The organism is Sphingosinicella microcystinivorans, from assembly GCF_027941835.1.
GTDB lineage: Bacteria > Pseudomonadota > Alphaproteobacteria > Sphingomonadales > Sphingomonadaceae > Sphingosinicella.
Map to the genome: position 1 here is coordinate 1,007,501 of NZ_CP116005.1, position 54,010 is coordinate 1,061,510.

Genomic DNA, 54,010 nt, shown 5'->3' on the forward strand with positions numbered 1-54,010 from the left:
TGCTCGCCGCCGGGCTGATGGGCCTCGTGTTCTTCAGCGCCGAATCGGGCCACGACCGGCGCGTCGCCGACGAGAACGCGGCGCACGAGCCGGAAGTCTGGCGCGATCCGCCGCCGGGCTAGAAGTCGATCTGGCTGCGCACGCCCACGATCGTCGCGCTGTAGTCGCGGTCCCCGCCCGTCCCCGCGATCGCGGCATCGTCGAAGACCAGCCGCCCGCCGTTCAGCGCGAACAGCACATAGTCGGTGGGCTTCCAGATCAGCGCGGCGAGATAGCCCTGCTGGCGCCCGCCGACGATCCCGGCGTCGCCGAGGTCGAGATAGTCGTAGCGCAGGCTGAGCGCGAAGGCGCCGATGCCGCCGTCCGGCACCGGCCTCCCGACCTTGATGCGATCGAAGGCGCCGTCCTTGTAGCCGCGCGATTCGCCGGTCAGCATCCAGCCGCCCTCGATATAGCCGCCGAAGAAGGTCGGGTTCGGGGCGCCCGCGACGGACACGTTCAGCCAGTGCGCCTCGGCCGCGGCGTGGAACGGCCCCGCGATCGCCGCCAGTTCGAGGCCGTAGCTCGTCTCCGCCGTCACCGGCAGCGCGGGCGTCGCGAGGAAGCGCACGTCGGTGGTGTGCACCTGCGGGCGCTGGCGATAGCGCGTGCCGCCGCCCGTGCTCCCGGCGTCGCGATAGTGCGCGGACGCGCCGGCGTGGAGCTGCGCGCCGCCCGTCTTCGGCGAGAACACGATTCGCCCGTCGACGCCGTAGCTGTCATTGGCGTCGTCCGACAGGTCGGCGATGTTGTCGGTGAACACGCCGCCCTGCAGCAGCACCGCCTTGCCGCGATACTGCGCCGAGATGCCGAGCCGCCGCTCGAACCCGAACGCGTCGGTGAACGCCGCGCGCTCGAGGAAGCTCGTGTTGACGTCGCTCGTCAGTTCCTCCAGCCCCTGGAAGCCGTTGTGCTGTCCGACGGTGAGCGTCGTCCGGCCGCGGGTGTAGTCAATATAGGCTTCCTGGAATTCGGGCGACGCGGGTACGAAATCGACATCGACGCGGTAGCCGAAGCCGCCGGGCATCGTGCCCTGCACGCCGAGATAGGCGCGCCTCGGCTCGTTCGAGAAGCCGAGGCCGTCGTCCGCGATGCCCGCCGGGCGCGAGACGCGCGCCGCGTCGAGCTGCAACCGCCCGCGCGGCTTGAAGCTCCAGCCCCCGGAGGACACCTCGGGCGCGCCCTTCCAGCTCACCTTGACCGGATCGGCGGCGGGCGCGGGAGGCGCGGGCGTTGCCGCCGCCTGCTGCTGCGCGGGCGCTGCGTCCTTCGCCGCCGCCTGCGCGCGCAGCGCCGCGACTTCCGCCTGCACCGCCTCGAGCTGCGCCTGAAGCGCCGCGAGCTTGGCAACCGCCTGTTCGAGCGTCACCGGTTCCGTCTGCGCCGCCGCCGCTGTCGGCAGGCCCGCAAACAGGCCCGTGAACGCCCCCGTGAACACCAATGCCGCATGGCGCGTGGTCATGACCGTCCCCTTCAACGCGACCGCTCGTGCGGTACGCGCGGGGGCGCTACCATGAAGTTCCCGCGTCGGAAACATGAACCTTGCCAGCGAACCGAAGATGCGGACCGAAGAGTCCGTCCGCCGCGTCGGCCTCAGGCGTCGACCGTCTCGACGGGCTGCACCTTGCGCGGGCGCCCGCGCGGACGGCGGGGCTTCTCGTCGTCAGCCGCAACGGGGGCCGCAACAGGAGCCTCGGCCGGAGCCTCGACGGCGGGAGCCGCCTGCCGCGCCTGCGCGGGGGGACGGCCGCGCCGCTTGGGGGCCGCCGGCGCCTCCTCGGCTGCGGGCGCATCGGCAGGCTCGGCACGGCGGGCGCTGCGCGCCAGCGTGCGGAGCGCGCCTTCATCCTCGCGCTCGTCGTCGGCCGGCCTCGGCTGCGGCGCGGCACGCGGCTGTTCGTACCGGTCCTGACGCTCGCGGTCCTGACGTTCCGGCCGTTCCTGACGTTCGCGTTCGGGGCGCTCACGTTCAGGGCGCTCACGTTCGGAACGGTCACGCTCCGGCCGGTCGCGTTCCGGGCGATCCTGCCGCTGGCGCGGTTCGAACCGCGGACGCTCGCGGCGATTGTCCTGAACGGGCGCGCGGGTTTCCACCTCGCCGTCGTCCTCGTCGCCCTCGTCCTCGCCCTCGTCGTCCTCGTCGCGGACATCGCGCTCGTCGGACTCGCGGCCGCGCCGTTCGGGGCGGTCGTTGTGCTGCTGGTACTGCGACTGACGCTCCTCCTGCCGCGCGCGCATCTCGGCGACGACGCGGTGGTAGTGGTCTGCGTACTGCATGTAATATTCGGCCTGGACGCGCTCGCCCTGCTGATGCGCCTCGCGCGCGAGGTTCGTGTATTTTTCGAGCAGTTGCAGCGCGTTGCCCCGCTGGCGCGGCTCCATGCTGCGATTACCCATCTCGCGACCACCACCTTGCGGACGCGGATTGCCGCGCCCACGACGCCGACCGGACTGTTGCCCATTCCTCATGAAATACTCTTTTCCCCGATACTGCCGGCCGATGCCGACTGTCGTTGTTCAGGACACGCGCTTGTCGCGTGTGGGTCCGGAAGCGACCGCCAAACGATTCTGCCTATCGTAAGTGCCCGGCGAAGGGATCATCGTCCTCGCCTGCGCCGTTTCGCTCTAGCGGGATTAATCCCGCATTCCAAGTCAAAAATCCGTGGGCGCCTGCGTCAGCACAACGGCCCTGTCGCGGCCGCCGAGGTCGCGTTCCACCACGCCTTCCAGCCCCGCGTCCCTGCCCATCGCCAGCACGGCATCCGCCTGTGTCCAGCCGATTTCGAGGATCGCGACTCCGTCCGGCATCAGCAGCCCGGCAAGCGCCGGGACAAGGCGCCGGTAGGCGTCGAGCCCGTCCGCGCCCGCGAACAGCGCCGCGTGCGGCTCATGCTCGCTGACGCCCGGGCCGGTCGTCTCCGTCTCCCCGATATAGGGCGGATTGGAGAGGATTAAAGAGAAACGCCCCGCGATTCCCGCGGCCCAATCGGTTTTCACGAACCGGCAGCGCGCCGCGAGGCCGAGCCGCCGGGCGTTCCGCGCGGCCACCGCGAGCGCCGTGTCGGACATGTCCGTCGCCACGGCCTCCGCGCCGGGCCATTCGCTGAGCGCCGCCAGCGCGAGCGCGCCCGAGCCGGTGCCGAGGTCGAGGATGCGCAGCGCTGCCGTCTTGGGAAAACGCCTCAGCGCCGCCGCGATCAGCGTTTCGGTGTCGGCGCGCGGGATGAGCACGCCCGGCCCGACCTCGAGGTCGAGCGACCAGAATTCCTGCCGCCCGAGAATATAGGCGACCGGCTCGCCCCCGGCGCGGCGCGCGATCAGCGATTCGGCGGCGGCCGTGTCCGCAATCCCGGGATTGCCGAGCAGCAGCGCCTCGCGGCTGGTCCCGATCGCGTGCGCGACGATCAGCTCCGCGTCGAGCCGGGCCGTCTCCCCGCCGATCCGCGCCGCCGCGTCCCTGACGAGATCAAGCGCCTTCATTCAGGTTCGCGAGCCGCGCCGCCTGGTCCTCGGCGATCAGCGCCGCGACGAGTTCGCCGAGGCCTACGCCCTCCATGATCTCGGGCAGGCGGTGCAGCGTCAGGTTGATGCGGTGGTCCGTCACGCGCCCCTGCGGGAAGTTGTACGTGCGGATGCGCTCTGAGCGGTCGCCCGAGCCGACCATCGACTTGCGCGCGCCCGCGCGCTCGTTCGCCAGCTTCTCGCGCTCCAGCTCGAACAGCCGCGCGCGCAGCACCTTCAGCGCCTTCGCCTTGTTCTTGTGCTGGCTCTTCTCGTCCTGCTGGCTGACGACGAGGCCGGTCGGCAGGTGCGTGATGCGCACGGCGCTGTCCGTGGTGTTCACCGACTGGCCGCCGGGGCCGGACGAGCGGAACACGTCGATCCTGAGGTCCTTCTCGTCGATCTGGATGTCGACGTCCTCGGCTTCCGGCAGCACCGCCACCGTCGCGGCGGAGGTATGGATGCGGCCGGAGGCTTCCGTGGCGGGCACGCGCTGCACGCGGTGCACGCCGCTTTCGAACTTCAGCTTCGCGAACACGCCCTGCCCGGTGACGTTCGCGATCACCTCCTTGATGCCGCCCGCGTCGGCCGAGGACATTTCCATCGTCTCGACGCGCCAGCCCTGCGTTTCGGCATAGCGCTGGTACATGCGGTAGAGATCGGCCGCGAACAGCGCCGCCTCCTCGCCGCCCGTGCCGGCGCGGATTTCGAGGATCGCCGAGCGCTCGTCCGCCATGTCCTTCGGCAGCAGCAGCACGGCGAGCGCCTTCTCGGCGTCGGGCAGCCGCTCCTTGAGCGCGAGCAGTTCCTCCTCGGCGAGCGCCACCATCTCGCGGTCGCTCTCGCCGCCGTTCACCATCGCGGAGAGGGTCTCCACCTCGTCGCGCATCGCGCGCACCGCGCCCGCCGCCTCGGCGACCGGCTTCAGCTCCGCATATTCCTTGGAAAGCGCGACGAACTTGTCGGCGGAGAGGTCGCCCGCCGACATCTGCCCGGTCAGCTCGGCATAGCGCGCCTCGATCTGCCGGATGCGCGCGGTCGGCACGCCGCTCATCGCAGCGCCCCAAGGAGTGTTTCGGCAAGCGCGTCCAGCGCCACGCGCCACTGCTCGCCGGTCGCGAGCCGCTTCACCGTCGCCTCGCCCGCCGCCAGCTCGTCGTCGCCGATGATGACGGCGTAGCGCGCGCCTGCCGCGTCCGCCTTCTGCATCCGCTTCTTCATGTTGCCGCGCCACGTCTGCTCGGCGGCGAGGCCCGCGCGCCGCAACGCCTGCAGCACCTCGAACGCCTTCGCCTCGGCCGCCGCGCCCATCGGCACGACCGCCGCGTCGATCGTCTCGGCCGCGGGCGCGTCCAGCAGCATCGCCAGCCGCTCGATCCCGGCCGCCCAGCCGACGCACGGCGTATGCGGCCCGCCGAGCGCTTCCATCAGCCCGTCGTAGCGCCCGCCGCCGAGCACCGTGCCCTGCGCGCCGAGGTGCTCGGTGATGAACTCGAACGTCGTGTGGCGGTAATAGTCGAGCCCGCGCACCAGCGCCTCGTTGCGCTGATAGGCGACACCCGCCGCGTCCAGCCCCTTGCGGACGGCATCGAACCACGCGCCCGCCTCCGCCGACATATAGGCGTCGATCCGCGGCGCGTCGGCGACGAGCGCCTTGTCGGCGGCGTCCTTGCTGTCGAGGATGCGAAGCGGGTTCTTCTCCAGCCGCTCGCGGCTCTCGGCCGAAAGCGCGTCGCGGTGCGCCGAGAAGTGCGCGATCAGCGCCGCCTGCCACGCCGCCCGCGTCTCCGGGTCGCCGAGCGTGTTGAGGTTGAGCACCGTCTTGCCCTGAAGGCCGAGCGCGTCGAGCACGTGCTGCGCGAGGGCGATGATCTCCACGTCCGCCGCCGGCTCGCCGGAGCCGAGGATTTCCGCGTCGAGCTGGTGGAACTGGCGGAAGCGGCCCTTCTGCGGCCGCTCGTAGCGGAACGCCGGGCCCCACGCCGCGAGCTTCATCGGCGCGTGCTGCTGCCAGCCGTTCGAGATGTAGGCGCGCGCGATTCCCGCCGTGAACTCGGGCCGCAGCGTCAGCGATTCGCCGCCGCGGTCCTCGAACGTGTACATTTCCTTCGAAACCACGTCGGTCGTCTCGCCGAGCGAGCGCGCGAACACGCCGGTGAACTCGAACACCGGCACGTGCACCGGGCGGAAGCCGTAGAGTTTCCGCACGCGCGTGAACGTCTCGATCACCTGATCGAACCGCGCGGCGTCCTCGCCCACCATGTCCTGCGTGCCGCGCACGGCCTGAATCTTGCTGCTCATACGCGCCGCGCTTTAGACGGGTTCGGGTGCCGTGGAAACCGTTCATGCGATTTCTGCTGCGGCGCAACATTCGGCGGTTCCCTTCGCCGCGAAGACCCGCTAAACGCCGCGCGTCATGGACATATCGAAGATTCCCGTCGGACCGAACCCGCCCCACGAGCTCAACGTCATCATCGAGGTGCCGATCGGCGGCGAGCCGGTGAAGTACGAGTTCGACAAGACCTCCGGCGCGATCTTCGTGGACCGCATCCTGCACACGCCGATGCGCTATCCGGCGAACTACGGCTTCATCCCCCACACGCTCGGCGAGGACGGCGACCCGCTCGACGCGCTCGTCGTCACGCGCTCGCCGATCATCTCGGGCGCCGTCATCCGCGTGCGTCCGGTCGGCGTGCTGCTGATGGAGGACGACAAGGGCGGCGACGAGAAGCTGCTCACCGTGCCCGTCGATTCGACCTTCCCCTACTACGGCAACGTCGCCGACCACAGCGACCTGCCGCCGATCGTGCTGAAGCAGATCGAGCACTTCTTCGAGCACTACAAGGACCTCGAGCCCGGCAAGTGGGCGAAGCTCAGCGGCTGGGGCAACGCCGACACGGCGAAGCGGATCATTCTGGACGGCATCGAGCGCGCCAAGGCCAGGGGCTGAGCCTTTACCGGCCGGCACAATTCCGTCATTCCTCCCGGCAAATGCTTTTCCGGGGAGGTCGTTTTGCGTGCGCTCTGTTCGTTCCTGATTCTTCTGGCGGCGCCCGCCACCGCTGAAAACAGCCGCCCGGCCGCACCCGCTTCTGTCCATGCCGATCGACCGGCGCAGGATGTCCGCTACCCCGGCGTCATGACGCTCGACGTCGACGCCACCAATGTCGCGCAGCGCATCCTCCGGGTCCGTCAGGTCATCCCCGTCGCCGCGCCGGGGCCGCTGACGCTGCGCTACCCGGAATGGCTCCCCGGCAAGCACGCGCCGCGCGGGCCGATCGCGTCGCTCGCCGGGCTCGCGATCCGCGCGGACGGCAAGCCGGTCGCGTGGAAGCGCGATCCGCGCGATGTTTACGCCTTCACCGTGGACGTCCCCCGGGACGCACGCGCTCTCGACGTCAACTTCGACTACTTGTCCCCCACCGAAACCAGTCAGGGCCGCGTCAGCGTGACGCCCGAGATGCTGAATCTCCAGTGGGAAACGGTCGCGCTCTATCCGGCGGGCCACTACACGCGCCAGATCCGCGTGCGCCCCTCCGTCACGCTCCCCGCCAGCTGGCAGGGCGTCGCCGCGCTCGACGGCGTGACGCGCAGCGGCGACACGCTCCGCTACGGCGAGACCGATTTCGAGACGCTCGTCGACAGCCCGATGTTCGCGGGCCGCAACTACAAGGCGTGGGACCTCGGCCACAGCGTCCGCCTCAACGTCTTCGCCGACCGCCCCGGCGACCTCGCCGCCACCGCCGACCAGATCGAGGCGCACCGCCGCATGGTCGACCAGACCGTGAAGCTGTTCGGGTCGCGCCACTACGACCGCTACGAGTTCCTGTTCGCGCTCTCCACCGAGCTCGGCGGCATCGGCCTCGAACATCACCGCAGCTCGGAGAACGCGCTCCCCCGCACCTATTTCACGGACTGGGCGAACACCGCGTCGATGCGCAGCCTGCTTCCCCACGAGTTCGTCCATAGCTGGAACGGCAAGTTCCGCCGCGGTGCCGATCTCTGGACGCCGGACTACCGCACGCCGATGCAGAACAGCCTGCTCTGGGTCTACGAGGGCCAGACCAGTTACTGGGATTTCGTGCTCGCCGCGCGCTCCGGCCTGATGCCGAAGGACGTCGTGCTCGGCGAGATCGCCGCCTATGCCGCGAACTACCAGCTCCAGCCCGGCCGCGCGTGGAAGCCGCTCCTCGACACGACCAACGATCCCGTCACCAACGCCCGCCACCCGCTGGCCTTCCGCTCGTGGCAGCGCTCGGAGGACTATTACAACGAGGGCGCGCTCATCTGGCTCGAAGCCGACATGCTGATCCGCGAGAAAACCGGCGGCCGCAAATCGCTCGACGATTTCGCGCGCGGCTTCTTCGGCGTGCGCGACGGCGACTGGGGCGTCGTCACCTACACGTTCGAGGACGTCGCCGCCGCGCTGAGCGCGGTCGTGCCCCACGACTGGGCGACGTTCCTCAAGACGCGCGTCGACGAGATCGCGAAGCCGCCGCTCGGCGGCATCGAGAAGAGCGGCTACCGGCTCGTCTTCAGGGAAACGCCGAACCCCTATCAGGTCTCGAACGACGCGCGCAGCCGCACCGCCGATCTCAGCCATTCGGTCGGCATCACCGTCAGCGCCTCCGGCGTCATCTCCAACGTCGTCTGGGACGGCCCGTTGTTCCGCGAGGGCGTGACGACCGCGACCCGGATCGTCGCCGTGAACGGCCGCGAGTTCAACGAGGCCGATTTCAGATCGACGATCACCGCCGCGAAGGACGGCAAGAGCCCGATCGAGCTGCTGCTGAAGGAAGGCCCGCGCTACCGCACCATCCGCCTCGCCTACACCGGCGGCCTGCGCTATCCGCACCTCGAACGCGTCGGCAGTAGCCCCGCGCCGCTCGACCGCGTGCTCGACCCCCTACGCTGAGGCGGCGAGCGCTCTCAAGGCGTCGCCGTCGACGCAGTTGACGATCCATTCGTTCATCGACCGCGCGCCGAGCGCACGGTAGAAGTCGATCGCGGGCGTGTTCCAGTCGAGCACCCACCATTCGAGGCGCGCGCAGTCCCGCTCGATGGCAAGCGCCGCGAGCCGCGACAGCAGCGCCTTGCCGACGCCTTTGCCGCGCGCTTCGGGCACGACGAACAGGTCTTCGAGGTAGATGCCCGGCCGCCCCTCGAAGGTCGAGAAATTGTGGAAGAACAGCGCGAAGCCCACGGGCGCGCCGTCGTCCTCGGCGATCAGCACCTCGGCGTAGGGGCGCGGCCCGAACAGTGTCTCGCCGAGCTTCGCCTCGTCGAAGCGGACTTCGTGGGCGAGCTTCTCATACTCGGCGAGGCCGCGGATGAACTGCGCGATCAGCGGCAGGTCGGCGGGCGTGGCGGGACGGATCGAGAGGGTCACGCTCAAACCTCGCCGATCCTGACGATCGTCCCGACCTCCAGCTCGTCGATCCGCAATTTGCGGATGCGCGCCTTGCCGATGCTGAGGCGGCCGATCGCGAGTGCGCCGACAGCGAAGGCCCCGAGCGCGAAGGCGCCGACCGCGAACGCAGCGACGGTGCCCGAGCCAAGGGTCGCGGCGCCCGTCGCCGACGCGCCGGTCGCGACGGCCTTGCGCGCGACCGGCGGTTCGATCTGGACGATGCCGGCTTCGGTCTTCATGCAGCCTTGCCGTGCAGCGTGTCCATACTCACCGCGCTGCCTGCCTCGATCTCGGCGGCCTTGGCTTCGACGAGCCCCACGATATGCGCGATCATGTCGGCGTTCTCGATCGTGTGGTCGGTGACACCCGACAGGAAGACCATATGCTTGCCGTTGCCGCCGCCAGTGATGCCGATGTCGGTCTCGCGCGCCTCGCCGGGACCGTTGACGACGCAGCCCAATACCGAGAGCGACATCGGGGTCTTGATGTGCTGGAGCGCATCTTCCAGCGCCTGCACGGTACGGATGACGTCGAAGCCCTGGCGCGCGCAGCTGGGGCAGGACACGACGCGGACACCGCGGGTACGCAGACCGAGCGCCTTCAGGATCTCGAAGCCGACGCGCACCTCCTCCTCGGGCTCTGCCGACAGCGACACGCGGATGGTGTCGCCGATACCGAACCAGAGCAGCGAGCCGATGCCGATCGCCGACTTCACCGTGCCGCCGATGAGCCCGCCCGCCTCGGTGATGCCGAGATGCAGCGGGCAGTCCACCGCCTCGGCGAGCTGCTGGTAGGCGGCGACGGCGAGGAACACGTCCGAGGCCTTCACCGCCACCTTGTAGTCGCGGAAATCATGCTCCTCGAGCAGGCGGATATGATCGAGCGCGCTTTCGACGAGCGCCTCCGGGCACGGCTCGCCGTACTTCTCGAGCAGGTCCTTCTCGAGGCTGCCCGCGTTGACGCCGATGCGGATCGCGCAGCCGTTCGCCTTCGCCGCGCGCACCACCTCGGCGACACGCTCCGACGAGCCGATGTTGCCGGGGTTGATGCGCAGGCACGCCGCGCCCGCGTCGGCCGCTTCGAGCGCGCGCTTGTAGTGGAAGTGGATGTCGGCGACGAGCGGCACCCGCGCCGCCTTCGCGATCTGCCGGAACGCCGCCGTCGATTCGACATCGGGGCACGACACGCGGATGATGTCCGCCCCCGCCTCCTCGCAGCGGCGGATCTGGTCGATCGTCGCCTTCGCGTCCGAGGTCGGCGTGTTGGTCATCGTCTGCACGGTGATCGGCGCATCGCCGCCCACGGCGACACTGCCCACCATGATCTGCCGCGATTTGCGCCGCGCGATGTCGCGCCAGGGACGAACGGACATTTCGAAAAATCTCACCTTTCGGGGGCGGATATACGCGAGCTTCATGACGAACCCAAGGCCTGTCGGTTCCGGGCCTGCCGGTATCGGGGGCTGGCGCGATGCGGCGGATCGTCTAGCCTCCGCGCATGGGGGCAGCGCAATCGCCAGGGCCGCCGGAAGGGCGCCACTACGGGATGGACTGGCTGCGCATAGGCGCGTTCGGCCTCCTGATCCTCTATCACGTCGGCATGTATTTCGTGCCGTGGGACTGGCACGTGAAGGCCGCCCACCCCGATCCGCACGCCGCGATCCTGATGCTGGCGACGAACAGCTGGCGGCTCGCGCTGCTCTTCGTCGTCTCGGGTTACGCGAGCGCCGCGCTGTTCGCCCGGCAGCCGAGCCCCGCCGGCTTCGCGCGCTCGCGCTCGGCGCGCCTGCTGGTGCCGCTCGCCTTCGCGATTCTCGTCGTCAACCCGCCGCAGCCGTGGATCGAGCTGACGGTCAAGCACGGCTACACGGGCAGCTTCGGGCATTTCTGGCTGCATGACTATTTCCGCTTCGGCGCGCTCGAAGGCATCATCCTGCCGACGTGGCAGCACCTGTGGTTCGTCGTCTATCTCTGGGCCTACAGCATGGCACTCGCGCTGCTCCTGCTGCTCCCGGCCGGGCCCCGCGCGCGGATCACGCGAGTTTGCGAAAGCGCGCTCTCAGGGCCTGCGATTCTCGCCGTGCCCATCCTGCTGCTGACGCTGAAGGCGCTCGTTCTGTTCCCGGGCGCGGACGAGACCCATGCCCTCGTCGACGACTGGGCGGCGCACGCCGTGTATTTCCCGTGCTTCCTGTTCGGCGTGCTGCTGCGCGGATCGCCTGCGCTCTGGGCGGCGATCCGCCGCTGGTGGCGTCACGCGGCGGTGCTCGCGGTGGCGGGCTACGCGGTGGTCGCCGCCATCGCATATCTCCATCCGGGGAGCACGCCGCCCGGCGATACGCTGACGGCGCTGTTCCGCGGCGCGCGCGCCGTGCAGGGCTGGGCGGCGATCGTCGCGCTGATCGGCGTCGCCGACCGCTGGCTGAACCGGGACGCGCCGGTGCGCGGCACGCTGACCGAGGCCGTGTTCCCGCTCTACATCGCGCACCAGACGATCATCATCGTCGTCGGCTGGTGGTTGCTGCCGTTCGGCCTTCCCAACCTCGCGGCCTTCGCGGTCCTCGTCGCCACGACCGCGGCGGGGAGCTGGCTCTTCTACGCCGCGGGCCGCGGCATCCCGCGGCTCCGACCGCTGATCGGCCTCGGCGCAAAGGAAAAGGGCCGCCCCGAAGGACGGCCCTCTCCAACTGCGCAATGAATGCGGGTCTTAGCTCGCGGCGGCGCCGACCAGCACGGTGACGGCGCGGCGGTTCTGCGCCCAGGCGCTCTCGTCCGAACCTTCGACGGCCGGGCGTTCCTTGCCGTAGCTGATCACGCTGATGCGATCGGCGCTGACGCCCTGCCCGGCGAGATAGTTCTTCACCGAGTTGGCGCGGCGCTCGCCGAGCGCGAGGTTGTATTCGCGCGTGCCGCGCTCGTCGGCGTGGCCTTCGATCGTCACCTTGACGTTCGAATACTGGGCGAGCCACGCGGCCTGGCGGCTGAGCGTCGACTGCGACGCGCTGTCGAGCTGATACGAATCGAATTCGAAGAACACGCGGTCGCTGCCCGCCTGCTGGATGAAGTCCTCGACGCTGCCGGGCACGACCGTGCTGGTGACGGGCGCGGACGGCGGAGCATACGGGGTCTCAACCGGAGCGGCCGGCGGCGGCGGCGGCGGCAGCTCTTCCTTCTTCTTCGAGCAAGCGGCGGTGGCAACCAGCGCCGCGACCATCGCGGCCTTCAAAGCAGTGTTCATCATCAATCGTCTCCCTGTCTCAAACGAAAGCAATCCGGATGCGCGCCAAGGACATTGCCACGCGAACACTCAAGAATCATTACGCTTTCCTATCCGAAGTCTGAGGGCAAGCCTTAATCTTAGCTGAACGTCCGGAAATTTAGGGCAGCAAGGGTGACCATGCCGGGTCCGATCCGTCGAGCGGCGTCGGAATCCGGCGCTCGTTGACACCGGTCAGGTCCACCGACCAGAGGTCGGCGCGGCCGCCCCGCTGGCTGCGGAAAAACATCACGACGCGGCCGTTCGGCGACCATGTCGGCCCCTCGTCGCCCCAGCTGTCGGTGAGCAGGCGTTCGCCCGAGCCGTCGGGGCGCATGACGCCGATGCGGAAGCCGCCGCCGCCCACGCGCGTGAAGGCGATGAGATCGCCACGCGGCGACCACACCGGCGTCGCGTAGCGGCCGCTGCCGAAGCTGATCCGGCGCTGGTCCGAACCGTCGGCGTTCATCACGTAGAGCTGCTGCGAGCCGCCGCGGTCCGATTCGAACACAATCTTGCTGCCGTCCGGCGAATAGCTCGGCGCCGTGTCGATGCCCGGGGCGCTCGTCAGCCGCTGCGGCGTGCCGCCGTTCACGCCGATCCGGTAGATGTCGGTGTTGCCGCCCTGCGCCATCGAGAAGATGAGGCTCTGCCCGTCCGGCGAGAAGCGCGGCGCGAAGCTCATGTTCGGCAGGTTGCCGACCAGCGTCTGCCGCCCGGTGCCGATGTTGTAGATGTACACGCGCGGCCTGTCCTGCGCGAACGACATGTAGGCGATCGTCTGCTGTCCCGGCGAGAAGCGCGGCGTCAGCACGAGGTTCTGGCCGTTCGTCAGGAAGCGGTGGTTGGCGCCGTCCTGGTCCATGATGGCGAGGCGCTTGATTCGCTTCGTCTGGCTGCCGGTTTCCGACACGTAGACGATGCGGCTGTCGAAGTATCCGCTTTCGCCGGTCAGCCGCGAATAGACGGCGTCCGCGCACTTGTGCGCGGCGCGGCGCCAGAACGCAGGCTGCGTCGAGAAGCCCTCGCGCGCAAGGATCTCCTCCGAGAATACATCGTAAAGATAGCAGCCGACCGTGATCGAGCCGTCGCCGTTCACCTGCACGAAGCCGGTGACGAGCGCCTGCGCCGCCACCGTGCGCCAGTTCGCGAAGCGCGGCGCCAGCACGTCCGGGTACGACACGGTCGTGGTGAAGGCGGACGGGTTGATCGGCCTGAAGAGGCCCGAGCTTGCAAGGTCGTTCGAGACGACCTCGGCCACCTGCCGCCCGAGCGCGGCGGTGTCGCCCGCCACGGTGCTCGCGAGTGCGGGCGTCGTGAACGCCGGCACGGCGATCGGCATCGGCTTCGAGATGCCCGCGTTGATGTCGACACGAAGCTGGGCGGCGGCGGGCGTCGCGGCGATCGCGATCAGCAGCGCCGACAGTGCGGAAATGAGGCTTTTCACAGGCATATCCTTAAAGCGTCTCGCTTGGGTCGAAGTTGAGTTCGAAATCCTTCCACCCGTCATAGAGTTCCGGGGGCAGTCCGGCCAGAGAGCAGGCCGGGTTCATCACGGCGCGGATAGCGGCGTCGCGCGCCACGCGGCCATAGGCGGCGTTGCCGGCGCCGACGCCGCTCTGCGACAGCACCTCGGGCCGCCCGATGATGGTGCCGTCGCGCTGCACACGCACGCGCAGCAGCGTCTTGATGCTGCGCGCGTCGGGGCCGCCCGCATTGGGGTCCCAGCAGCGGTAGATGCGCTCGCGGATCGCCTGCGCCAGCGTCGCCATCGTGCGCGCGTCGAGCTTCGCGCCTTCCGGGATCGCCTGCTCGATCGACTTCGCGAAGTCGGTCGGCTTCGTCTTCCTCGGCGCGTCCTTCAGCGATTTGTCGATCAGGTTCGAAAGGTCGCGTTTCGGCTTCGGCTTTTCCGCGGGCTTGGGGTCGGGCTTCTTCGGCTCTTCCTTGGGCTTCGGGGGCGGCGGCGCCTCCTTGGGGAGCGTTTCCTGCGGCGGCGGCGTCGGTTCCGGCTTCAGCTCGGGCTTCGGCTCCACGACCTCCGGCTGCGTCTCCTCCACTGTCTCGCGCGGCGCGGCCTCGATCGAGGGCTTGGGCTTCTCCTGCACCGTCGGCACGTCCGAGATGTCGACGAACTCGACCGGGATCGGCTCCACGATCGGCGGGATGTCCTTCGACATCAGGCTCCAGCTCAGCGACAACGCCGCGAACAGCGCGAGGTGCGCCGTGCCCGCGATCAGGATCGCGCGGCTCTCCGTCACCGGTCCTCGGCGCCGGCCTCGCTCACCAGCGCGACCTTCCTGAAGCCTGCGGCGTTCACCTCGCCCATCACGCGCATGACATTGCCGAAGTCGAGCCGGCGGTCGGCGCGCACGTAGACGCGCGGCCCCTCCGCCTCGCCCGCGCGCGCCTCGCTGATGGCGGCGAGCTTCGCGGCGAGTTCCTCGGCGGGCACGCGCTGTTCGTCGATGTAAATCTCACCCTCCGCATTCAGCGAAAGCTGGATCGGCGTGTTGTCCTGCTTCAGCGCCCCCGCCTTGCTGTCGGGAAGGTCGATCGGCACGCCGGAGACGAGCAACGGCGCCGTGATCATGAAGATGATGAGCAGCACGAGCATGACGTCGACGAGCGGCGTCACGTTGATCTCGCTCATCGGCGGCGCCTTGCCGCCCCTGCGTCCGCCGGGAGAGAGCCCCATCGCCATGCGTCAGGCCTTCGGCGCCATGGTTTCGAGCTCGCGCGACAGCTCGCCCTGGAACTCCTCGGCGAAGTTGTGCAGCCGCCCCTCGATGCGGCCGATGCCGTAGAGCAGCCGGTTGTAGCCGATCACCGCCGGGATCGCCGCGAACAGGCCCATCGCCGTCGCGAACAGCGCCTCGGCGATGCCCGGCGCCACCACCGCGAGCGTCGTGTTCTGCGTCGCCGCGATCGAGGTGAAGCTGCGCATGATGCCCCACACCGTGCCGAACAGGCCGACGAACGGCGAGACCGATCCGATGGTTGCGAGGATGTTGAGCCGGTCCGAAAGCGTGTCGATCTCGCGCGCGATGGCGACGCCCATCACGCCGGTAAGGCGCGTGCGGAGGCCGACGCGGTCGTACTTGCCGCCCGCCGTCGAGCGCCGCCACTCGCTCATCGCCGCGGCGAACACCTTGGTCGCCGGATGCTCGGACTTGCCCGGCGCCTCGCGTATGTCTTCGAAGCTGTTCGCCTTCCAGAAGCGGTTCTCGAACGCCTCGGTCTGCTTGCCGATCACCTTCAGCCGCCGCGCGCGCTCGATGATGATCGCCCACGACCAGATCGAGGCGAAGAGCAGCCCGATCATCACCGCCTTGACGACGATGTCGGCCTGCATGAACAGCGCCCACAGCGACATGTCCGCGGCCCCCGCCAGTGCGACGCTTGCGACCTCAGTTTCCATCCGGCTCCCCGTTCTCCGCCTTTACGGCCAGTTCCTCGAAAATCCTGCGCCATTCGGGCGGCTGGCGCTTCGGCCTGCCGTCTCGCCCGACGAGCGCAGCTGTAACAAGCGCATCCGTGACGAGTTCCCCTGAACGCACGATGACTTGCGCGATCCGGCACGACGCCGCGCCGATGCTTTTCACGCGGCTCTCCACGTGCAGCACGTCGTCGAGCCGCGCCGGGCGCACGTAGCGGATGCGAAGGTCCGTCACGGCATATGCCCCTTCGCCCGCCTCGAAGTACGCGCGCTGGTCGATGCCCGCGACGCGCAGCATGTCCGACCGCGCGCGCTCCATGAAGCGCAGGTAGTTGGCGTGATAGACGACGCCGGACAGGTCGGTGTCCTCGAAATAGACGCGCACGGGGAAGCGGTGAACACCGTCCACAAAGGCGCCTGAGGGAGGGCCGCTTGTCGTTTCACCCGTCATTTCCGTCCGGTGTCTAACCGGGCACGACTCGCCGGGGAAGCCCGAAAATTCGCCGATTCACGGGGCGCCTCAGTCCTCGAACGGAAGCACGTCGCCCGCGCCCGCGGGCGGTGTCAGCCCGAGGTGCGTCCACGCCCGCCCGTTCAGCATCCGCCCGCGCGCCGTGCGCGCGACGAGGCCGAGCTGGATGAGGTAGGGCTCGACGACCTCCTCCAGCGTGTCGCGCGGCTCCGAAAGCCCCGCCGCCAGCGTCTCGATGCCCACCGGGCCGCCCCGGTAGATGTCGGCGATCATGCCGAGATAGCGTCTGTCCATCGCATCGAGCCCGAGCGCGTCGACCTCCAGCCTGAGCAGCGCGGTATCCGCTGCCTGACGATCCACGATGTCCGCACCCGCCACATGCGCGAAGTCGCGCACGCGCCGCAGCAGCCGCCCGGCGATGCGCGGCGTGCCGCGTGCCCGCCCGGCGATCTCGCGCGCGCCTTCGGGCGAAAGCGCCATGCCGAGCAGCCCGGCCGCGCGCGTCACCACCTGTTCAAGTTCGGAAACCGTATAGAAGTTGAGCCGCACCGGAATGCCGAAACGGTCGCGAAGCGGCGTCGTGATGAGCCCCGAGCGCGTCGTCGCGCCGACGAGCGTGAACGGCGGCAGGTCGATCCGCACCGAGCGCGCCGACGGCCCCTCGCCGATCATGATGTCGAGCGCGCGGTCCTCCATCGCCGGGTAGAGGATCTCCTCCACCGCCGGATTCATCCGGTGAATCTCGTCGATGAACAGCACGTCATTGGGTTCGAGGTTGGTGAGCAGCGCCGCGAGATCGCCCGCCTTGGCGATCACCGGCCCCGACGTTGACCGGAACCCCACCCCCAGCTCGCGCGCGATGATCTGCGCCAGCGTCGTCTTGCCGAGGCCCGGCGGCCCGAAGAACAACACATGGTCCATCGCCTCGCCGCGCTGCTTCGCGGCGGAAATGAACACGCGCAGATTCTCCCGCGCCGCTGCCTGCCCGACGAACTCCTCCAGCCGCTTCGGCCTGAGCGCGGCATCGACATCTTCCGCCCGGCGTTCACCGGTCACGAAGCGCTGATCATCGGGTTGCGTGGCCATCGGCGGACCCTACCGCGCCGCCTTCTTGAGCGCCAGCCGCACCACGGCCCCGACATCGGCGCCCTCGCCCGCCTCCGCGATAGCGGCAGTGACGACGCGGTTCGCCTCCGCGGGCTTGTAGCCGAGATTGGCGAGCGCCGAGAGCGCGTCCGCCGCGATGCCGCCCGCAGGCGGGGACGGCGCGAAGCCGCCGACCGGGATCGTCGCCCCGGCGATGCCGCCCGCCTTGTCCTTCAGTTCGTTGACGATGCGCTCGGCGAGCTTGGGTCCGACGCCGCTCGCGCGGCCGACCATCGTCCTGTCGCGGTTGGCGATCGCCGCGTGCAGCTCGTCCGTGGAGAGCACCGACAGGATCGCGAGCGCCACCTTCGCGCCGACACCCTGCACGGTCTGGAGGAGCCGGAACCAGTCGCGCTCGCGCTCGGCGAGGAAACCGAACAACTGGATCGCGTCCTCACGCACGTACGTCTCGATATGCAGCGTCACCGGCGTGCCGGCACCGCCGAGGTTAGCGAGCGTCTTCGCCGAGGCCGAGACGAGATAGCCGACGCCGTTCACGTCGATGACGGCATGATCCGCGCTCACCGAATCGAGCAGGCCCTTCAGCTTGGCGATCATCGTGCGTACCCCCCGAGCGCCTTTGCGCTCGCCAGATGATGCGCATGGCAGACGGCGACGGCAAGCGCGTCGGCTGCGTCGGCGCTCCTGATCTTCACGCCCGGCATCAGCCGTTCGACCATCGCGCGCACCTGGTCCTTTTCCGCCCCGCCCGTGCCGACCAGCGCCTTCTTGACGAGCCGCGTCGCGTATTCGGCAACCTCCAGCCCCGAGCCCGCGAGCGCCGCCAATACCGCGCCGCGCGCCTGCCCCAGCTTCAGCGTCGATTGCGGGTTCTTGTTCACGAACACCTCTTCGGCCGCCGCCGTCTCCGCGCCGCTTTCCGCCACCACGCCCGCGACCCCCGTGTAGAGCGCCGAGAGCCGTGCGGCGAGCGGCGCGTCCGCGGGAATGCGGAGCGTGCCGTGCGCGATGTGCGAGATGCGGTTGCCCTCGGCCCGGATCACGCCCCAGCCGGTGGCGTTCAGCCCCGGATCGACGCCGAGGATGATCAGGCCAGTTTCTCCATCACCTCGTCGGAGACCTCGTAGTTGCCCGACACGGTCTGCACGTCGTCGTCGTCGTCGAGCGCGTCGATCAGCTTGAGGAGCGATCCGGCATCGCCTTCGGCAACGGACACCATCGTCTGCGGACGCCATGCGAGCTTCGCGGCCTCGGGCTCGCCGAGCACGGCTTCGAGCGCCTTCGCGACCTCGTGCAGCGCGTCCTGCGCGGTCCAGACCTCGTGGCCGTCCGCGTCGGACTGCACGTCCTCCGCGCCCGCTTCCAGCGCCGCCTCGAACACCGCATCGGCGCTGCCCGCCTTCGCGGCGTATTCGATGAGGCCCATGCGGTCGAAGCCGTGGCTCACCGAGCCGGACGCGCCGAGGTTGCCGCCGTTTTTCGAGAAGATGGTGCGGACGTTCGTCGCGGTGCGGTTGCGGTTGTCGGTCAGCGCCTCGACGATCAGCGACACGCCGCCGGGGCCGAAGCCCTCGTAGCGGATCTCCTCGTAGTTCTCGACGTCGCCGCCGCTCGCCTTGTCGATGGCGCGCTGGATGTTGTCCTTGGGCATGGACTGCGCCTTCGCCGCGAGCACGGCCGCGCGCAGGCGCGGGTTCATGTCCGGGTCGGGCGTGCCCATCTTGGCCGCGACGGTGATCTCGCGGGAGAGCTTCGAAAACATCGCCGAACGCTTTTTGTCCTGCGCGCCCTTGCGGTGCATGATGTTCTTGAATTTGGAATGGCCTGCCATGTGCCTCGTTCGTGCCGGTTTCGAGAGTGTGGCCGGTCTTTACGCGAGCGCGCCCGCTGCTGGCAATGTTCAGGACACGGTGACGGCCGTTCCCGAGGCCGAGACCATCAGCATCGAGCCGCCCTGCCCCAGCACCTCGTAGTCGAGGTCGATGCCGACGACGGCGTTGGCACCCAGCTTTCGCGCCTCTTCCGCAAGCTCGGCGAGCGCCTGCTGGCGCGCATCGCGCAGCACGCTCTCGTAGGAGCCCGCACGCCCGCCGACGATGTCGCGGATACCCGCGAACAGGTCGCGGAAGATGTTGGCGCCGAGGATCGCCTCGCCGGTGACGACGCCGTGGTACTTCGTCGCCGGGCGGCCTTCGATTGTGGGGGTGGTCGTGAGGATCATCACATCTCTCCCAGCGCGCGGCGCAGCATGACGACGGCGAGATGCGCGCGGTATTCGGCGCCGGCGTGGATATCGGAATTGAGACCGTCCGGGGAAAGCGCCGGGATCGCGCGCCCCGCATTGATCGCAGCCTCGGCCTCGCGCCAGCGGAACACGCCCGGTCCGGCCCCGGTGACGGCGATGCGCGCGCCCTCCGGGAAGCGCGCCGCGAACACGCCGACGAGCGCGTAGCGCGAGGCCGGGTGCGCGAACTTCGCGTAGGCCGCCTCCATCGGCTCGCGGAAACCGATGCGGGTGATGATCTCGCCCTCGTCGAGCGCGGTCGCGAACATGCCGAGGAAGAAATCGTCCGCAGCGTGGGACCCGCGATCGGTCTCGATCACCGCGTCCAGCGCGAGCACCGCCGCCGGATAATCCGCCGCCGGGTCGTTGTTGGCGACGCTGCCGCCGAGCGTGCCCCGGTTCCGCACCTGCGGGTCGCCGATGCCGCCCGCGAGCCGGGCGAGCGCCGCGATCGGCGCGTCCGCCGCGACCTCGGCGTGGCGCGTCATCGCGCCGATCCAGACGCGGCCGTCCGCGCGCGTCATGCCGGAGAGGCCGGGAACGCGGGCAAGGTCGACGAGCGCATCGGGCGCGCGCAGCCGCGATTTCATCGCCGGGATGAGCGTGTGCCCGCCCGCGAGACAGGCGACATCGCCGCCGGCGCCGAGTAACGCTGCCGCTTCGGCAAGGCTCGCGGGGCGATGATAGCCGGTCACAGCGCCGCCGCCCCGGCGCGGATCGCCTTCACGATGTTGGTGTAGCCCGTGCAGCGGCAGAGATTGCCTTCGAGGTCGTGGCGGATGGTTTCCTCGTCCACGTCCGGCCCGTGCCGCTCCGCGATGGCGATGCCGGCGATCACCATGCCCGGCGTGCAGAAGCCGCATTGCAGCCCGTGCGCCTCGCGGAACGCCGCCTGCATCGGGTGCAGCGCGCCGTCCTTCGCCAGCCCCTCGATCGTCGTCACGGCGCTGCCGTCCGCCTGCCCGGCGATCACCGTACAGCTCTTCACCGCCTTGCCGTCCATCAGCACGTTGCACGCGCCGCACTGGCTGGTGTCGCAGCCGATGTGCGTGCCGGTGAGGCGCAGGCGGTCGCGGAGAATCTCGACGAGCAGCATCGTCGGCTCCACGTCGAGATCGCAGCGGGAGCCGTTGACGGTCAGGCTGATCTGCATGGGCAAGGATACTATCGGCGCGCGCTTCCCGCGCCAAGCCGCCCGAAAAGAGAAAAGCGGCGACACCGGGGCCGTGGCATCGCCGCTCAACTCAGGGTTTTCGCCTGGAGGCAAGTCGGGGTCGTTGACCGCCGCCAGGTTGGGTCGCCGCCTTTGCCGGGGCCGTGGCGCCGGCGGCTGTCCGGAGAACAGCAAACGGTGTGCCAGATTCTCAACGCATTGATTTTATTGAGATGAGTAATTTTCCGGCGTCGGAATTCCGTCCCGGAACGGGACAGGCGGCGCATCATGCGTCCCATCGCGGGACGCGCGGGCCACGCGCAGCGTCAATCCTGCAGGCCCAGCGCCGCCTTGTAGGTATCGAGCAGCGCTTCCATCTCCTGCCGCGCGCTCTTGTCCATCTTGCGCAGGCGCACGATGGTCTTCATCGTCTTGGGGTCGAAGCCTTGGCTCTTCGCCTCCGCGTAGACGTCCTTGATGTCGTCGGCGATGCCCTTCTTCTCCTCCTCGAGCCGCTCGATGCGCTCGATGAAAAGACGGAGTTGTTCGACGGATACGTTGTCGGTCATGCCTGCCTCGAATCATGGAAGAAGAAATCGGAGGCGGTTGGTAAGTCGCCCCGTCCGCTTCCGCAAGGCGGCTCAGTGCGCGTTCTTCGCGACGCTCTCGTCCATGCGGCGCATCTGCGCGTCGGTCGCGGGCGTCTGGTGCTTCGCCTTCCACTCCTCCGGGTCCATGCCGTAGACGAGCGCGCGCGCCTCTTCCTTGCCGAGCGTGACGCCGCGCGCCGCGCCCGCCGCGCGCAGCCAGTCGCCGAGGCAGTTGCGGCAGAAGCCGCCGACGCCCATCAGGTCGATGTTCTGCACGTCGGTGCGATGCCGCAGGTGCTCGACGAGCCGCCGGAACGCCGCCGCCTCCATTTCGGTCCGCACGTTGTCGTCGATCGTCATGACCATGCTCCTGTCTCTTTGCGCGGGCGGGCGGAACGCATTAGGGATACGCGCTGCGCACGCACCGCCGAAGGGTTTCCATGAAGACTGAACCGCGACGCCGCAAGGTCCGCATCCTCGCAACGCTCGGGCCGGCATCGAGCAGCTACGATCAGATCCGTGCGCTGTACCTCGCGGGGGCGGACGCCTTCCGGCTCAACATGAGCCACGGCGGGCACGAGGGCCACACCGCGGTCGTCGGCCATATCCGCGCGCTCGAACGCGAAACGGGTCGGCCGATGACGATCCTCGCCGATCTGCAAGGTCCCAAGATCCGCATCGGCCGCTTCGACGCTCCCGTGGAGCTCAAGAACGGTCAACGCTTCACGCTCGACCGCGACGATACGCCGGGCGGCGCCATCCGCGCCTATCTGCCGCACCCCGAGATCTTCGGCGTCACCCGGCCCGGCCAGCGGCTGCTCATCGACGACGGCAAGGTGGCGCTGCGCGTCCTCGACGTGACGCCGGATGCGATCGAGACCGAGGTGGCGGTCGGCGGTCGGCTGTCGTCCAACAAGGGCCTCAACGTCCCCGACGCCGTCGTGCCGCTCGCCGCACTCACGGAGAAGGACCGGCGCGACCTCGATTTCGCGCTCGACGCGGGCGTCGACTGGGTGGCGCTCAGCTTCGTGCAGCGGCCCGAGGACGTCGCGGAAGCGCGGCGGCTGATCGGCGGGCGCGCGCAGCTCCTCGCCAAGATCGAGAAGCCGCAGGCGCTCGACCGCCTGACCGAGATCCTGGAGATCGCCGACGCCGTGATGGTCGCGCGCGGCGACCTCGGCGTCGAGATGCCGCCCGAGGCCGTGCCGATGGCGCAGAAGCGCATCGTGCAGGCGGCGCGCAAGGCGGGCCGCCCGGTCGTGGTCGCGACGCAGATGCTCGAATCCATGATCGCCTCGCCGACGCCGACGCGCGCCGAGGTGAGCGACGTCGCCAACGCCGTGTACGACGGCGCCGATGCCGTCATGCTCTCCGCCGAATCGGCGGCGGGCGCATGGCCGGTGGAGGCCGTGCGCATGATGGACGCGATCGCGGGCGCGGTCGAAACCGATCCCGAGCACGCCCGGCGCGTGCATTTCACCGAAACGCTGCTCGAGCCGACGACCGCCGACGCGCTCTCCGCCGCCGCCGGCCAGATCGCCGGCACCATCTCGGCGCGCGCAGTGTGCTGCTTCACCACGTCCGGCTCCACCGCGCGCCGCGCCAGCCGCGAACGCATCAACGTGCCGCTCCTCGTGCTGACGCCGAAGCTCGCGACCGCGCGCCAGCTCGGCCTGCTCTGGGGCGTCCACGCCGTGCACACGCGCGACGTCGGCGACTTCGAGGAGATGGTGAGCAAGGCGAAGCGCATGGCGCTGCGCGCCGGGGTCGCGGGCGGCGGCGACCGCATCATCATCATGGCCGGCGTTCCGTTCGGCACGCCGGGCTCGACGAACGTGCTGCACATCGCGCGGCTCACCGGCGATGAACTGAAAGGCCGCAAATAGGCTGTTCAAGTCGAGCGGCGGCACGCTCAAGTCTTGCGAAGAGAATCGTTTCGCATCCGCCGACTTCGTTTTGACGTTCGCATGACGGCCATCCCGTAATCGTCCGGCATCAGGACGGTTTCAGGGACGATTCGATCATGCGTAAACTGTACGGCGACCTGCTTCTTCTCGGCTCGGGATCAGCGGGACTTGCGCTGTTCGCGGCGCCGCTGCTGTTCGCCGCGCCCGCCGTCGCCGCGCCGCCGTGCCAGCCTCAGAGCGAGAGCCCGAGCGCCGTCAGCGCCGCTCTTGCCCGCGCCGCGTCGGTGAACAGGTGACCGCGATAGCCTGCCGCTTCCGCGGCGGCGATATTGTCGTCGCGGTCGTCGATGAACAGCGCGCGCGCCGGGTCCACCGGGAAGCGGCGTTTCGCCAGCGCGAAGATGGCCGGGTCCGGCTTCACCATCCGCTCCTCGCCCGACACGATGATGTCGCGAAACCGCGCGAACGCCGGCTCGGTTGAGGCGAATCGCGGCCAGAACTCGTGCGAGAAGTTGGTGATGCCGTAGAGCGGCACGCCCCTGTCGGCGAGCATGTGCACCAGCTCGATCATGCCTTCGACCGGCCCCGGCAGCGTTTCCAGCCAGCGCGGCACATAGGCCTCGATGAGGTCGCGCTCCTCCGGGAAGGCCGCGACGAGCTCGGCGGTGGTTTCGGCGGCGGGACGCCCGGCGTCGTGCTGGAAATGCCATTCCGGCGTCACGACGCTGGCGCAGAACCATTCGAGCCGGTCCCGGTCCGGGATCAGCTTCTCGTAGAGATAGCGCGGGTGCCAGTGATAGAGAACGCCGCCGACATCGAAGATGACGGCGTCGATCATTGTCTCGGAACTCTGCGAAAGCTCAGCCGCGGAAGATCAGCCCTGACGCGCCTTGAAGCGGCGATTCGTCTTGTTGATCACATAGGTGCGGCCGCGGCGGCGGATGACGCGGCAATCGCGATGACGTCCCTTCAGGGACTTGAGGCTGTTACGGATCTTCATGGTCTTCCGCCTGCGAAACTGATTCTGCTGCTGTTCAAGAGCGCGCGTCCCTAAGCGGCAAACCGCATGAAGTCAAGGCTTCCGGCTTGCTTTCCGCTCGCCGTCGAGCCCCAGGCGTTCGGCGACCGCGTCGATGTCCGCCCCCTTCGGCACGACCAGCCAGGCGCCGGGGTTCGCGGCGTTCATGGCGACCACGCCGTTCTTCGGGCAGATGTCGAGGCAGCCGACCTCCACGATGCCGACGCCGGCCTTGCGGCCCTTGCCGCCGAGCCCCCTTGCCCGAAGCGCTTTCGCAAGGGACTTGCGGCCGTTTTTCCCGAAGCCTCCGCCGAGCTTCCGGGAGCACTTCCTGCAAATCAGGATGGTGGCTTCCCACCGGGCCGGGACCGTTTTCATCGACTCCTCATGTGTGGTCCCGCGGCCGGGCGGACAAGAGGCCGCCCGCGGCACCGACACACCGGCTTGCCCGCCGCGCCGCGTGCATTACATGGGCGCAATGCTGTCCCGCTTCCGATCCCGTCCCAAACGCATCGACCGCCTGCCGGAAGGTCTGCGCCTCTATGCGATCGGCGACATCCACGGCCGCCGCGACCTGATGGACGCGCTGCTCGGCCGGATCGACGCCGACCTCGCGGGCTGGAGCGGCGATTCGGAGATCGTCTTCCTCGGCGACTACATCGACCGGGGGAGCGCGTCGGCCGCCGTGCTCGACCGGCTCGTGGAGGGGCCACCCCAGGGCCGGCGCTGGACGCTGCTCAAGGGCAACCACGAATCGATCCTCTCCCACCTCGTCAGCGGCCGCCCGCGCGAGGACGACTCGCTCTATCCCGCATGGCTGATGCACGGCGGCCGCGAGACGCTGGCGAGTTACGGGCTCCCCGCGGCGCTCGCCTTCGGCGATGACGAGGCCGCCGCGCTCGGCGCGCTCCGCGAGGCGATGCCGCGCGCGCATGTCGAGCTTCTCGAATCGCTGGCGCTGATGCGCCGCGAAGGCGACTATCTGTTCGTCCATGCGGGTATCCGCCCCGGCGTGCCGATGGAGGAGCAGCGCCAGCGCGACCTCATCTGGATTCGCGAGGCCTTCCTCGAACACAAGGGCGATCACGGCTTCCACGTCGTCCACGGCCACTCGATCACGCGCGACGTGGACGCGCAGGCGAACCGCACCGGCATCGACACCGGCGCCTACGCCACCGGCCGCCTCACTGCGATGGTGCTGGAAGGCGACACGCGCCGGTTTCTTTCGACCTGACGGGTCAGCCGCGCGCGGCGAGCTTTTCTTCCCACGCAAGCGCGTGGGAGACGATCGTGTCGAGATTGCCGTGGCGCGGCTGCCAGCGGAAGGTTTCGAGGATCTTCGCGTTCTCGGCCACCAGCGCATCGGGATCGCCCGCGCGGCGCGGTTCCATGCGCCGCTCGATCCTGCGACCCGAGACACGCTCGACCGCGTCCAGCACTTCCAGCACGGAGAAACCGCGGTTGTAGCCGCAGTTGAGCGTCACCGACTCCTCCGGGCGTTCCATCAGCCAGTCCAGCGCCAGCACGTGCGCGGCGGCAAGGTCGCTGACGTGGATATAGTCGCGCACGCCGGTGCCGTCCGGCGTCGCATAGTCGGTGCCGAACACCGAGACATGGGATCGCTTGCCCGTCGCCGTCTCGACCGCCACCTTGATGAGATGCGTCGCCCCCGCCGTCGACTGGCCGGTACGCCCCGCCGGGTCCGCGCCCGCGACGTTGAAGTAGCGCAGCGCCGCATAGTTGATCGGGTGCGCGGCCGCGACGTCCGCAAGCATGAACTCCGTCATCAGCTTGGAGGTGCCGTAGGGGTTGATCGGAAGCCGCGGCGTCTCCTCGTCCACGGGCGTATGCTCCGGGATGCCGTACACGGCCGCGGTCGACGAGAAGATGAAGTGCTTCACGCTGTTTCGCACCGCCGATTCGATCAGCGTGCGGCTCGCTGCCGTGTTGTTGCGATAGTATTTCAGCGGGTCGCTGACCGATTCCGGCACCACCACCGATCCCGCGAAGTGCATGATGGCGTCTATGCCCTGCTCGGCGGCGATGCGGCCCACCAGCGCCTCGTCGGCGACGTTCCCCTCGTAGAAGGGCACGTCCTCCGGCACCGCCCAGCGGAAGCCGGTCACGAGATTGTCGATCACCGAGACCCGGTGCCCCGCGTCCTTCAGGGCGAGCACTGCATGGCTGCCGATATAGCCCGCGCCGCCTGTCACCAGAACCGATGCCATATCGCCACTCCCGTCTCTTACGCTTGCCCGATATGCGGACACGGCGGCCCCCGCAAGCCGTTCAGGCACATGAAAGCTGTGAAGCCACAGAATGATGCGATAGACTCGCTCAATCGTTTCAGGGGAACCGCAATGCAGAAACAGGCCCTTGCGCTCACCGCGCTCGCACTTCTCGCCGCCTGCACCACCAACCGTTTCGAGGCCGACGTCACGCGCTTCCACATGACGCCGCCGGGGCTGCGCGGCAGCATCTATCTCGAACCCATCGACAAGGCCGCGGCCGGAACGCTCGAGTTCCAGAACCATGCGTCGGTCGTCGGCACCGAGCTTGCCGAGCACGGCTTCACGCCTGCTGAGGCGCGCGAAGGCGCGGAGTACATCGGCGTCCTCGCCTACGGCCAGACCGTGCGCGAAGGCGTCGGCGGCGGCTCTCCGGTCACGATCGGCATCGGCGGCGGCACGTTCGGCAAGAACGTCGGTGTCGGCCTCGGCACCAGCTTCGGCGTCGGCGAGAAGAAGAGCAGGGCAACCGCGATCAACATGCTTGCGCTCAAGATCGAGCGCGCCTCTGACAAGAGCGTCGTGTGGGAAGGCCGCGCGGTCGCGGAGGCGGGCAGCAGCTCGCGCTACGGGCCGCTGTCGGCGGCCATGCCCGCGCTTGCCGATGCACTTTTGCGTGACTTTCCGGGCACGTCGGGCCAAACGGTGACATACAAATCCCAGTAAGCCCCGCGCAGCAGGAGTTTCATGGCCGTCACCGTTTCCGCCGCCTTCGACGGCGGCAATATCGCCGTCACGCGCGCCGAGCGCGCGGACGACATCGTGCTCACCATTCCGCGCGACCACATGTCGGAATTCGCGCAGTGGTTCTATTTCCGCCTCTCGGGTGTGCGCGGCGAGCCTTGCGTCATCCGCCTCACGGGCCTCGAGGCCTCCGCCTATCCCGGCGGCTGGCCCGATTACCGCGCGGTCGTCTCCTCCGACCGCAGCGACTGGCGGCGCGCCGATACAACCTACGACAAGGCCGCGGACGGCGGCACGCTCACGATTCGGCTGACGCCCGAGCAGGACAGCGTCTGGATCGCCTATTTCGCGCCCTACAGCATGGAGCGGCACAACGATCTCGTCGCCCGCATCGGCCGCGCGCCGGGCGTGACCGGCGAGGTGATCGGAAAGACGCTCGACGGGCAGGACATGGACCTGCTGACGATCGGCGAAGGCCCGGTGAGCCTGTGGTTCATCGCCCGCCAGCACCCCGGCGAGACGATGGCCGAATGGTGGATGGAAGGCGCGCTCGAACGCCTGATCGACCCGGCCGACCCCGTGGCCCGCGCGCTCCGCGCGAAGGCCACGCTGCGCTTCGTTCCCAACATGAACCCGGACGGCTCGCGGCGCGGGCACCTCAGGACGAACGCCGTCGGCGTGAACCTCAACCGCGAATGGGCGTCGCCGTCGCTCGAACGCAGCCCCGAGGTCCATTCGGTGCTCGCCCGCATGGACCGCGACAAGCCGGACTTCGTGCTCGACGTCCACGGCGACGAGGCGATCCCCAACAACTTTCTCGCGGGTTTCGAGGGCATCCCCTCGATCACTGAGGCGATGACCGACCGGCTCGCGGTCTACATCGCCGTCCTCGACCGAATCTCGCCGGATTTCCAGACCGTCGACGGCTACGAGATCCCGCCGCCCGGCAAGGCGAACCTCACGATCGCCACCAACGCGCTCGCCGAGCGCTTCGGCTGTCTGTCGATGACGCTGGAAATGCCGTTCAAGGACGCGAACGTCGCGCCGGACCCCGTCTACGGCTGGTCGCCCGCGCGTTCGAAGGCGCTGGGGCGCGATTGCCTCGCCGCCGCGCTCGAAGTGCTTCCCCAACTCCGCTGACCGTCAGGATCAAACAATGCCCCGTCTCGTACTGCTGCGCCACGGCCAGTCGGCCTGGAACCTTGAAAACCGCTTCACCGGCTGGTGGGACGTCGACGTCACCGAACAGGGCGCCGCCGAAGCCCGCGCCGCGGGCCGCCTGCTCGCGGGCACCGGCTTCGATTTCGACATCTGCTTCACCAGCGTCCAGACCCGCGCGATCAAGACGCTGAACCTCGTGCTGGAGGAGATGGGCCGCCTCTGGCTGCCCGTCATCAAGGACTGGCGCCTCAACGAGCGCCATTACGGCGGGCTCACCGGGCTCAACAAGCAGCAGATGGTCGACAAGGTGGGCGCGGAGCAGGTGCACATCTGGCGCCGCAGCTTCGACATCCCGCCCCCCGAGCTTGAAGCAGGCAGCGAATTCGACGTCTCGAAGGACCGCCGCTACGCGGGCGTCGCCGTGCCGCGCACCGAGAGCCTGAAGGACACGATCGCCCGCGTGCTGCCCTATTGGGACGCCGCAATCGCGCCGCGCCTGAAAGCCGGCGAGCGCGTCGTGATCTCCGCGCACGGCAACAGCCTGCGCGCGCTCGTGAAGCACCTGTCGGGCATTTCGGACGACGAGATCCCGACGCTCGAAATCCCGACCGGCCAGCCGCTTGTCTACGAGCTGGACGCCGACCTCAGGGAGATCGAGCGCTATTACCTGAAAGACCGCGCCTGATTCAGCGCTTGCCGAGCATCGTCCGCGCCGCCGTCACCATCGCCTCGACGCCGGTGCGGATCGTCGGCTCGGGGTCAGGCGCGAACTTCGAGGAATGGAGCGAGGGCAGCTTCGTCGGGTCGCCGCCCGCCGCGTCATGGGTCGATTGCCTGACCGCGCCGACGCGGAACAGCGTGCTCTCGATGCTCCTGTCCTCGCGATAGTAGCGGCTGAAGTCCTCGCCGCCCATTTCCGGGCGATAGGGCTTCACCTTGTCCGCGCCGAAGCGTTCGACGAAGGCGTCCTTGATCGACGCCGTTTGTGTCGGCGTATTGTAGGTGGCGGGCGTGAACTGGTCCGCCACCGTCACCACCGGCATCAGGTCCTCGGGCATCCCCGCCGCGATCGCCTCGCCGCGCGCGATCCGTGCGATGCCGTCCAGCAGGAACTGCCGCATCTCGTCCGAATAGCTGCGCACGGTGAGCTGGAGATGCGCCGCGTTGGAGATGATGTTGTGCTTCGTGCCCGCGTTGAACGCGCCCACCGTCACCACCGCGGGCGTCTGCGGATCGGTCTCGCGGCTGACGAGCGTCTGCAGCGCGCCGACGATGCGGCTGGCGAGCACGATCGGGTCCTTCGTGGTGTGCGGATAGGCGCCGTGGCCGCCCTTGCCCTTCACCTCGATATCGACCGAATCGACGTTCGCCATGACGAAGCCGTCCGAAATGCCGAGCGTGCCGGCCGGCAGCGTCGCGCTGTCGTGCAGGCCGATCACGTGCGCGGGCTTCGGGAAGCGTTCGTAGAGGCCGTCCGCCAGCATGTCGCGCGCGCCGCTGCCCATCTCCTCGGCGGGCTGCATGATGACGACGAGCGTGCCCGACCATTCGGCCTTCGTCGCCGCCAGCCGCCGCGCGGTGCCGATCATGCTCGTCATGTGGATGTCGTGCCCGCAGGCGTGCATCACGCCGGAGGCGCCGACACCCGGAACCTGAATGGTCTTCCTGCTGGCATAGGGCAGGCCGGTTTCCTCGGTGACGGGCAACGCGTCCATATCCGCGCGCAGCATCACCACCGGTCCGTCGCCGTTCTTCAGGACCGCGACGACGCCGGTCTTGCCGACGCCGGTCGTCACGGTGAATCCCGCTTTCTTCAGCTCAGCCGCCATGCGCGCGGAGGTTTCCACCTCCTGGAACGAAACCTCGGGATTGGCATGGAGATGCTTGTAGAGCGCCACCAGATAGGGCGTATCCGCCGCGACCGCATCGGTGAGCGCATCGGCGGCGGCAGGCCCGGCAAGGCCCATGAAAACGGCGGCGGCAACGAAACGGCGCATCGGCTTCTCCCCATTCGAAGCGACGACCCTAAAGGCTCGTTTCGCAAAAGTCCTTTCGAAAGGACCGCGTCTCATATGGAAAGGGCCGCGCCGGCATAGTATCCGACGCGGCCCACTCCTTCGGGCAGGGTGACCCGCGCACGTTGGGGGCAGAAATCGCGCGAGTCGGATGAGACAACACCGGAGGCGACAAGCGGTTCCCTCCGCGCTAAGATTTCCCTTGCGAAAAGAGCATCAGAGCCCGCGAGATGACCACCTTGACCGCCGACCGACTGAGCCCCGTTTCGATCGGAGGTCGTCCCGCCGATTTTTCGCAGCAACTGATGCACGACTTCCGGACATACGGCTTCGGCGTCGTGACGGATCACGGCATCCCGGCCGGAGCCGTCCGCGAGGCCGAGGCGGCAGCGCGGCGGCTGTTCGCGCTGCCCGATGCGGCGAAGCGGCAATGGCACATCAAGGGCACCGGCGGCGCGCGCGGCTACACGCCGTTCGGCGTCGAGGCCGCGAAGGATGCGGCGGAGGTGGATCAGAAGGAGTTCTGGCACGTCGGGCGGGAGCTTCCCGCCGGGCACCGCTACGCTGCCGACATGCCGCCCAACATCTGGCCCGACGTCCCGGGCTTCCGCGAGGCGGCGCTCGGCATCTTCGCGGCGTTCGAAGCGGCGGGCGCGCGCCTCCTCGAAGCCATCGCCATCGGCCTCGACCTGCCGGCGGGCTTCTTCGCCGGGCCGACGCGCGACGGCAACAGCGTGCTGCGCTTCCTGCACTATCCGCCCCAGCCCGCTGCCCCGAACGGCATCCGCGCCGCCGCGCACGAGGACATCAACGTCATCACGCTGCTGCTGGGCGCGGAAGAGGCCGGGCTCGAACTGCTGACGCGCGAAGGCGCATGGCTTCCGGTGAAACCGCCCGAAGGCGCGCTCGTCGTCAATATCGGCGACATGCTGCAGCGGCTCACAAACCACGTGCTGCCATCGACGACGCACCGCGTCGCCAACCCGGTCGGCGAGGCGGCAAGGCGCGCGCGCTATTCGATGCCGTTCTTCCTGCACTTCGCGCCCGACTATCTGATCGAGACGCTGCCGGGATGCATCACGCCGGAAAATCCCGACCGTTACCCCGAGGGCCTGACCGCCAACGCCTACCTGCTGCAACGCCTTCGGGAGATCAGGCTTCTCTGAATCCGCAGGATTTTTCTTGCGGATGCGGAACAATACGCGCTCGTAATCAGTTGCGCCACGTAACATAATCGAGCCGGAAGAGCCGTTCATGCTGCAGTCGCGCAACTATGCACCATCTTCGCACCTCGCGCCCTATATCGCGCGCCACTATGTGTTTCGGGCGCCGCTGCCCCCCGATTTCACCATGATCGACCGACTGCTCGCCGAAACCGCGTTCATCCGTATCCTCATCACCGGCGACTGGGCGGCGGAAACCGCGCCGGGGCAGTGGGAGCGGCCGGGCGACGTGCTGTTCTTCGGCGCGAATGCGCGGCCGTTCAAGGTGCGGGTGCGCGGCCCCTTCTTCATCGTCGGTATCGCGCTGCGCCCGTCGGGCTGGCGCGCGCTTTCCGACCGCCCGGCCTCGGACTTCGCGGACCGCATGGTGCGGCTCGCCGACGTGTGGAACGAAGGCGCCGAGGCGCGGCTTGCGACCGTCGCAAAGCTCACGGACGACGATGCGATCGTCTCGATCTGCGAGGAGGCGATCACCGCGCAGCTGAAGGCGTCGGCGCGCGTGAACGCCGCCATGCAGCATCTCGAAACCGTCGCGCGCCTCGACAGCGCGACGCGCGTCGAAGACCTCGCCGAGCAGCTCGGCATCTCGTCGCGCCAGCTCGAACGCCTGTCGACGGCGCATTTCGGGCACACGCCGAAAACCGTGATGCGCCGCAGCCGATTCCTCGACATGGCCGCCGCGATGCGCGGCCTCGGCGATCCGGACGACGAGTATCTCGCCGCGCTGCGCTATTTCGACCAGTCGCACCGCACGCGCGAGTTCAAGCACTTCATCGGCATGACGCCCGCCGAATTCGAACGCACCCCGACGCCGCTACTCGATGCGGGAATCCAGCTCCGGCAGGACCGCAAGCACCACACGTACTGAGCGGCGCGCGCGTCTTCCCTCCTATTCGCCGAAGACGCGGCGGAAGATCGTGTCGACGTGCTTGAAGTGGTAGCCGAGGTCGAACAGGCCTTCGAGGTCCGCGTTCGACAGGCGCGCGGTGACGTCCGGGTCCGCCTTCAGCAGGTCGAGAAGCTGGAGCTGCCCGTCCGAATCCCACACCTTCATGGCGTTCCTCTGCACGAGCCGGTACGAATCCTCGCGGCTGACGCCAGCCTGCGTCAGCGCCAGCAGCACGCGCTGGGAATGGATGAGCCCGCCCATCTTGTCGAGGTTCTTCCGCATCCGCTCGGGATAGACGACGAGCTTGTCGACGACGCCGGTGAGGCGGACGAGCGCGAAGTCGAGCGTCACCGTCGCGTCCGGCCCGATCATGCGCTCGACGGACGAATGCGAGATGTCGCGTTCGTGCCAGAGCGCGACGTTCTCCATCGCCGGGATCGAATAGCCGCGCACGAGGCGCGCGAGGCCGGTGAGATTCTCGGTGAGCACCGGGTTGCGCTTGTGCGGCATCGCCGACGAGCCTTTCTGCCCCGGCGAGAAATACTCCTCCGCCTCCAGCACCTCGGTGCGCTGGAGGTGGCGGATCTCGACCGCCAGCCGCTCGACCGAGGAGGCGATGACACCGAGCGTCGCGAAATACATGGCATGGCGGTCACGCGGAATGACCTGCGTGGACACCGGCTCGGGCGTCAGCCCCATCGCCTTCGCGACATGCTCCTCGACGCGCGGGTCGATGTTCGCGAACGTGCCGACCGCGCCCGAAATCGCGCAGGTGGCGATCTCCTCTCGCGCCGCGACCATGCGCGCACGGCAGCGTTCGAACTCCGCATAGGCCTGCGCGAGCTTGAGGCCGAACGTGGTCGGTTCGGCGTGGATGCCGTGGCTGCGGCCCATCGTCGGCGTCATCTTGTGCTCAAGCGCACGGCGCTTGATCGCGGCGAGCAGCGCATCGAGGTCGGCGATGAGGATATCCGCCGCGCGCACGAGCTGGACGTTGAGGCACGTGTCGAGCACGTCCGAGCTGGTCATCCCCTGATGGACGAAGCGCGCCTCCTCGCCGACGTGCTCGGCAAGGCTGGTGAGGAAGGCGATCACGTCGTGCTTCACCTCGCGCTCGATCTCGTCGATGCGGGCGACATCGAAGCCGCCGCGCTCCCACACCGCCTTCGCCGCGTCCTTCGGCACCACGCCAAGGTCGGCGAGCGCGTCCGTGGCGTGCGCCTCGATCTCGAACCAGATCCGGAAACGGGTTTCGGGTTCCCAGATCGTCGTCATCTCGGGGCGGCTGTAGCGTGGAATCATGCGTGGGCTCCTGTCAGGGCCGCGCGGTTAGCAGACCGCCCCGTTCGTTTCCAGCACTAGAGCAGCCCGAGCGCCTTAAAGCTGGCGTGGCCCTCGCGGCCGATGACGATGTGGTCGTGAAGCTGGACGCCGAGCACGCGCGCCGCATCGCGGATGTGGTTCGTGAGCTGGATGTCGTCCCGGCTCGGCTTGGGATCGCCCGAAGGATGGTTGTGCACGAGGATCAGCGCAGTGGCGCCGAGGTCGAGCGCACGGTGAATCACCTCGCGCACGTACACCGAGGTCTGGTTCACGGTGCCGTCCGACATCGCCTCGTCCGCGATCAGCACGTTGCGCGAATCGAGGAACAGCACGCGGAAGCGCTCGCGCCCCAGATGCGCCATGTCGGCATGGAGATAGTCGAGCAGCGCCTGCCAGCCGGCGAGCACCGGCTTCCCGTAGATGTTCGCGCGCTGGAGCCTGAGCGCGGCGGCGCGCACGAAGCCGAGCGTCGCGATCACCGTGTCGCCGACGCCCGGCACGCGCTTCAGGTCGCGCGGCTCGGCCGCGATCACCGCGGCGAACGACTGGAAGCGCGCGATCAGCACCTTCGCGAGCGGCTTGGTGTCGCGCCGCGGAATCGCGAGGCCGAGCACGTATTCGAGCAGCTCGTAGTCGTGGAACGCATCGCCGCCGCCCTGAAGCATACGCGTGCGCATCCGGGCGCGGTGACCGGCATCAGCGCCCGAATCGGAATCCGTATCGGCCATGAAACGAAGCTAGCCGCAAGCCGGGGGCGAAGACCAGTCCCTTGCGGGCGCCATGCCCTTCTGGCTTAACGGACGCATGAGCCTGATCCCCTGCCAGCGCGACCGCTTCGACATTCCGCGCGAGGTCGCCTATCTCAACTGCGCCTACATGTCGCCGCTGGCGCACGAGGTCGTGGCGGCGATGGACAAGGGCACGGCGCTGAAGGCTGCGCCGTGGACCTATCGGCCCGCGGACTTCTTCGCACACACCGAGGCGGCGCGCACCCGGTTCGCAGCGCTGGCGGGCGGCAGTCCGGACGATTTCGCGGTCGTGCCCTCGGTCAGCTACGGGCTCGCCGTCGCGGCGCGGAACCTGCCGCTTGGGCGCGGGCAGGAGATCGTGGTTCTCGCCGACCAGTTCCCCTCCAACCTCTACGTGTGGCGCGAGCACGCCATCGCGTGCGGCGCGCGCATCGTCACCGTGAAGCGCGGTGACGGCGACGCGTGGACGCCCTCGGTGCTCGCCGCGATCGGCCCGGACACGGGGCTCGTCGCCGTGCCGAACTGCCACTGGGCGGACGGCGGGCTCGTTGATCTGGAAGCGGTGGGCGCGGCGTGCCGCAGGGTCGGCGCGGCGCTCGTGCTCGACCTCACCCAGTCGCTCGGCGCGCTGCCGTTCGATGTCGCCCGCGTGCAGCCCGATTTCATGGCCGCCGCCTGCTACAAGTGGGCGATGGGCCCCTACGGCATCGGTATGCTCTACGCGGCGCCGAAGCATCACGGCGGCACGCCCATCGAGCACAACTGGATGAACCGCGGCGGCAGCGAGGATTTCTCGCGGCTCGTCGACTACCGGAACGACTTCCAGCCCGGCGCACGCCGCTTCGACATGGGCGAGAAGGCGAATCCCCCCTTGCTGATGGGCGCCGCCGCCGCCATCGACATGCTGCTCGGCTGGGGTATCGCGCGCATCGCCGAAACGCTCGGCACGCGGACCCTCGGGCTCGGCGAGGCGGCGCAGGGTATCGGCCTTCTCGCGCCCGATCCGGCGACGCGCGCGCCGCACTTCCTCTCGCTCGGCTTTCCGGGCGACGTACCCGCCGGGCTGCCGGAGCGGCTGGCCGGGGAAAACGTCTTCGTCTCGCTGCGCAGCCGCTCGCTGCGCGTGACGCCGCACCTCTACAACGACGATGCCGACTGCGACCGGCTGATCGCAGTGCTGAAGACGGCGCTCGGCTGATGGAGATTCGCCTCGACGACCTGCGGGGGCCGGAGATCACCGCGCTTTTGCAGGCGCACCTCGACGACATGCACCGCCACTCGCCGCCGGAAAGCGTGCACGCGCTCGACCTCGATGCGCTGCGCGCGCCCGACATCACCTTCTGGACCGTGTGGGACGAGGGCGTGCTCATGGGCTGCGGCGCGCTGCGCGAACTCGACGCGCGCCACGGCGAGATCAAGTCGATGCGGACGGACGAGCGCTACCGCAGGCGCGGCGTCGCGACGATCCTGCTCGACCACATCATCGACGAGGCGCGGCGGCGCGGCTATGCACGCCTCAGCCTGGAGACGGGGACGCCCGCCGCGTTCGACGCCGCGCGGCTGCTCTATGCGAGCCGCGGCTTCACGCTGTGCCCGCCGTTCGGGGACTACCGTGAGGACCCCTACAGCGTCTGCATGACGCTGGCGCTGGATCAGACCGCGTAGGGCGGGTGATCGAGGCCGGCGGGCGACTTCGTGAAGATCTCGCAGCCGGTTTCGGTGATGCCGATCGAGTGCTCGAACTGCGCGGAGAGCGAGCGGTCGCGCGTCACCGCCGTCCAGCCGTCGTCGAGCACCTTCACGTCGGCGCGGCCGAGGTTGATCATCGGCTCGATGGTGAAGAACATGCCGGGCTTCAGCAGCACGCCGCGCCCCGGCTTGCCGACATGGACGACGCTCGGCTCGTCGTGGAACATGCGGCCGAGGCCGTGGCCGCAGAAGTCGCGCACGATGCCGCAGCGCTGCTCCTCGGCGTAGGACTGGATGGCGTGGCCGATGTCGCCGAGGCGGTTGCCCGGCTTCGCCGCCGCGATCCCGCGCATCAGGCATTCATAGGTGATGTCGACGAGGCGGCGCGCCTTCAGCGGCACGTCGCCGACGAGGAACATGCGGCTGGTGTCGCCGTGCCAGCCGTCGACGATGACGGTGATGTCGATATTGGCGATGTCGCCCTTCACCAGCCGCTTCGGGCCGGGGATGCCGTGGCAGACGACGTGGTTGATGCTGATGCAGCTCGAATGGCTGTAGCCCTTGTAGAACACGGTGGCGGGAACGCCGCCGCGCTCGCGCACGAACTCGTAGACCATCGTGTCGAGGTCGATGGTGCGGGCGCCGGGCACGACGTGCGGCACCAGCATGTCGAGCGCCTCCGCCGCGAGGCGGCCGGCACGGCGCATGCCCTCGAAGGCTTCGGGCCCGTGCAGCTTGATGCCGGACGCGTCGAGAATGACGTCTGAAACTTCCATGTCCATGAAACCTATCCTAACGCGCCGTCCGGCTGGCGCCAGCCGGACGATCCTGCATGGCGACGACGCACTTGCCGTAGGGCGACGTGCCGACCCAATCCTTGTCCGGGTGCCAGGCGAAGACGAAATTGCCGCCCTTGATGAGGTCGATGACGCCGCGCGCGACCGCGCTGCGCAGCGCCGGGCATCCCCAGCTGCGCCCGAGGCGGCCCTGCTTCGCGCCCGCGTCCGGGTTCACATAGGGCGCGCCGTGCATGACGATCGCGCGCGCCCGCGCCGCATCGTTGATGCCGGGAACGAGCCCGTCCATGCGGAGCGAATAGCCGTTCGAGCCCATGTAGGTCTCGGCGGTGACGAAGAGACCGAGGCTCGACTGGTGCGAGTTCATCGCGTTCGAGAAGCTCGTCGTGCGATTGTCGCCCGAATTGCGGCCGTGCGCGACATACTCCTGCACGAGCGCGGCACCCGTCTTCAGGTCGACGACCCACAGGCGCGGCTCCAGCGAGGTGCGACCGTAATCAATGATCGTGACGCTGCGGGCATCCTTGCCGATGCCCGACGCCTGCGCGCAGGAGACGACATCGAGCGCCGCGCGGCGCACGTCCGCATCGAGCGTGACAGCCTTCGGCGCGGGGGCCGCGAGCAGGGCAAAAGTGAGAATCCCGATCATGTCGTCGCTCCGAATACCCTAAACCGGCCCGATCCGGCAACGGCGCCGCGGCGCCGCGCCATCACGCTTTACCCTGTTTGCCGCTGCGGCTACGGATAACCGCATGGCTGAAACCCGCATCTGGACCGCCGCGCTCATCGTCATCGGCGACGAGATTCTCTCCGGCCGGACCCAGGACGCCAACCTCGCCTATCTCGCGAAATGGCTTAACATTCAGGGAATCCAGCTCGCCGAGGCGCGCGTCGTGCCCGACCAGATGGGTGCCATCGTCGCCGCCGTCAATGCCTGCCGCGCCGTGTGCGACTATGTGTTCACCACCGGCGGCATCGGGCCGACGCACGACGACATCAGCGTCGACGCGGTCGCGGAGGCGTTCGGCGTTCCCGTCGTTCTGCACCCGACCGCCGAGGCGATGCTGCGGCAATACTACGGCGACCGCATCACCGAGGCGCGGCTGCGCATGGCGCGCGTTCCCGATGGCGCCGACCTCATCGAGAACCCGGTTTCGGGCGCGCCGGGCATTCGCATCGGCAACGTCTACATGCTGGCGGGCGTGCCCAAGATCACGCAGGGTATGCTCGCCGGCCTCGACGGCAAGCTGGAAGGCGGGCTTCCCGTGCTCGACCGCACCGTGGGCGCGTGGGTGCCCGAAAGCAGCGTGTCCGAAATCCTGATCGCCGTGGAGCAGGAGAAGCCCGGCATCCAGATCGGCAGCTACCCCTTCTGGCGCGACGGTCGCATCGGCGCCAACTTCGTGATCCGCAGCCGCGAACGCACCGCGCTCGACGACGCCGCAGAGCGGCTGATGGACGCGCTTTCCGCCGCCGGGCACCAGCCCCTCGACGGCGCCATCTAGACCCCGCCCCCGCCCGGCGCTACGCAAGCCGGAGACCGCAGCGGCCCACGTGGCGGAATTGGTAGACGCAAGGGACTTAAAATCCCTCGCCTGTTTCAGGCGTGCCGGTTCGATCCCGGCCGTGGGCACCAGCTCGGCAGAGCAGCTCGAAGAACAGCCAAATCCATTTGACATCCCGCATGTCAATATGATGCTTGCCGCGCGGCGCATCGGTGCCGCTCTATTGGGGGACTTATGAAAATCGCCATACCAGCGACCTGCTTTGCCTTGCTTTTTTCTGCCACATCCCTGCAAGCACAAGACGCCAAGCCGGAAGACGTACAAGTTCAGGAAACGGTCCAAGCTTCGTCTCCGGAACCGGAAGTACAGGCGCCCGAACAACCTCCGGTTTCACGGGAACTGCCGGCCAGCACACAAGTACAAATAACGTCGGACAGCGAAATCTCATCGAAAGCCATCGAGGTCGGAAACAAATTCAACTTCACGGTCGTGAACGACGTGGTTGAAGGCGGTGCGGTCGCGATCCCGCGGGGATCGAAGGTCGAGGCCACGGTGACGTGGAAGACCGGCAAGGCCGTCGGCGGGAAATCCGGGAAGTTCGAACTCAACTTCGACAAGATCAACGTGCGCGGCGTGGACTATCCGATGCGCGGCACCCATCGGCAGGAAGGCAAGGGCAACACCGTCGCCGCGGTCTTCGCGACCTGGCTGGTGAGCGGCCGCTCCGCCGTGATGCTGCCCGGCCAGATGGTGACGGCATTTACGGACCGGCCGATCCCGTATTGATGCACTGACGAAAAGAGCATTCCGGAACCGTCCGAATGCTCTTTTCTTTCCGCAGATGTCAGCGCGCCCTCCGCCCCTCGCGTCCGAGGGTCAGCGCGTGGGCCAGCGCCGCGAGGCCGAGCGCCAGCATCGCGGTGAGGACCACGCCGTAGAAGCCCGCGCCCTGCTTGGGCGGTCCGTAGAGCAGGTGGTCGAGCGTAGGGACGAGGAGCGAGAGAACGAGGCCGCAGAAGGCGCCCCATGCGGCGGCGAGGGCCGCGGGGCCGCGCTTCGTCGCCAGCGCGGCGACCGCGAGCGCACCGCCGACCAGCAGCTCGTCGAAGGCGAGCGGAACGAGGCGCGGGTTGCCCCACCAGCGGGCAAGCTCGCTCGCGGCAAGCAGGCCGCCGGCGGCGAAGGTGATGATGCGGAAGCGTTTCATGCTTACCGGCTAACAGCAATCCGGGCGCAGGGCGAGCAGGCCGATCGCCCTCGTTAAGGATATTTACAGCCGTGTGACGGCATGATTCCCTGTGCCTGGGTTCCACAGGGAAGGAACTTGCGATGCACGATGACGTACCGCGTAGCGTTGACGGTGAATTCGCCCGGCGGATGCAGGACTGGCGCCTGCTGACCGCCGACATCCTCTACCACATGCCGGACCACCCGCACGTGCTGCAGAGCTTCACGTGGCAGACGCTGGACGTGCCGCCGCGCTTTCCGCGGCTGATCGGGTTCCTCGATTTCTGGTCGCACAGCATCGACGGGATGCTGCACTCGGTGCGGATCATGCACGACGCGCTGATCCGCCCGGCCGAATACCGCTTCGTCGACCGCGAGCTGCGGCTGAACTGACCGCCTACTTGAGCGCGGCGACGTCGAGCGGCGTCAGCGCGGCCGCGGCAGCCGCGCTCGCCTTGCGCTCGGCGTCCGGCTCGGCGATGAGGCCGCGCGACTTGAGGTAGCCTTCGGGGCCGAACGCCGCCTCGCTGGTGTATTCTTGAAGGAACACGGCGAGCGCCGGCTTGGCGCGGGCGTGCTCGCCCTTCACGTAGATGTAGAGTGGACGCGAGGCCGGGTAGGCGCCGCTGGCGATCGCCTCGTATTCCGGCGCGACGCCGCCCATCTTCACGCCCTCGATCTTGTCGAGGTTCTCTTCCAGATAGGAATAGCCGAAGATGCCGACCGCGGTGGGATTGGCGACGAGCTTCTGGACGATGAGGTTGTCGTTCTCGCCCGCCTCCACATAGGCGCCGTCCTCGCGGAGCCGAGTGCAGCGCGTCTTGTACTCGTTTTCGTTCGTGTCCTTCAGCGCCTTCAAATTCGGGAAGGTCGCGCAACCTACCTCCATCACGAGCTCGTTGAAGGCGTCGCGCGTGCCGGAGGTCGGCGGCGGGCCGAGCACCTCGATCTTGCGGTTCGGCAGCTTCGGGTCGATCTGGTTCCACGTGGTGACGCTGTTCTTCGACCCGTCCGGCTTCGTCGCGGCGAGCGCGAGGAAGATCTGCGCGGGCGTCACGTCGAGATGCGCGTCGGACTTCGCCTGCGCGATGGCGATGCCGTCGAGCCCGACCTGAACCTCGACGATCTGCTTGACGCCGTTCGCATTGCAAAGCTCGACCTCGCTCTTCTTGATGCGGCGCGAGGCGTTGGCGATGTCCGGATGCTGCGTGCCGACGCCGCCGCAGAACAATTTGATGCCGCCGCCGGTGCCGGTCGATTCGACGATCGGCGCCGCCGCCGCCGGGTACTTGCGGCGGAAGTTCTCGGCGACCGCCGTGGTGAACGGGTAGACCGTGGACGAGCCGACGATGCGCAGCGCCGGGCCGGAGACGTTCACGCCGCCGGTCGCGGCCGCCTCGCCGCCCTGCGGCGGCGTGGGCGCGGGGGACGAATCGCAGGCGGCGAGCGCCATGAGGCCGATACCGGCAAGAGCAAGGCTGGTGATGCGCATGGGTCCGTGTCTCCGCTGAATGGACGGCCTGATCATGACGCCGCCCCTAGGCGTGTTCGATGACGCTTTGGTGACAGGGAGATGTCGGCCGGGTGACAGAACCGATGTGCGCCCCTCCCGTCAGTGCGCCGCGTTCCAGTTGAGGCCGGTGCCGACATCGACGACGAGCGGCACCGTCATCGTCACGACCGGCGCGCAGGCATCCTCCATCACGCGCTTGATGACGGCACCGGCGACCGCGGCCTTGTCCGCCGGAACCTCGAACACGAGCTCGTCGTGCACCTGCAGCAGCATCCGCGCGTCCGAAAGCCCCTCGGCCTCCAGCGCGTCCTCGATGCGGATCATCGCGCGGCGGATGATGTCCGCCGCCGTGCCCTGCAACGGCGCGTTGATCGCGGCGCGCTCGCCGAAGGCGCGCTCGGCCTGGTTCGACGACCGGATGAGCGGCGTGTGGATGCGGCGGCCGAACAATGTTTCGACATAGCCGATGTCGCGCGCGCCCATCTTCGTGCGCTCCATGTAGTCGCGGATTCCGGGGAAGCGTTCGAAGTATTTCTTGATGTAGTCGGCGGCCATGCCGCGGTCGATGCCGAGGTTGCGCGCGAGGCCGAAGGCCGAGATGCCGTAGATGATGCCGAAATTGATCGCCTTCGCCTGACGGCGGACGAGCGGCGTCATCGCCGCCATCGGCACGCCGAACATCTCGGAGGCGGTCATGGCATGGATGTCGAGCCCGTCCGCGAACGCCTGCCGGAGCTGCGGGATCTCGGCGATCTCGGCGAGCAGCCGCAGCTCGATCTGGCTGTAGTCCGCCGAGAGCAGCACGTTCCCGTCCTCCGGCACGAAGGCGTCGCGGACCTTGCGGCCCTCGTCGGTGCGGACCGGGATGTTCTGGAGGTTGGGATCGGTGGAGGACAGGCGACCCGTGGTGGTGGAGGCGAGCGCGTAGCTGGTGTGCACGCGGCCCGTTTCCGGGTTGATCTGGTCCTGCAGCGTGTCGGTGTAGGTGGACTTGAGCTTGGCGAGCTGCCGCCAGTCCAGCACCTTCTGCGCGATAGCGATACCTTCGCCGGCGAGACGGTCGAGCACGTCGACATCCGTCGAATACGCGCCGGTCTTGGACGACTTCTTGCCGCCCTGAAGTCCCATCTGCTCGAACAGGATCTCGCCGAGCTGGCGCGGCGAGGCGACGTTGAACGGCCCGCCCGCGAGCGCGTGGATTTCCGCCTCCAGCCGTTCGAGGCCCTGCGCGTAGTCCGCCGAGAGGCGCGCGAGCGCCGCACGGTCCACCTTGATGCCGCGCCGCTCCATGCGGACGAGCACGGGCGCGAGCGGACGTTCCAGCGTCTCGTAGACGCCGGTCACGTGCTCGCGCCACAGCCGCGGCTTCAGGTGCTGCCAGAGGCGCAGCGTGCAGTCGGCGTCCTCGGCGGCGTATCGCGTCGCGGCATCGAGCGGCACCTTGTCGAACGTGACCTGCGCCTTGCCGGTGCCCGCGACCTCCTTGAAGGCGATGGGCTTGTGACCGAGCAGCCGCTCCGAAAGCCCGTCCATGCCATGGCCCGCCGGGCCGCCGTTCTCGAGCGCCTTGCCCGAATCGAGCGCGTAGGAGATCAGCATCGTGTCGTCGAACGGCGTGATCGCGATGTCCTGCCGCGCCAGCACGAGCATGTCGTACTTGAGGTTCTGGCCGACCTTCAGCGTCGCCGGGTCCTCGAGCAGCGGTTTCAGGCGGGCGAGCGCCGCCGCGCGGTCCACCTGCACCGGCGTCTCGCCGAGCAGGCCTTCGCCCGCAACGTGGCCGAGCGGGATGTAGCAGGCGCGGTTCGGCGCGGTCGCGAGGCTGACGCCGACGAGATTGGCGCGCATCGCATCGAGATTGTCCGTCTCGGTATCGACCGCGACGGTGCCCGCCGCGTAGCTTTCCGCGATCCAGCGGTCGAGGTCTTCGAGCGTGGTGACGGTCTCGTACCTGTCGTGCTCGACGGGCAGCAGCGGCGGCGAGAAGGCGTCGGGCGGCGGCAGCGCCGCGCCGGGCGCGCCGCCTGCCGCTTCCGCCGCCGCGTGCTTGCCGAGCTTCGAGAGCAGCGAGCGGAAGCCGTGCTTCTTGAAGAACGCCGCGAGCGGCTCGTGCGGCGGGTCCTTGAGCGCGAAGGTCTCGATCGGCTCGGGGAGCGGCCAGTCGGTCTTCAGCGTCACCAGCACGCGCGACATGCGGATGTCGTCGGTGCTTGACTCGATCGTCTCGCGCAGCTTGTCGCGCTTGATCTCGCCCGCGCGGGCGATCAGCGTCTCGACGTCGCCGAACTGCTGGATGAGCTGCGTCGCCGTCTTGGGGCCGACACCGCGCACGCCGGGGATGTTGTCCACCGCGTCGCCCATCAGCGACAGCACCTCGCCGACCTTGGTGGGTGGCACGCCGAACTTCTCCTCGACGTGCGCGACGTCGATCCTGAGGTCGCGCATCGTATCGAGCATGTCGATGCCGCCGCCGACAAGCTGCATCAGGTCCTTGTCGGACGAGACGATGGTGACGCGCATACCGTCGTCGCGGGCCTTCACGGCGTAGGCGGCGATGATGTCGTCCGCCTCGATCCCCACCTCCTCGATGCACGGCACCGAGAAGGCGCGCACGGCGTCGCGGATCAGCGGGAACTGCGGCACGAGGTCCTCGGGCGGCTCCGGCCGGTTCGCCTTGTATTCGGGGTAAAGCTCCATGCGGAAGCTGTGCTTCGAGGCATCGAGCACCACGGCGAGATGCGTCGGCCCCTCGCCCCGGTTCAGCTCCTCGATCAGCTTCCAGAGCATCGCCGTGAACCCGAACACGGCATTGACCGGCGTGCCCTCGGGGTCGGTGAGCGGCGGCAGGCGGTGATAGGCACGGAAGATGAAGCTCGACCCGTCGACGAGGTAGAGATGCTGGGGGGAGTCGGTCATGGACGTGCGTGTAGCAAGCCGCGCCCCGATTGGCGACTACGGGATGAGCACCGTGTCCTCGGCGGTGGGCGAGGGTTGAGGGTAATCGAGCGTGTAATGAAGCCCGCGGCTTTCGTGGCGGCGGAGCGCCGAGCGGACGATGAGGTCGGCGGCGGTCAGAAGATTGCGAAGCTCGATGAGGTCGGGCGTCACGCGGAAGTGGCCGTAATAGTCCTCGACCTCCGCGGTCAGCATCTTGATGCGGTGGGCGGCGCGCTCCAGACGCTTGGTGGTGCGGACGATGCCGACATAGTTCCACATGAACCGGCGGATTTCCGTCCAGTTCTGCTTGATGACGACCTCTTCGTCCGAATCGGTGACGCGGCTTTCGTCCCACGCGCGGATGGCGGGCGGATCGGCGAGCCCGTCCCAGTTCGCGGTGATGTGCTTCGCGGCGGCCTCCCCGAACACGAAGCATTCGAGGAGCGAGTTGGAGGCGAGGCGGTTCGCGCCGTGGAGGCCGGAGTGGCTGACCTCGCCCGCCGCGTAGAGGCCGGGAAGGTCGGTGCGCCCATCGCGGTCGATGACGACGCCGCCGCAGGTGTAATGCTGTGCAGGGACGACCGGGATCGGCGCCTTCGTCATGTCGATGCCGAGGCCGAGCAGCTTCTCGTGGATGTTCGGGAAGTGATGCTTCACGAACTCGGGCCCCTGATGGCTGATGTCGAGGTGCACGTAATCGAGGCCGAGACGCTTGATCTCGTGGTCGATGGCGCGGGCGACGATGTCGCGCGGCGCAAGCTCGGCGCGGCTGTCGAAGCGCGGCATGAAGCGCTCGCCGCCGCCGGGAACGCCGGGCGGCAATTTGAGATGCCCGCCTTCGCCGCGCACCGCCTCGGTGATGAGGAAGTTCTTGACCTCGAGGTTGTAGAGGCAGGTCGGGTGGAACTGCATGAATTCCATGTTGGCGACGCGGCAGCCCGCACGCCACGCCATGGCGATGCCGTCCCCGGTCGCACCGCGCGGCGCGGTGGAAAACAAATAGGTGCGGCCCGCGCCGCCGGTGGCGAGCACGGTGGCGCGCGCCGTCAGCGTCTCGACGCGGCCCGTGGCGCGGTCGAGCGCGTAGACGCCCCAGACATGGCCGTCGCCCGAATAGCGCTCGCCGTGGCGGCTGGTGACGAGGTCGATGCCTACCCGGTCCGGCAGCAGCGTGATGTTGGGGCTGGCGGCAGCAGCCTTTTCGAGCGCCTGCTGCACCGCCCAGCCGGTCGCGTCGTCGACGTGGACGATGCGGCGGTGGCTGTGCCCGCCCTCGCGCGTCAGGTGCCAGCGCTCGGTGCCGCCTTCGTTGAAGGGCACGCCGATCTCGGCGAGCCGCTCGATCGCGGCGGGGGCGTTCTCGACGACGAACTCGACGATGTCGCGGTGATTGAGCCCCGCGCCCGCCACCATCGTGTCCTCGATGTGGCTTTCGAACGTGTCGCCCGGCTCCAGCACCGCGGCGATGCCGCCCTGCGCCCACGCCGTGGACCCGGCGGAAAGGTCCGCCTTCGACAGCACGCCGACGCGGAAATGCTGCGCGAGGTTGAGCGCGCAGGTCAGCCCCGCCGCGCCCGAACCGATGACGAGGACGTCGAACTGCATGTCAGGCGGCCTGTTGCTGCGTGAGGTGGAGGAACACGTCCTCGAGGTCCGCCTCGCGGGTCGAAACGTCGACGATGCCGAGGCCGGTGGCGCTGATCGCCTGCAGCAGCTCGCCCGCGGTGAGCACGCCGCGATTGTAGGTGAGGGCGAGCTGGCGGGGGCCGAGCAGCTCCGCCTTCTCGGCGGGGAGCCCAGCGGGCGGCGTTTCGAGGTCGCGGTCCACCGTGACGATCAGGCACTTCTCCTGCGCGCTGGCGAGCAACGCGTGCGTCTCGTCGTTCGCCACCACCTCGCCGTGGTTGATGATGGCGATGCGGTCGCAAAGCTCCTCGGCCTCTTCGAGATAGTGCGTGGTGAGCACCACCGTCGTTCCCGCCGCGTGCAGCTCGCGCACGTAGGACCAGAGCTGCTGGCGAAGCTCGATGTCGACGCCCGCGGTGGGCTCGTCGAGGATCAGGATCGGCGGGTTGTGGACGAGCGCCTTGCCGATCAGCAGACGCCGCTTCATGCCGCCCGACAGCGTGCGGGCGTAGGCGTGCGCCTTGTCTTCGAGGCGCAGCGCGCGGAGAATCTCCATCGAGCGCCGCTCGGCCTTCGGCACGGCATAGAGCCCGGCCTGAATCTCCAGCGCCTCGTAGGGCGTGAAGAAGGCGTCGAACAGGATCTCCTGCGGCACGATGCCGATGGCGCGCTTGGCGTTCCTCGTATCGCGGTCGATATCGAAGCCCCAGATGCGCGCGGTGCCGCCGGTCTTGTTGACGAGCCCCGCGAGGATGTTGATCAGCGTCGACTTGCCCGCGCCGTTCGGGCCGAGCAGGCCGAAGATCCGGCCGCGCGGCACATCGAAGCTGACGCCTTTCAGGGCGCGCTTGCCGTCCGAATAGGTTTTTTCGAGGTCACGGATTTCGATGGCGGGCTGCATGGACGCCTCGCATAGCGCGGACGCCCATGCCCGCCAAGCGGACTTACGCGGCCTCCACCATCGCGGCGATGGCGTCGGGCGGCAGGTTGGTCGCTTCCTTGGCGATCTCGGCGACGATGCGGTCCGCGACCTCCTTGTGGTAGTGCTTGCGCATCTCGCCGAGCGTGGCGGGCGGCGCGATGACGATGAGGCGCCCGGTCTTGCCCGCCAGCGCGCGCTTTTTCAGGATCTCGGCGACCTCGACGGCGAAACGATCCTCCGCGAGCTGCTTGAAGTCCGTCTCCTCGTAGCCGTGCCGCCGCGTGCCGACGCTCTGGAAGCTGCGGCCGGGCCGGTCGCTCGAAAGCTCGCGGTCGGGAAGCAGCTCCTGCGCCTCCTCGCGGATCACCTGGAGATCGGGGAACTTCGTGTCGCCTTCATTGACGAGCAGCAGCAGCTTGCGCCCGTCCGCAACGCAAATCTCGGTCTTGTGCTGGAGGATCATGGCGTCTCTCTTTTCTGCCTGTGTGTGAAGCTTCAACGAAGCATGGCGAAACCGGTTGCGGGCCAAAGGCCGCCGTTCCATAGAGCCTTCGCCATGCATGATATCCGCTTTATCAGGGAAAACCCCGCCGAATTTGATCGAGGTCTAAGTCTGAGGGGCCTCGCGCCGCTGTCGGCGGAAATCCTCGGCCAGGACGCGGCGCTGCGCGAGACGGTGACGACGCTGCAAGCCGCGCAGACGCGCCGCAACGAGGCCTCGAAAGCGATCGGCGCGGCGAAGGCGCAGAAGGACGAAGGGGCCGCCGCCGTGCTGATGGCCGAGGTTTCCGAACTCAAGACGCGCATCCCCGACCTCGAAGCGAAGGAACGCGCGCTTTCCGAAGCGCTGAATGCGCAGCTTTCCGGCATCCCCAACCTGCCCGCCGCCGACGTGCCGGAGGGGCCGGACGAGACCGCGAACGTCGTGCTGAAGACGTGGGGCGAGCCGCACGCCTTCGATTTCACGCCCAAGGAACACGACGCCGTCGCCGCGCCGCTCGGCCTCGATTTCGAGCACGCCGCGAAGCTTTCCGGCGCGCGCTTCGCGGTGATGAGCGGCGGCGTCGCCCGCCTGCACCGTGCGCTCGCGCAGTTCATGCTCGACCGGCAGGTGGCGAACGGCTTCACCGAGACCGCCGTGCCGCTGCTGGTGCACGACGAGGCGGTGTACGGCGTCGGCCAGCTTCCGAAGTTCGGCGAGGACATGTTCCGCACCGAGGACGGCCGCTGGCTGATCCCGACCGCCGAGGTCAGCCTCACCAACCTCGTCGCGGACGAGATCGTCGACACGGCGAGCCTGCCGCTGCGCTTCACCGCGCTCACGCCCTGCTTCCGCGCCGAGGCGGGCGCGGCGGGGCGCGACACCAAGGGCATGATCCGCCAGCACCAGTTCGAGAAGGTCGAGATGGTGGCGATCACGACGCCCGAACAGTCCGAAGCCGAGCACGCGCGCATGACCGAATGCGCCGAAGGCGTGCTTCAGGCGCTCGGCCTGCCCTACCGCGTGATGCTGCTGTGCACCGGCGACATGGGTTTCGCGTCGCGGAAGACGCACGATCTCGAGGTCTGGCTGCCGGGGCAGGGCTGCTACCGCGAGATTTCCAGCGTCTCCAACTGCGGCGACTTCCAGGCGCGGCGCATGAACGCGCGCCACCGCGCCGCAGGCGAGAAGGGCACCGAATTCGTCCACACGCTGAACGGCTCGGGCCTTGCGGTCGGCCGCACGCTCGTCGCGGTGCTGGAGAACTACCAGCAGGCGGACGGATCGGTGACGATCCCTGAGGCGCTGCGGCCATACATGGGCGGGGTGGAGGCGCTGCGCCCGTGAGGATCCTGCTCACCAACGACGACGGCTACCACGCCCCCGGCATGGCGGTGCTGGAGGGAATCGCGCGCGAGATCACCGACGATCTCTGGGTGGTCGCGCCCGCCGAGGAACAGTCGGGCGCGGGCCACTCGCTGACGCTGACGCAGCCGATCCGCCTCCAGAAGCACGGCGAGCGGCGCTTCGCGGTGCGCGGCACGCCGACCGACAGCGCGATGATGGCGCTGGGGCACCTGATGAAGGACAACCCGCCCGACCTCGTGCTCTCGGGCGTCAACCGCGGCGCGAACCTCGCCGAGGACGTCACCTATTCGGGCACGGTCTCGGCGGCGATGGAGGCGACGCTCTACGGCGTGCCCGCCATCGCGCTCAGCCAGTGCCTTGGCGACATGCGCGCGGCGCAGGCCTTCGAGACGGCGACGAAGTGGGGCGCGACCGTGCTCCGCGCGCTCGCCGCCAGGACATGGCCGAAGGGCGTGCTGATGAACGTGAACTTCCCCGCCGTCGCGCCGGACGCCGTGAAGGGCGTGCGCGTGACCGAGCAGGGCTTCCGCGACTACGGCGCCACCGCCATCGAGGAGCGCGTCGATCCGCGCGGTTTCACCTACTACTGGTTCGGCCTCGGCCGCGAAGCCTCGGAGGCCGGGCACCTGACCGATCTCCAGGCCACCCACGAGGGACTGATCTCGGTGACGCCGCTGCACCTCGACCTGACGCACTACGAGACGCTGGACGCGCTGCGGGATGCGATGAAGCACCTCGGCTAGGCGCGATCCGCGATTCAAATCCGCATCGCACCGGGTTAGAGACGGTTCCATGTTCCGCTTCGCCGTTCCTTTCGTCCTGCTTCTCGCCGCCGCCTGCTCGGCGCCCTCCCGCCCGCAATTCCCCGTGCCGACGCCGAAGAAGCCGATCGAGAGCACGGCCACGCCTGCGCCCGCCGCCTCGAAACGCGCGCCGTGGAAGCCGGTGAAGGTGGTGCCGGACGCCGTGGACGTGCCGCAGCAGACCGTGACCGTGCAGCGCGGCGACACGCTCTCCCAGATCGGCGCGCGCACCGGCTCCTCGGTGCAGGCGATCGCGCAGGCGAACGCAATCCAGCCGCCCTACACGATCGAGGTGGGGCAGGTGCTGACCATCCCCGGCGGCCGCTATCACACCGTGAAGGCGGGCGAGACAGGCATCACCATCGCGCGCGCCTACGGCGCGGACTGGGACCGCATCGTCGCCACCAACGAACTGAAGGCGCCCTACACGCTGCGCGTCGGCCAGCGGCTGCGGCTGCCGACGCGGGAGCAGGTGCGCGAGATGACGCTCGCCGAGCGCGCCGCCGCCTTCACCATCGACATCGACGATCTCATCTCCGGCAGCGAGCCCGCCGCCACCGAGGCCGCAGCCGCCGCGCACCCGGCGGGCGAGACCGCGCCGCCGCAGGCCGTCGCCGCGCTGCCGCCGCCCCCGGCGTTCAACGGCCGCTTCATCGCGCCCGTGGACGGCAGGCTCATCAGCCGCTTCGGCGCGAAGTCCGGCGGCCTCTACAACGACGGCATCAATCTGCGCGCACCCGCCGGAGCGCCGATCCGCGCCGCGGCGAACGGCGTCGTCGTCTACGCCGGAAACGCCATCGAGGGCTTCGGCAACCTCGTCCTCCTGAAGCACGACGGCGGATGGGTGACGGCGTATGCGCACGCCGAGGACCTGCTCGTCATCCGCGGCGACACGGTGCGGCAGGGCGACCCCATCGCCCGCGTCGGCAAGACCGGCTCCGTCGACGAGCCGCAGCTCCACTTCGAGATCCGGCAAGGCAAGAAGCCGGTCGACCCGCTGCCGCATCTGCCGGGTGTGGGGTAAACAGCGCGGTCAGCAGCGGGGGGAGATCATGGGGATGGTCATGTTCATGAAACGCGGCGCAGCGGGCGCGCTGTTTCTTCTCGCCCTGTCGACATCGCAAGTCCACGCCGAGGAAACGAGCAGAAATACATCCTTCGTCGACTGGGCAGAGGCCGTGGCCAACCGCGAGAACATGGCAACGCCCCCGAAGTTCATCGAGGGACCGTATGCGACGCTGACCGAGTCCGAAAAGGCGCTTGGGCATCATGGGCCGGTCGTGGTCGAAGGGATCATCGACGTGGACGGCCGTATGCGCGAGCCCCGCATCAAGGTCAGCAGCAGGGCCGAGGCCGTTGACGCCATCGCGCTGGGGGCGGCCGAGGCCTCGACCTTCTCGCCCGCGATGGATGCCGCCGGCGCAGCGCTTGCCGTGGTGGTGGCGATGCCCTTCGATCTGGTGTCGTACAAAAGCCGCTCCGGCGGCATGTTCGAATATCGGTGCGGCCAGTTCGTGCGGGACATGGACTGGTGGAAACGTGCGCATCCGGAAGAGGCATATAAAAAGCATGAACTCTACACGATGCAGCTCGGCTTCTTCATGTCGGGCCTGGTCCTGAGGTCAGGCAAGGAGCAGGAGCGGTTCCGCGCCGAGATCGAGCGATTTGACGAGCGCTGGCTTGCCGCCATCGAAACCTGCCGGAAGAAGCCGAAGCTGTTGCAGAAAGACGTGATCTTTCGGCAATAGGGCAAAGCTTCCGCCGCACGCTTCCCCTTGCGTTTCGGCGCGTCTTCCTTCACTGGCGCGCGGCTCATGACGACGAAAACGCTTCCCGCACCGCCGAAGGTCGGCATGGTGTCGCTCGGCTGCCCGAAGGCGCTGGTCGACAGCGAGCGGATTCTGACCAAGCTGAGGTCCGACGGCTATGCGATGAGCCCGGACTATGCGGGCGCGGACGTCGTGCTGGTGAACACCTGCGGCTTCCTCGATTCCGCGAAGGAGGAGAGCCTCGCCGCGATCGGCGAGGCGATTGCCGAGAACGGCCGCGTGATCGTGACGGGCTGCATGGGCAGCGAGGCGGACGCCATACGCGCGCGCTTTCCGGCCGTGCTCGCCGTCACCGGCGCGCACCAGTACGAGGCGGTGGTGGAGGCGGTGCACGAGGCCGCGCCGCCGGTGCCCTCGCCGTTCGTCGATCTGGTGCCGGAGGCGGGGCTGAAGCTGACACCGCGTCACTATTCGTATCTCAAGATTTCGGAGGGCTGCAATCACCGCTGCAAATTCTGCATCATCCCCAGCTTGCGCGGCGATCTCGTCAGCCGGCCGGCAGCGGCGGTGGTGCGGGAAGCCGCGAAGCTGGTGGAGGCGGGCACGAAGGAACTGCTCGTCATCAGCCAGGACACGTCGGCCTACGGCGTCGACATCCGCCACGCGGCATCGACGTGGGCGGGCCGCGAATACCGCGCGCACATCACCGATCTGGCGCGCGACCTCGGCGCGCTCGGCGCGTGGGTGCGGATGCACTACATCTACCCCTATCCGCACGTCGACCAGCTGATGCCGCTGATGGCGGAGGGGCTGGTGCTACCCTATCTCGACATTCCGTTCCAGCACGCGAGCCCCGCCGTGCTGCGCCGCATGGCGCGGCCCGCGAACGAGGCGAAGGTTCTGGAGCGCATCGGCAAATGGCGCACCCTCGTGCCCGACCTCGCCATCCGCTCCACGTTCATTGTCGGCTTCCCCGGCGAGACGGAAGCGGATTTTCAATACCTGCTCGACTGGCTGGAGGCGGCGGGCATCGACCGCGCCGGATGCTTCAAGTACGAGGCCGTCGAGGGCGCCGCGGCGAATGCGCTGGACGGCGCCGTGCCCGAAGCGGTGAAGGAGGAGCGCTGGCACCGCTTCATGGAAGCGCAGGCGCGGATTTCGGCGGCGCGCCTGCAAAGCCGCGTGGGCCGCGAGATCGACGTGATCATCGACGAGGCGGACGAGGACGGCGGCGCCACCGGGCGCTCGCAGTGGGACGCGCCGGAGATCGACGGCCAGGTACTGCTGCGCGACGCCGACGTGGCGCCGGGCGACATCGTGCGCGTGCGCATCGAGGACGCCGACGAGACCGACCTGTTCGGCGTTCCGGCGCGCTGACGATCCCGCTTCAGACGAAGATCTTGCCCGGGTTCATGATGCCGTTCGGATCGAGCGCGGCCTTCACCGCGCGCATCGCGGCAAGCTTGGCGGGGTTGCCGAGGCGCGCGAGCGTCTTTGCCTTCGACGTGCCGATGCCGTGCTCGGCGCTGATCGAACCGCCGTAGCGCGCGACGATGTCGTAGATTTGGTCGCTGACCTCGTAGCGGCGCGCCATCAGCTCGGTGCGCGGGCCGGGCTCCGGGGTCTTCACGTTGAAGTGCACGTTGCCGTCGCCGAGGTGGCCGAACGCCAGCACCTCGGTGCCCGGCCAGTCCGCCGTGATGATACGGGTCGCCTCCTCCATGAAGCGCGGCATGTCGGAGACCGGCACCGAGACGTCGTGCTTCACCGAGGGGCCGTCGACCCGCTCGGCTTCCGGCACGTCCTCGCGCAGGCGCCAGAAATCGAGGCTCTGCGCGCGGGTCTCGGCAAGCGCCGCGTCGCGCACCAGCCCGTCCTCGAACGCGGCGGCAAGGCCCGTCTCGAGCGCCTGCCGCTGCGTTTCCCCGGCCATCGCCGAGGTCGCCTCGACGAGCACGTACCACGGATACGCCGCCGACAGCGGATCGCGCGCGCCCGGGATGTGCCGCAGCACGAGGTCGATGCCGAGGCGCGGGATCAATTCGAAGGAATCGAGGCTGTCGCCGGTGGCCTTCTTGAGACGGCCGAGCAGCGCGAGCGCCGCGTGCGGATCGGCGAGCGCAACGAACGCCGTCGCCACCTCGCGCGGCGCGGGCACCAGCCTGAGCGACGCGGCGGTGACGAAGCCGAGCGTGCCTTCGGCGCCGACCAGCAGCTGCTTGATGTCGTAGCCGGTGTTGTCCTTCCGGAGCGGCGTGAGCTGGTCGAGGACGCTGCCGTCAGGCAGCACCGCCTCCAGCCCGATCACCTGCGCGCGCATGTTGCCGTAGCGCAGAACCTGCGTGCCGCCCGCGTTCGTCGAGATGAGGCCGCCGATCGTCGCCGAGCCCTTGGCGCCGAGCGACAGCGGGAACATGCAGTCCGCGTCCTCCGCCGCCTTGTGCAGCACCTCGAGGATCACGCCCGCCTCGGCGACGACGGTGAAGCCCGGCGCGTCGAGGCTGCGGATACGGTTCATGCGCTCCATCGAGACGAGCACGGCGCGGCCGTCCGCCTCCGGCACGCCCGCGCCGACGAGGCCGGTGTTGCCGCCCTGCGGCACCAGCGGCGTCCCCGTCTCGTTCGCGATCCGCACGATGCGGGCCAGCGTCTCCGTGTCGCGCGGCAGCAGCAGGAGCGGCGAGACGCCCGTCTTCTGGCCGCGCCAGTCGGTGAGCTTCGGGGCGAGACGGTCGGGATCGTCCGACCAGCCGCCGGGTCCGGCAGCCTCGCGGAAGAGGTCGAGAGCGGGGGTTTTCGGGTGCGTCGCCATGGCGCTGCACGCTTTAGGAGAAAGCGCAGCCTTGCGGAAGCTGCAACGTCTTTC

General features: G+C 68.7%; 61 protein-coding genes and 1 tRNA gene (1 of these 62 only partly in view). 23 read left to right on the forward strand and 39 right to left on the reverse strand.

Annotation, left to right across the window (positions count from 1 at the left end; all coding sequences use genetic code 11):
* Positions 1-122 carry the end of a hypothetical protein gene (locus PE061_RS04825; RefSeq protein WP_271258024.1) on the forward strand. It extends 160 nt beyond the left edge of the window, so 122 of the gene's 282 nt are visible here — the last part of the coding sequence; its start codon lies off the left edge, out of view; it ends in the stop codon at positions 120-122.
* On the opposite strand, the gene PE061_RS04830 is transcribed toward PE061_RS04825, so the two are convergent.
* From PE061_RS04830 to hisS, 5 genes are all read right to left on the reverse strand, one after another.
* Positions 119-1,501 (reverse strand): OprO/OprP family phosphate-selective porin, encoded by a 1,383-nt coding sequence (locus PE061_RS04830; RefSeq protein WP_271258025.1) that lies wholly within the window; start codon positions 1,499-1,501, stop codon positions 119-121. The genes PE061_RS04825 and PE061_RS04830 overlap by 4 nt on opposite strands.
* A gap of 131 nt (positions 1,502-1,632) precedes the next feature.
* Positions 1,633-2,508 carry a DUF4167 domain-containing protein gene (locus PE061_RS04835; protein WP_271258026.1) on the reverse strand — a complete coding sequence of 292 codons (876 nt, stop codon included), beginning with the start codon at positions 2,506-2,508 and terminating at the stop codon, positions 1,633-1,635.
* Positions 2,509-2,691: 183 nt separating this feature from the next.
* The gene (prmC, locus tag PE061_RS04840; RefSeq protein ID WP_271258027.1) at positions 2,692-3,519 is read right to left on the reverse strand and encodes a peptide chain release factor N(5)-glutamine methyltransferase; all 828 of its coding nucleotides are present in this window, start codon (positions 3,517-3,519) and stop codon (positions 2,692-2,694) included.
* Positions 3,506-4,594: a peptide chain release factor 1 gene (gene prfA / locus PE061_RS04845; RefSeq protein ID WP_271258028.1), complete on the reverse strand. Its 1,089-nt coding sequence runs from the start codon at positions 4,592-4,594 to the stop codon at positions 3,506-3,508. The genes prmC and prfA overlap by 14 nt, the downstream gene beginning before the upstream one ends.
* Positions 4,591-5,841: a histidine--tRNA ligase gene (gene hisS / locus PE061_RS04850; protein WP_271258029.1), complete on the reverse strand. Its 1,251-nt coding sequence runs from the start codon at positions 5,839-5,841 to the stop codon at positions 4,591-4,593. The genes prfA and hisS overlap by 4 nt, the downstream gene beginning before the upstream one ends.
* Positions 5,842-5,956: 115 nt before the next feature.
* Here hisS and ppa point away from each other — a divergent pair, with 115 nt between their 5' ends.
* Both ppa and PE061_RS04860 read left to right on the forward strand, forming a co-directional pair.
* Positions 5,957-6,490, forward strand: a complete 534-nt coding sequence (gene ppa, locus PE061_RS04855) for an inorganic diphosphatase (RefSeq protein WP_271258030.1) — start codon at positions 5,957-5,959, stop codon at positions 6,488-6,490.
* A gap of 63 nt (positions 6,491-6,553) precedes the next feature.
* A complete protein-coding gene (locus PE061_RS04860; RefSeq protein WP_271258031.1) occupies positions 6,554-8,455 on the forward strand; it encodes a M61 family metallopeptidase in 1,902 nt (633 codons plus the stop codon).
* Here PE061_RS04860 and PE061_RS04865 read toward each other — a convergent pair.
* From PE061_RS04865 to ispG, 3 genes are read right to left on the reverse strand one after another with little or no spacing between them, the layout of a single operon-like run.
* The gene (locus PE061_RS04865; protein WP_271258032.1) at positions 8,447-8,929 is read right to left on the reverse strand and encodes a GNAT family N-acetyltransferase; all 483 of its coding nucleotides are present in this window, start codon (positions 8,927-8,929) and stop codon (positions 8,447-8,449) included. The genes PE061_RS04860 and PE061_RS04865 overlap by 9 nt on opposite strands.
* A gap of 2 nt (positions 8,930-8,931) precedes the next feature.
* Positions 8,932-9,189 (reverse strand): hypothetical protein, encoded by a 258-nt coding sequence (locus PE061_RS04870; RefSeq protein WP_271258033.1) that lies wholly within the window; start codon positions 9,187-9,189, stop codon positions 8,932-8,934.
* Positions 9,186-10,322 carry a flavodoxin-dependent (E)-4-hydroxy-3-methylbut-2-enyl-diphosphate synthase gene (gene ispG, locus PE061_RS04875; protein WP_271258034.1) on the reverse strand — a complete coding sequence of 379 codons (1,137 nt, stop codon included), beginning with the start codon at positions 10,320-10,322 and terminating at the stop codon, positions 9,186-9,188. The genes PE061_RS04870 and ispG overlap by 4 nt, the downstream gene beginning before the upstream one ends.
* Before the next feature lie 173 nt (positions 10,323-10,495).
* Between ispG and PE061_RS04880 the strand changes: the two genes are divergently transcribed.
* Positions 10,496-11,647, forward strand: coding sequence for an acyltransferase family protein (locus PE061_RS04880; RefSeq protein WP_271258035.1), 1,152 nt, complete (start codon positions 10,496-10,498; stop codon positions 11,645-11,647).
* Between the two features lie 9 nt (positions 11,648-11,656).
* On the opposite strand, the gene pal is transcribed toward PE061_RS04880, so the two are convergent.
* From pal to PE061_RS04955, 15 genes are all read right to left on the reverse strand, one after another.
* Entirely contained in the window at positions 11,657-12,190 is a 534-nt protein-coding gene (pal, locus tag PE061_RS04885; protein WP_271258036.1) for a peptidoglycan-associated lipoprotein Pal, read from the reverse strand.
* A 136-nt stretch (positions 12,191-12,326) separates the two neighbouring features.
* The gene (gene tolB / locus PE061_RS04890; RefSeq protein ID WP_420794365.1) at positions 12,327-13,658 is read right to left on the reverse strand and encodes a Tol-Pal system beta propeller repeat protein TolB; all 1,332 of its coding nucleotides are present in this window, start codon (positions 13,656-13,658) and stop codon (positions 12,327-12,329) included.
* A gap of 4 nt (positions 13,659-13,662) precedes the next feature.
* Positions 13,663-14,466 (reverse strand): hypothetical protein, encoded by an 804-nt coding sequence (locus PE061_RS04895; protein ID WP_271258038.1) that lies wholly within the window; start codon positions 14,464-14,466, stop codon positions 13,663-13,665.
* Positions 14,463-14,909, reverse strand: a complete 447-nt coding sequence (gene tolR, locus PE061_RS04900) for a protein TolR (protein WP_271258039.1) — start codon at positions 14,907-14,909, stop codon at positions 14,463-14,465. The genes PE061_RS04895 and tolR overlap by 4 nt, the downstream gene beginning before the upstream one ends.
* Positions 14,910-14,912: 3 nt before the next feature.
* Positions 14,913-15,626, reverse strand: coding sequence for a protein TolQ (gene tolQ / locus PE061_RS04905; RefSeq protein WP_271258040.1), 714 nt, complete (start codon positions 15,624-15,626; stop codon positions 14,913-14,915).
* Complete coding sequence (locus tag PE061_RS04910; RefSeq protein WP_271258041.1) at positions 15,616-16,095, reverse strand: YbgC/FadM family acyl-CoA thioesterase; 480 nt, start codon at positions 16,093-16,095, stop codon at positions 15,616-15,618. The genes tolQ and PE061_RS04910 overlap by 11 nt, the downstream gene beginning before the upstream one ends.
* A 69-nt stretch (positions 16,096-16,164) precedes the next feature.
* Positions 16,165-17,202, reverse strand: coding sequence for a Holliday junction branch migration DNA helicase RuvB (gene ruvB, locus PE061_RS04915; RefSeq protein ID WP_271258042.1), 1,038 nt, complete (start codon positions 17,200-17,202; stop codon positions 16,165-16,167).
* A 9-nt stretch (positions 17,203-17,211) separates the two neighbouring features.
* Positions 17,212-17,820 carry a Holliday junction branch migration protein RuvA gene (ruvA, locus tag PE061_RS04920; protein ID WP_271258043.1) on the reverse strand — a complete coding sequence of 203 codons (609 nt, stop codon included), beginning with the start codon at positions 17,818-17,820 and terminating at the stop codon, positions 17,212-17,214.
* The gene (gene ruvC / locus PE061_RS04925; RefSeq protein WP_271259127.1) at positions 17,817-18,314 is read right to left on the reverse strand and encodes a crossover junction endodeoxyribonuclease RuvC; all 498 of its coding nucleotides are present in this window, start codon (positions 18,312-18,314) and stop codon (positions 17,817-17,819) included. Before ruvC ends, ruvA begins: the two co-directional genes overlap by 4 nt.
* Complete coding sequence (locus PE061_RS04930; protein ID WP_271258044.1) at positions 18,311-19,054, reverse strand: YebC/PmpR family DNA-binding transcriptional regulator; 744 nt, start codon at positions 19,052-19,054, stop codon at positions 18,311-18,313. The genes ruvC and PE061_RS04930 overlap by 4 nt, the downstream gene beginning before the upstream one ends.
* 69 nt (positions 19,055-19,123) lie before the next feature.
* A complete protein-coding gene (locus PE061_RS04935) occupies positions 19,124-19,444 on the reverse strand; it encodes a heavy metal-binding domain-containing protein (RefSeq protein ID WP_271258045.1) in 321 nt (106 codons plus the stop codon).
* A complete protein-coding gene (locus PE061_RS04940; RefSeq protein ID WP_271258046.1) occupies positions 19,444-20,202 on the reverse strand; it encodes an FAD binding domain-containing protein in 759 nt (252 codons plus the stop codon). Before PE061_RS04940 ends, PE061_RS04935 begins: the two co-directional genes overlap by 1 nt.
* Positions 20,199-20,660: a (2Fe-2S)-binding protein gene (locus tag PE061_RS04945; RefSeq protein WP_271258047.1), complete on the reverse strand. Its 462-nt coding sequence runs from the start codon at positions 20,658-20,660 to the stop codon at positions 20,199-20,201. Before PE061_RS04945 ends, PE061_RS04940 begins: the two co-directional genes overlap by 4 nt.
* 326 nt (positions 20,661-20,986) lie before the next feature.
* On the reverse strand, positions 20,987-21,229 hold the full coding sequence (locus PE061_RS04950; protein ID WP_271258048.1) for a DUF2312 domain-containing protein: 243 nt from the start codon (positions 21,227-21,229) through the stop codon (positions 20,987-20,989).
* Between the two features lie 72 nt (positions 21,230-21,301).
* On the reverse strand, positions 21,302-21,616 hold the full coding sequence (locus PE061_RS04955; protein WP_271258049.1) for a DUF1244 domain-containing protein: 315 nt from the start codon (positions 21,614-21,616) through the stop codon (positions 21,302-21,304).
* Positions 21,617-21,690: 74 nt separating this feature from the next.
* Between PE061_RS04955 and pyk the strand changes: the two genes are divergently transcribed.
* Both pyk and PE061_RS04965 read left to right on the forward strand, forming a co-directional pair.
* Positions 21,691-23,136, forward strand: a complete 1,446-nt coding sequence (pyk, locus tag PE061_RS04960) for a pyruvate kinase (protein ID WP_271258050.1) — start codon at positions 21,691-21,693, stop codon at positions 23,134-23,136.
* Positions 23,137-23,273: 137 nt separating this feature from the next.
* Positions 23,274-23,453 (forward strand): hypothetical protein, encoded by a 180-nt coding sequence (locus PE061_RS04965; protein ID WP_271258051.1) that lies wholly within the window; start codon positions 23,274-23,276, stop codon positions 23,451-23,453.
* On the opposite strand, the gene PE061_RS04970 is transcribed toward PE061_RS04965, so the two are convergent.
* The 3 genes from PE061_RS04970 to PE061_RS04980 form a co-directional block, all read right to left on the reverse strand.
* Positions 23,390-23,995 (reverse strand): HAD family hydrolase, encoded by a 606-nt coding sequence (locus PE061_RS04970; RefSeq protein WP_271258052.1) that lies wholly within the window; start codon positions 23,993-23,995, stop codon positions 23,390-23,392. The two genes, PE061_RS04965 and PE061_RS04970, sit on opposite strands and share 64 nt — an antisense overlap.
* A 36-nt stretch (positions 23,996-24,031) precedes the next feature.
* Positions 24,032-24,157 carry a type B 50S ribosomal protein L36 gene (ykgO, locus tag PE061_RS04975; protein ID WP_050599643.1) on the reverse strand — a complete coding sequence of 42 codons (126 nt, stop codon included), beginning with the start codon at positions 24,155-24,157 and terminating at the stop codon, positions 24,032-24,034.
* Positions 24,158-24,229: 72 nt separating this feature from the next.
* Entirely contained in the window at positions 24,230-24,553 is a 324-nt protein-coding gene (locus PE061_RS04980; protein WP_271258053.1) for a (2Fe-2S) ferredoxin domain-containing protein, read from the reverse strand.
* A 100-nt stretch (positions 24,554-24,653) separates the two neighbouring features.
* Here PE061_RS04980 and PE061_RS04985 point away from each other — a divergent pair, with 100 nt between their 5' ends.
* Complete coding sequence (locus PE061_RS04985) at positions 24,654-25,409, forward strand: metallophosphoesterase (protein WP_271258054.1); 756 nt, start codon at positions 24,654-24,656, stop codon at positions 25,407-25,409.
* Between the two features lie 4 nt (positions 25,410-25,413).
* Here the strand turns inward: PE061_RS04985 and galE are convergent, their stop codons facing one another.
* The gene (gene galE, locus PE061_RS04990; protein WP_271258055.1) at positions 25,414-26,403 is read right to left on the reverse strand and encodes a UDP-glucose 4-epimerase GalE; all 990 of its coding nucleotides are present in this window, start codon (positions 26,401-26,403) and stop codon (positions 25,414-25,416) included.
* Positions 26,404-26,535: 132 nt separating this feature from the next.
* Here galE and PE061_RS04995 point away from each other — a divergent pair, with 132 nt between their 5' ends.
* The 3 genes from PE061_RS04995 to gpmA are packed head-to-tail and all read left to right on the forward strand — an operon-like array spanning position 26,536 to position 28,993.
* Complete coding sequence (locus PE061_RS04995) at positions 26,536-27,129, forward strand: DUF4136 domain-containing protein (RefSeq protein WP_271258056.1); 594 nt, start codon at positions 26,536-26,538, stop codon at positions 27,127-27,129.
* 21 nt (positions 27,130-27,150) lie between these two features.
* Positions 27,151-28,287 carry a M14 family metallopeptidase gene (locus tag PE061_RS05000; protein WP_271258057.1) on the forward strand — a complete coding sequence of 379 codons (1,137 nt, stop codon included), beginning with the start codon at positions 27,151-27,153 and terminating at the stop codon, positions 28,285-28,287.
* A gap of 16 nt (positions 28,288-28,303) precedes the next feature.
* Positions 28,304-28,993, forward strand: coding sequence for a 2,3-diphosphoglycerate-dependent phosphoglycerate mutase (gene gpmA, locus PE061_RS05005; RefSeq protein ID WP_271258058.1), 690 nt, complete (start codon positions 28,304-28,306; stop codon positions 28,991-28,993).
* Between the two features lies 1 nt (position 28,994).
* Here the strand turns inward: gpmA and PE061_RS05010 are convergent, their stop codons facing one another.
* Positions 28,995-30,305: a M20 metallopeptidase family protein gene (locus PE061_RS05010; RefSeq protein WP_271258059.1), complete on the reverse strand. Its 1,311-nt coding sequence runs from the start codon at positions 30,303-30,305 to the stop codon at positions 28,995-28,997.
* Between the two features lie 248 nt (positions 30,306-30,553).
* On the opposite strand from PE061_RS05010, the gene PE061_RS05015 reads away from it, so the two are divergent.
* Together PE061_RS05015 and PE061_RS05020 are read left to right on the forward strand one after the other, a co-directional pair.
* Positions 30,554-31,489: an isopenicillin N synthase family dioxygenase gene (locus tag PE061_RS05015; RefSeq protein WP_271258060.1), complete on the forward strand. Its 936-nt coding sequence runs from the start codon at positions 30,554-30,556 to the stop codon at positions 31,487-31,489.
* 88 nt (positions 31,490-31,577) lie between these two features.
* Positions 31,578-32,414 (forward strand): helix-turn-helix domain-containing protein, encoded by an 837-nt coding sequence (locus PE061_RS05020; RefSeq protein ID WP_271258061.1) that lies wholly within the window; start codon positions 31,578-31,580, stop codon positions 32,412-32,414.
* Between the two features lie 21 nt (positions 32,415-32,435).
* On the opposite strand, the gene purB is transcribed toward PE061_RS05020, so the two are convergent.
* Positions 32,436-33,737: an adenylosuccinate lyase gene (gene purB, locus PE061_RS05025; protein WP_271258062.1), complete on the reverse strand. Its 1,302-nt coding sequence runs from the start codon at positions 33,735-33,737 to the stop codon at positions 32,436-32,438.
* Positions 33,738-33,793: 56 nt separating this feature from the next.
* Entirely contained in the window at positions 33,794-34,486 is a 693-nt protein-coding gene (gene radC / locus PE061_RS05030; RefSeq protein ID WP_271258063.1) for a RadC family protein, read from the reverse strand.
* Positions 34,487-34,538: 52 nt separating this feature from the next.
* Here radC and PE061_RS05035 point away from each other — a divergent pair, with 52 nt between their 5' ends.
* On the forward strand, positions 34,539-35,705 hold the full coding sequence (locus PE061_RS05035) for an aminotransferase class V-fold PLP-dependent enzyme (protein ID WP_271258064.1): 1,167 nt from the start codon (positions 34,539-34,541) through the stop codon (positions 35,703-35,705).
* A complete protein-coding gene (locus tag PE061_RS05040; RefSeq protein WP_271258065.1) occupies positions 35,705-36,172 on the forward strand; it encodes a GNAT family N-acetyltransferase in 468 nt (155 codons plus the stop codon). The genes PE061_RS05035 and PE061_RS05040 overlap by 1 nt, the downstream gene beginning before the upstream one ends.
* On the opposite strand, the gene map is transcribed toward PE061_RS05040, so the two are convergent.
* Together map and PE061_RS05050 are read right to left on the reverse strand one after the other, a co-directional pair.
* A complete protein-coding gene (gene map / locus PE061_RS05045) occupies positions 36,160-36,978 on the reverse strand; it encodes a type I methionyl aminopeptidase (protein WP_271258066.1) in 819 nt (272 codons plus the stop codon). The genes PE061_RS05040 and map overlap by 13 nt on opposite strands.
* Positions 36,979-36,988: 10 nt before the next feature.
* Positions 36,989-37,642 (reverse strand): murein L,D-transpeptidase catalytic domain family protein, encoded by a 654-nt coding sequence (locus tag PE061_RS05050; protein WP_271258067.1) that lies wholly within the window; start codon positions 37,640-37,642, stop codon positions 36,989-36,991.
* Positions 37,643-37,745: 103 nt separating this feature from the next.
* On the opposite strand from PE061_RS05050, the gene PE061_RS05055 reads away from it, so the two are divergent.
* From PE061_RS05055 to PE061_RS05065, 3 genes are all read left to right on the forward strand, one after another.
* On the forward strand, positions 37,746-38,498 hold the full coding sequence (locus PE061_RS05055; RefSeq protein ID WP_271258068.1) for a competence/damage-inducible protein A: 753 nt from the start codon (positions 37,746-37,748) through the stop codon (positions 38,496-38,498).
* A 43-nt stretch (positions 38,499-38,541) separates the two neighbouring features.
* Positions 38,542-38,629 (forward strand) — tRNA-Leu (locus PE061_RS05060).
* Positions 38,630-38,732: 103 nt separating this feature from the next.
* Positions 38,733-39,284 (forward strand): hypothetical protein, encoded by a 552-nt coding sequence (locus tag PE061_RS05065; protein ID WP_271258069.1) that lies wholly within the window; start codon positions 38,733-38,735, stop codon positions 39,282-39,284.
* Between the two features lie 58 nt (positions 39,285-39,342).
* Here the strand turns inward: PE061_RS05065 and PE061_RS05070 are convergent, their stop codons facing one another.
* The gene (locus PE061_RS05070; RefSeq protein ID WP_271258070.1) at positions 39,343-39,705 is read right to left on the reverse strand and encodes a hypothetical protein; all 363 of its coding nucleotides are present in this window, start codon (positions 39,703-39,705) and stop codon (positions 39,343-39,345) included.
* Positions 39,706-39,827: 122 nt separating this feature from the next.
* Between PE061_RS05070 and PE061_RS05075 the strand changes: the two genes are divergently transcribed.
* Positions 39,828-40,118: an usg protein gene (locus PE061_RS05075; protein ID WP_271258071.1), complete on the forward strand. Its 291-nt coding sequence runs from the start codon at positions 39,828-39,830 to the stop codon at positions 40,116-40,118.
* Between the two features lie 4 nt (positions 40,119-40,122).
* Here the strand turns inward: PE061_RS05075 and PE061_RS05080 are convergent, their stop codons facing one another.
* The 5 genes from PE061_RS05080 to PE061_RS05100 form a co-directional block, all read right to left on the reverse strand.
* The gene (locus tag PE061_RS05080; protein ID WP_271258072.1) at positions 40,123-41,217 is read right to left on the reverse strand and encodes a PstS family phosphate ABC transporter substrate-binding protein; all 1,095 of its coding nucleotides are present in this window, start codon (positions 41,215-41,217) and stop codon (positions 40,123-40,125) included.
* Between the two features lie 120 nt (positions 41,218-41,337).
* Positions 41,338-44,154 carry a DNA polymerase I gene (polA, locus tag PE061_RS05085; RefSeq protein ID WP_271258073.1) on the reverse strand — a complete coding sequence of 939 codons (2,817 nt, stop codon included), beginning with the start codon at positions 44,152-44,154 and terminating at the stop codon, positions 41,338-41,340.
* 36 nt (positions 44,155-44,190) lie between these two features.
* Entirely contained in the window at positions 44,191-45,780 is a 1,590-nt protein-coding gene (gene nadB, locus PE061_RS05090; RefSeq protein WP_271258074.1) for an L-aspartate oxidase, read from the reverse strand.
* 1 nt (position 45,781) lies between these two features.
* Positions 45,782-46,702 (reverse strand): ABC transporter ATP-binding protein, encoded by a 921-nt coding sequence (locus PE061_RS05095; protein WP_271258075.1) that lies wholly within the window; start codon positions 46,700-46,702, stop codon positions 45,782-45,784.
* A gap of 43 nt (positions 46,703-46,745) precedes the next feature.
* Positions 46,746-47,186 (reverse strand): host attachment family protein, encoded by a 441-nt coding sequence (locus tag PE061_RS05100; RefSeq protein ID WP_271258076.1) that lies wholly within the window; start codon positions 47,184-47,186, stop codon positions 46,746-46,748.
* A gap of 93 nt (positions 47,187-47,279) precedes the next feature.
* Between PE061_RS05100 and serS the strand changes: the two genes are divergently transcribed.
* From serS to rimO, 5 genes are all read left to right on the forward strand, one after another.
* A complete protein-coding gene (gene serS, locus PE061_RS05105; protein WP_271258077.1) occupies positions 47,280-48,551 on the forward strand; it encodes a serine--tRNA ligase in 1,272 nt (423 codons plus the stop codon).
* Positions 48,548-49,315, forward strand: coding sequence for a 5'/3'-nucleotidase SurE (gene surE, locus PE061_RS05110; RefSeq protein WP_271258078.1), 768 nt, complete (start codon positions 48,548-48,550; stop codon positions 49,313-49,315). The genes serS and surE overlap by 4 nt, the downstream gene beginning before the upstream one ends.
* A 49-nt stretch (positions 49,316-49,364) precedes the next feature.
* Positions 49,365-50,399: a peptidoglycan DD-metalloendopeptidase family protein gene (locus tag PE061_RS05115; RefSeq protein ID WP_271258079.1), complete on the forward strand. Its 1,035-nt coding sequence runs from the start codon at positions 49,365-49,367 to the stop codon at positions 50,397-50,399.
* Positions 50,400-50,439: 40 nt separating this feature from the next.
* Positions 50,440-51,123 (forward strand): energy transducer TonB, encoded by a 684-nt coding sequence (locus tag PE061_RS05120; RefSeq protein ID WP_271258080.1) that lies wholly within the window; start codon positions 50,440-50,442, stop codon positions 51,121-51,123.
* 66 nt (positions 51,124-51,189) lie between these two features.
* Positions 51,190-52,521, forward strand: coding sequence for a 30S ribosomal protein S12 methylthiotransferase RimO (gene rimO, locus PE061_RS05125; RefSeq protein WP_271258081.1), 1,332 nt, complete (start codon positions 51,190-51,192; stop codon positions 52,519-52,521).
* A gap of 10 nt (positions 52,522-52,531) precedes the next feature.
* Here rimO and PE061_RS05130 read toward each other — a convergent pair whose 3' ends face one another.
* Positions 52,532-53,956 (reverse strand): FAD-binding oxidoreductase, encoded by a 1,425-nt coding sequence (locus tag PE061_RS05130; protein WP_271258082.1) that lies wholly within the window; start codon positions 53,954-53,956, stop codon positions 52,532-52,534.
* Positions 53,957-54,010: the final 54 nt, after the last annotated feature.

Coding starts and splice junctions, on each gene's coding strand:
- PE061_RS04830 (WP_271258025.1), bottom strand. CDS start 1,501: ATGACCACGCGCCATGCGGCATTGGTGTTCACGGGGGCGTTCACGGGC.
- PE061_RS04835 (WP_271258026.1), bottom strand. CDS start 2,508: ATGAGGAATGGGCAACAGTCCGGTCGGCGTCGTGGGCGCGGCAATCCG.
- prmC (WP_271258027.1), bottom strand. CDS start 3,519: ATGAAGGCGCTTGATCTCGTCAGGGACGCGGCGGCGCGGATCGGCGGG.
- prfA (WP_271258028.1), bottom strand. CDS start 4,594: ATGAGCGGCGTGCCGACCGCGCGCATCCGGCAGATCGAGGCGCGCTAT.
- hisS (WP_271258029.1), bottom strand. CDS start 5,841: ATGAGCAGCAAGATTCAGGCCGTGCGCGGCACGCAGGACATGGTGGGC.
- ppa (WP_271258030.1), top strand. CDS start 5,957: ATGGACATATCGAAGATTCCCGTCGGACCGAACCCGCCCCACGAGCTC.
- PE061_RS04870 (WP_271258033.1), bottom strand. CDS start 9,189: ATGAAGACCGAAGCCGGCATCGTCCAGATCGAACCGCCGGTCGCGCGC.
- ispG (WP_271258034.1), bottom strand. CDS start 10,322: ATGTCCGTTCGTCCCTGGCGCGACATCGCGCGGCGCAAATCGCGGCAG.
- PE061_RS04880 (WP_271258035.1), top strand. CDS start 10,496: ATGGACTGGCTGCGCATAGGCGCGTTCGGCCTCCTGATCCTCTATCAC.
- pal (WP_271258036.1), bottom strand. CDS start 12,190: ATGATGAACACTGCTTTGAAGGCCGCGATGGTCGCGGCGCTGGTTGCC.
- tolB (WP_420794365.1), bottom strand. CDS start 13,658: ATGCCTGTGAAAAGCCTCATTTCCGCACTGTCGGCGCTGCTGATCGCG.
- tolR (WP_271258039.1), bottom strand. CDS start 14,909: ATGGCGATGGGGCTCTCTCCCGGCGGACGCAGGGGCGGCAAGGCGCCG.
- tolQ (WP_271258040.1), bottom strand. CDS start 15,626: ATGGAAACTGAGGTCGCAAGCGTCGCACTGGCGGGGGCCGCGGACATG.
- PE061_RS04910 (WP_271258041.1), bottom strand. CDS start 16,095: ATGACGGGTGAAACGACAAGCGGCCCTCCCTCAGGCGCCTTTGTGGAC.
- ruvB (WP_271258042.1), bottom strand. CDS start 17,202: ATGGCCACGCAACCCGATGATCAGCGCTTCGTGACCGGTGAACGCCGG.
- ruvA (WP_271258043.1), bottom strand. CDS start 17,820: ATGATCGCCAAGCTGAAGGGCCTGCTCGATTCGGTGAGCGCGGATCAT.
- PE061_RS04930 (WP_271258044.1), bottom strand. CDS start 19,054: ATGGCAGGCCATTCCAAATTCAAGAACATCATGCACCGCAAGGGCGCG.
- PE061_RS04935 (WP_271258045.1), bottom strand. CDS start 19,444: ATGATCCTCACGACCACCCCCACAATCGAAGGCCGCCCGGCGACGAAG.
- PE061_RS04945 (WP_271258047.1), bottom strand. CDS start 20,660: ATGCAGATCAGCCTGACCGTCAACGGCTCCCGCTGCGATCTCGACGTG.
- PE061_RS04950 (WP_271258048.1), bottom strand. CDS start 21,229: ATGACCGACAACGTATCCGTCGAACAACTCCGTCTTTTCATCGAGCGC.
- PE061_RS04955 (WP_271258049.1), bottom strand. CDS start 21,616: ATGGTCATGACGATCGACGACAACGTGCGGACCGAAATGGAGGCGGCG.
- pyk (WP_271258050.1), top strand. CDS start 21,691: ATGAAGACTGAACCGCGACGCCGCAAGGTCCGCATCCTCGCAACGCTC.
- PE061_RS04965 (WP_271258051.1), top strand. CDS start 23,274: ATGCGTAAACTGTACGGCGACCTGCTTCTTCTCGGCTCGGGATCAGCG.
- PE061_RS04970 (WP_271258052.1), bottom strand. CDS start 23,995: ATGATCGACGCCGTCATCTTCGATGTCGGCGGCGTTCTCTATCACTGG.
- ykgO (WP_050599643.1), bottom strand. CDS start 24,157: ATGAAGATCCGTAACAGCCTCAAGTCCCTGAAGGGACGTCATCGCGAT.
- PE061_RS04980 (WP_271258053.1), bottom strand. CDS start 24,553: ATGAAAACGGTCCCGGCCCGGTGGGAAGCCACCATCCTGATTTGCAGG.
- PE061_RS04985 (WP_271258054.1), top strand. CDS start 24,654: ATGCTGTCCCGCTTCCGATCCCGTCCCAAACGCATCGACCGCCTGCCG.
- galE (WP_271258055.1), bottom strand. CDS start 26,403: ATGGCATCGGTTCTGGTGACAGGCGGCGCGGGCTATATCGGCAGCCAT.
- PE061_RS04995 (WP_271258056.1), top strand. CDS start 26,536: ATGCAGAAACAGGCCCTTGCGCTCACCGCGCTCGCACTTCTCGCCGCC.
- PE061_RS05000 (WP_271258057.1), top strand. CDS start 27,151: ATGGCCGTCACCGTTTCCGCCGCCTTCGACGGCGGCAATATCGCCGTC.
- gpmA (WP_271258058.1), top strand. CDS start 28,304: ATGCCCCGTCTCGTACTGCTGCGCCACGGCCAGTCGGCCTGGAACCTT.
- PE061_RS05010 (WP_271258059.1), bottom strand. CDS start 30,305: ATGCGCCGTTTCGTTGCCGCCGCCGTTTTCATGGGCCTTGCCGGGCCT.
- PE061_RS05015 (WP_271258060.1), top strand. CDS start 30,554: ATGACCACCTTGACCGCCGACCGACTGAGCCCCGTTTCGATCGGAGGT.
- PE061_RS05020 (WP_271258061.1), top strand. CDS start 31,578: ATGCTGCAGTCGCGCAACTATGCACCATCTTCGCACCTCGCGCCCTAT.
- purB (WP_271258062.1), bottom strand. CDS start 33,737: ATGATTCCACGCTACAGCCGCCCCGAGATGACGACGATCTGGGAACCC.
- radC (WP_271258063.1), bottom strand. CDS start 34,486: ATGGCCGATACGGATTCCGATTCGGGCGCTGATGCCGGTCACCGCGCC.
- PE061_RS05035 (WP_271258064.1), top strand. CDS start 34,539: ATGCCCTTCTGGCTTAACGGACGCATGAGCCTGATCCCCTGCCAGCGC.
- PE061_RS05040 (WP_271258065.1), top strand. CDS start 35,705: ATGGAGATTCGCCTCGACGACCTGCGGGGGCCGGAGATCACCGCGCTT.
- map (WP_271258066.1), bottom strand. CDS start 36,978: ATGGACATGGAAGTTTCAGACGTCATTCTCGACGCGTCCGGCATCAAG.
- PE061_RS05050 (WP_271258067.1), bottom strand. CDS start 37,642: ATGATCGGGATTCTCACTTTTGCCCTGCTCGCGGCCCCCGCGCCGAAG.
- PE061_RS05055 (WP_271258068.1), top strand. CDS start 37,746: ATGGCTGAAACCCGCATCTGGACCGCCGCGCTCATCGTCATCGGCGAC.
- PE061_RS05065 (WP_271258069.1), top strand. CDS start 38,733: ATGAAAATCGCCATACCAGCGACCTGCTTTGCCTTGCTTTTTTCTGCC.
- PE061_RS05070 (WP_271258070.1), bottom strand. CDS start 39,705: ATGAAACGCTTCCGCATCATCACCTTCGCCGCCGGCGGCCTGCTTGCC.
- PE061_RS05075 (WP_271258071.1), top strand. CDS start 39,828: ATGCACGATGACGTACCGCGTAGCGTTGACGGTGAATTCGCCCGGCGG.
- PE061_RS05080 (WP_271258072.1), bottom strand. CDS start 41,217: ATGCGCATCACCAGCCTTGCTCTTGCCGGTATCGGCCTCATGGCGCTC.
- polA (WP_271258073.1), bottom strand. CDS start 44,154: ATGACCGACTCCCCCCAGCATCTCTACCTCGTCGACGGGTCGAGCTTC.
- nadB (WP_271258074.1), bottom strand. CDS start 45,780: ATGCAGTTCGACGTCCTCGTCATCGGTTCGGGCGCGGCGGGGCTGACC.
- PE061_RS05095 (WP_271258075.1), bottom strand. CDS start 46,702: ATGCAGCCCGCCATCGAAATCCGTGACCTCGAAAAAACCTATTCGGAC.
- PE061_RS05100 (WP_271258076.1), bottom strand. CDS start 47,186: ATGATCCTCCAGCACAAGACCGAGATTTGCGTTGCGGACGGGCGCAAG.
- serS (WP_271258077.1), top strand. CDS start 47,280: ATGCATGATATCCGCTTTATCAGGGAAAACCCCGCCGAATTTGATCGA.
- PE061_RS05115 (WP_271258079.1), top strand. CDS start 49,365: ATGTTCCGCTTCGCCGTTCCTTTCGTCCTGCTTCTCGCCGCCGCCTGC.
- PE061_RS05120 (WP_271258080.1), top strand. CDS start 50,440: ATGTTCATGAAACGCGGCGCAGCGGGCGCGCTGTTTCTTCTCGCCCTG.
- rimO (WP_271258081.1), top strand. CDS start 51,190: ATGACGACGAAAACGCTTCCCGCACCGCCGAAGGTCGGCATGGTGTCG.
- PE061_RS05130 (WP_271258082.1), bottom strand. CDS start 53,956: ATGGCGACGCACCCGAAAACCCCCGCTCTCGACCTCTTCCGCGAGGCT.